This window comes from Streptomyces sp. NPDC059696, from assembly GCF_042733745.1.
GTDB lineage: Bacteria > Actinomycetota > Actinomycetes > Streptomycetales > Streptomycetaceae > Streptomyces.
The window spans coordinates 1-54,552 of sequence record NZ_JBHWFG010000028.1 but is presented as its reverse complement, the minus strand read 5'-3'; the positions used below and the strand labels follow the sequence as shown (position 1 = coordinate 54,552).

Genomic DNA, 54,552 nt, shown 5'->3' with positions numbered 1-54,552 from the left:
ATGATGCCGACGCCCGCCTCACGGGCGGCCGGGAGCACCTCGCGCAGGGGCTTCATGCGGAACGGGTTGAGGATGATCTGCACGCTCGCCACGTTCGGCCGGGCGATCGCGGTCAGCGCCTCCTGGCAGGTCTCGACGCTGACGCCGTAGGCGGCGACGCGCTCCTCCTCGACCAGGGTGTCGAGGGCGTCGAACACCTCGTCCGAGGAGTAGACGGGTGTCGGCGGGCAGTGCAGCTGCACCAGGTCGATCCGGTCGACGCCGAGGTTGCGCCGGGATCGGTCGTTCCACTCACGGAAGTTGTCGAGCACATAGTTGGCGGGGATCTGGTCGACCCGGCGGCCCATCTTCGTGGCGACCATGACGTGCAGGTCCGGACGGCCGCTGAGGAACGCGGCGATGGTCTGCTCGCTGCGGCCGTCGCCGTACACGTCGGCGGTGTCGAAGAAGGTGACCCCGGCCTCCGCCGCCGCCTCCAGGACCGCGAGGGCTTCCTTGTCGTCGACGTCTCCCCAGTCGGCACCCAGCTGCCAGGTGCCCAGACCGATGACGGAGGCGTGCTGACCCGACCTGTCGAATGTGCGCTCGTCCATGGGCGTCAGTGTGTCACCTGTCACCGCGGGGTGCGGAACGTGTCGCTCCAGCCTGCCGAACCCCCCACCATTCACCCACACGAGTGAATCAGAAGCGACAGGAACACGACACGTGTCAGCCGGCCCCTAGCGTGACCTCCCATGATCACCGGTTCCGCGCACGACGACCCGTCGAACGCCTCGCCCTGGACGCGCCGACGCTTGCTCCTCACCGCCGCCGCACTGGCCGTCGTCCCCGGTCTGCCGGGGGATCCGGCCGCCGCCGCGGCGGAGCTGCCGGACTTCCCGGAAGATGTCGCGCTGTACCGCTCGGCCTACCGGAACTGGGTCGGTGAGATCACGGCGGACGGCCTGTGGGCCTGTGCGCCGGGCGGCCCGGAGCAGATGGCCGCCGTCGTCAACTGGGCGTGGCGGCACGGGTGGCGGGTGCGTGCCCGGGGCGCCGCTCACGGCTGGTCGCCCCTGACGGTCACCGACCGGACGCCGTCCGGCGCACCGGTCCTGCTCGTCGACACCGCACCCCACCTCACCGGTCTGGCTCTGGACTCCCCCACCACCGTGCGCGCCGGGACCGGCGTGACCCTGGAAGCCCTGCTGACCTTCCTGGAGGAGCACGGCCTCGGTGTCACGGCCACACCCGCGCCCGGCGTGCTGACGCTGGGCGGCGCCCTCGCCGTGGACGCGCACGGCACGGCCGTACCGGCCCGGGGTGAGCGCAAGCGGCCCGGGCACACGTACGGCTCGCTCAGCAATCTGATCGTGTCGCTGACGGCGGTCGTGTGGGACTCCGGCGCCGGCGCGTACGTGCTGCGCACCTTCCACCGCGACGAGGCGGACTGCGCCGCGCTGCTGACCCACCTGGGGCGGTCCCTGGTGACCGAGGTGGTGCTGCGGGTGGGCGCGAACACCGACCTCAGGTGTGTGAGCCGCACGGACATCCCGGCCGGGGAACTGTTCGCGGCGCCCGGCTCGGGCGGCGGGCGGACCCTCGCGAGCTTCCTGGACGCGGCGGGGCGGGTCGAGGCGATCTGGTTCGCCTTCACCGAGCACCCCTGGCTGAAGGTGTGGAGCCCGGCCCCCACCCGGCCGCCGACCTCGCGCAAGGTGACCCGGCCGTACAACTACCCCTTCTCCGACAACGTCCCGGCGCCGGTGGCGGAGCTGGCCGGCCGGATGACGTCGGAGGCCGCCTGGTACCTGGCACCGGTGCTCGGCGCCGCCCAGTACGAGGCCGCGGCGCTGGGGCTGGTGGCGACGCTCTCCGCCGACCTGTGGGGGCCGTCCAAGAACACGCTGCTGTACCTGAAGCCGACCACGCTGCGGGTGCACGCCGACGGCTACGCGGTCCTCACCTCGCGGGACGGGGTGCAGCGGGTCGTCTCCGCGTTCGCCGCCTTCTACCGGGAGCGGCTGACGGCGTACGCCGCCCGGGGCAGCTTCCCGGTCAACGGCTCGGTGGAGATCCGGGTGACCGGCCTGGACGACCCGGGTGACGTGGGCGTGCCCGGGGCGCGTCCGCCGCTGCTGTCGGCGCTCCGGCCGCGCGCGGACCACCCCGAGTGGGACACGGCCGTCTGGCTGGACGTCCTGACGCTGCCGGGCACACCGGACGCGGAGGCGTTCCTGCGCGAGATCGAGCGGTTCCTGCTGCGCACGTTCGACGGCGGGGCCGCGCTGACCCGCGTGGAGTGGTCGAAGGGCTGGGCGTACACGGACGACGGGGTGTGGAGCGACGAGGAGGTGCTGCGCGACGTCGTTCCGGCCGCGGTCGGCCCGTCCGAGTGGGCGGAGGCGGACGCGGTTCTGGACCGTCTCGATCCGCACCGCGTGTACGCCAACGCCTTCCTGGACCGCCTGTTCGGCTGACGCGACACGCGCCTCAGGGCGTGAGGTGCGCCTGCACGGTCGGGGCGTACCGGTCCACCAGGTCCGCCACGGTCCGCTCCCGCAGCTCGGGGCCGCGGGCGATGCCGTACATCACGCCCAGGCCGAGCAGGGTGGCCACGGCCAGTTCGGCGCGCAGGGCGGCGTCGGGGCCGGTGAGACGGTCGGTGAGACGGGCGGTGACCTGGGTGCGGAAGTTGGCGCGCAGGATGTCGCCCTGCTCGCCGTGCAGCGGCGCGAACACGATGCGCAGCAGCGGGTCGGCGCCCTGCTCGGACTGGCTGAGCAGGATGTGCCGGACCATGTGGGGGCCGAGGTCGGCGAGGGGCGCTGCCAGCAGGGCTTCGGCGTCGGCCGCGAAGGACATGACCCGGGCGAAGAGCGTGTCCTTGTTGCCGAAGTACTTGAGGATCAGCGGCGGGCTGACCCCGGCTCGGTCGGCGACGGCCTTCAGGGTGATGTCGGCGTGGGCGTGCCGGGCCAGCAGGTACCGGGCCGCCTTCAGGATGGCCGTCCTGGTCGACTCGGCGTCCCTGCGGCCGGGTGGGGGCGTGTCGGCAGGCGTGCGGCCGGGTGGGGGCGTGTCGGCTGGAGTGCTCACGGCACTCATGCTCCCTTCATCGCCCCGTCGCGCGCGCCCGGGGCCCGGTGCACGGCCCGGTCCGGGCCGTCGGCGGCGTCCTGCGGAGGGTCGCCGGGGATGCGCAGCGCGACCGCCGCGGCCAGCAGCGCGACCGCGCCGGCCATCGCGAACGCCAGGAGGTAGCCGTGCAGGGTCGGCACCGGGGCGCCGCCGACGGGGCTGGTGTGGTGCACCAGGACGGCGGCCACGGCGGCGCTGGAGCCGGCCTGGCCGATGGTGCGCATCAGGACGTTGACGCCGTTGGCGGAGGCCGTCCGCCCGGGGGGCACGGCCCGCAGGATGAGGGTGGGCAGCGCCGAGTAGGCCAGGGTGGTGCCCGTCGCGACGACCGTGGCCCCGGCGATGATCATCCACAGCTGGCGGCTGTCGGCGATGCGCACGGCGTATCCGGCGGCGATGACCGTCGCACCGAGGGCCAGGGTGACCCGTGGTCCACGGGCGGCGGAGATGCGGGCGGAGACGGGGGACAGCAGCAGCATGACGATGCCGCTGGGCAGCAGGCACAGTCCGGTGGCGACGATCGACAGCCCGAGCCCGTACCCGGTGGCCTCGGGAGCCTGCACCAGCTGGGCGGTGACGAGGGTGTTGGCGTAGAACGCGAACCCGGCGAGCAGCGCGGCCAGATGGGACAGCCCGACCCTCGGCCGCCCCACCAGCCGCAGGTCGACCAGCGGCCGTTCGGTCCGCAGCTGCTGCCACGACCAGAGCGCGAGCACGACGAGGGCGGCGGCGAACAGCCCCACGACACGGGCACTGCCCCACCCCCACGGTCCGCCCTGCGACACGCCGAGGAGCAGGCAGACCAGCCCGGCGGCCAGACCGATCGCGCCGGCTACGTCGAACCGGCCGGGCTCGCGCACCGGCGACTCGCGCACCGTCCACCCCACCGCGGCCACGCCCGTGACGCCGAGGGCGCCGGTCACCCAGAACATGGTGTGCCAGTCGGCGTACTGCACGATCACGGCGGCGAGGGGCAGGCCGAGCGCGGCGCCGATGCCGACGGTGGAGCTCATCAGCGCCACGGCCGATCCCCGGCGGTCCGGGGGCAGCTCGTCGCGCAGGATGCTGATGGACAGCGGAACGACCGCGGCGGCGGCGCCCGACAGGGCGCGGGCGGTGATGAGCACGGCGATGTCGGAGGTCAGCGTGCACAGGACCGAGCCTGCGGTCATCAGCGCCAGGGCCGTCAGGAGGACCCGCCGCTTGCCGTACATGTCGCCGGCCCGGCCCAGGACCGGCGTGAGGACGGCCCCCGCGAGCAGGGTGGCCGTCACCATCCAGGAGACCGTGCCCGCCGAGGCTCCGGTGAGCCGGGGCAGGTCGGGCAGCAGGGGAACGACCACCGTCTGCATGACGGCCATGAGGATGCCGCCGAACGCCAGCACCGGGACGGTGAGTCGCTCCCGCAGGGGGCTCGCGCCGGGCGGCTCGGTTGTCGCGGCGGTCCGGTCCATGGGAACTCCAGCGGACGGCGCCGGACGAGGGCGCGGGTGAATGGCAATTCACCGTAGCTGGTGAATTGCCATTCACTCAATCCCGTGACGTCGTTTCCCGCGCGGCCAGCGCCCGCGCGTGCACCGTGCGCGCGACCCTCGGGCCCAGCCAGCGCTTGAAGCGGCGCAGCGACTCCAGCTGCCCGGCCGCCCGGTCCAGGCGGTAGTACAGCTGGGGCGGGACGTACGGCAGGAGCGGTGAGTGCCGCTGGCCGAGCAGGGCGAACATGCGTTCCGGGGGCAGCTGCATGTAGCGCGGCAGGTTCTCGTACCACTGGGCGCTGTAGCGGGCCGCGCTCTGGACGGGCAGGAGGGCCGCCTTGCGTTCCCGCTCGTAGCGGGCCAGGGCCTGCGGGAGGTCAGGCCGCTCACGCAGCGCCGCGGCCAGGGCGATCGCGTCCTCCAGGGCGAGGGTGGTGCCGGCGCCGATGGAGTAGTGCGTGGTGTGGGCCGCGTCGCCGAGCAGGACGAGGTTGCCGTGGTGCCAGGTGTCGTTCGTGAGGGTGCGGAACGTCTGCCACGGGGTACCGCCGGGGCGGCCGAGCAGGGCGTGGCCCTCGAGGACGTCGGCGAAGAGCTTCTCCAGCAGCGCACGCCCGTCGGCCTCGCTCGCCCGGTCCAGGCCGAGCCCGGTCCAGGTCCCGGGCGCGCATTCGACGACGCAGGTGCTGCGGTCCGGGCCGTAGCCGTACCCGTAGCACCAGATCCACCCGTGGGCGGTCTCGACGAAAGCGAAGGTGAAGGCGTCGAAGACCTTGGTGGTGCCGAGCCAGACGTAGTGATTGCGGCCGGGGGTGAGCCGCGATCCGAAGTGCGCGGCGTGGGGGGCGCGCAGGGCGCTGCGGACGCCGTCGGCCGCCACGATCAGGTCGGCGTCGCCGGGCAGGTCGCCGGCGGCGATCTCGCGCTCGTACTCCAGGCGTACGCCGAGCTCGCGGGCGCGGCCGGCGAGGATCTCCAGCAGCCGGTGACGTCCGATGCCGTGCCCTTGGTCGCCGCTGTGCCGGGTCGTGAGGTCCCGCACGTGGGCGACTCCGTCGCTCCACCGGACGGAGTCGGCGTCGAGGGCGCGCGCGGATTCGGGGTCCTGTTCGTGGAGCCGGTCGAGCAGCTCGCGCCAGTACGTCACGCCCCAGCCGTAGGTGCTCCCCTCCGGGTCGCGTTCGTAGACGGTGACGTGGTGGGACGGGTCCTGCCGCTTGAGCAGGATCGAGAGATACAGACCGGCGGGCCCGCCGCCGACACAGGCGACCTTCACACACACCCCAATGGTGACCGAGAGCTGTCGATTGCGGACGCAGAGTAGCAGTGCCGGGGCGGGCCGCACCGACCGCCGGATCACGCCAGTTTCACGGCGTGACGCGCACCACGGGTGGCGGATCGCACGGGCAGAAACATCCGCCACAGCACCCCACCGGGGGCGGAATTTCCCCTTCCTTCCTTCCGTGCGATGCCGTCACGGCAAGATCATCTTCGTTCAATCCTGCACGACATAAGGGGAATTGCCCGGATCGTAGCCAACCGTCTCGCGTGGATTTCTCCCGTCGACGGGCTGCCCGATAGGCATGCGGGGTCATCAGCCGAAAGCCGTCCTGGAGGTCCGTATGCCGGAACTCAGCCGTCGCAGCGCGCTCACCGCCGCGGCCGTCCTCGCCACGAGCGCGGGGACGTTGTCAGCCCTCACCACCCCGGCGCCGGCCGCCGGGCACCACGACTCCCCCGGCGCCTTCGACGAGGTCTACAAGGGGCGCCGGATACAGGGCCGTCCGGCCGACGGGTCCGGTCACCACGGCCACCACGGCGCGGGCTACGCGGTGTTCGTCGACGGGGTGGAACTGCACGTGATGCGCAACGCCGACGGCAGCTGGATCAGCGTGGTCAGCCACTACGACCCGGTCGCCACCCCGCGTGCCGCGGCCCGCGCAGCGGTGGACGAGCTGCAGGGCGCGCCCCTGCTGCCGTTCCCCGCCAACTGACCTGATCCGCACGGCATCTGGAGCACCCGCACATGGCTGTCCGCAAGAACCAGTCCACCCTGACCGCCGACGAGAAGCGGCGTTTCGTCGCCGCGCTGCTGGAGCTGAAGCGCAGCGGCCGCTACGACGAGTTCGTCACGACGCACAACGCGTTCATCGTCTCCGACACCGACAACGGCGAGCGGACCGGACACCGCTCGCCGTCCTTCCTGCCCTGGCACCGAAGATTCCTCCTGGAGTTCGAGCGGGCCCTGCAGTCGGTGGACGCGTCGGTGACGCTGCCCTACTGGGACTGGACGGTCGACCGCACACCGCGGGCCTCGCTGTGGGCACCCGACTTCCTCGGGGGCAGCGGGCGGGAGCGGGACGGCCGGGTGACCGACGGACCGTTCTCCGCGTCCGGCGGGAACTGGCCGGTCAACGTCCGGGTCGACGGCCGTACGTTCCTGCGGCGCGCCCTCGGAGCGGGGGTGCGCGAACTGCCGACGCGGGCCGAGGTCGAGTCGGTGCTGGCGATGCCCACGTACGACATGGTGCCCTGGAACAGCGGCTCGGACGGCTTCCGCAACCACCTGGAGGGGTGGCGGGGCGTCAACCTGCACAACCGCGTCCACGTCTGGGTCGGCGGGCAGATGGCCACCGGGGTCTCCCCCAACGACCCGGTGTTCTGGCTGCACCACGCGTACATAGACAAGCTGTGGGCCGAGTGGCAGCGCCGCCACCCCGGCTCGGGCTATCTGCCCACCGCCGGGACGCCGAACGTGATCGATCTCAACGAGACGATGCGGCCGTGGCACGACATGAGCCCCGCGGACCTGCTGGACCACACGCGGTTCTACACGTTCGACGTCTGATCAGACGCTCGCGCCCGTGCGGCACTCCGGGTGGCCCCAGCCGCTGTCGTTCTTGGCGATGGGCTCGCCGGCCGCGTAGGAACGGCCGCACTGGCAGCGGCCGGGGAACTTCGCCTTGATGGTGCGCGCGGAGCCCTTGCTCCCCGCGGCCCTGGCGGTGCGCGGCCGGGACCGGGGGGACTTCGCCGGGGTGTCCGGGGAGGGCGGCGGCTCGGGAGAGCCGAGGCCGCTGCCCGCGGGCTCCTGGACGGTCGCGGCCTGGCTCGCGGCGCGGTCGGCGAAGTCGTTGAGCCGGTCGCCGTCCACCTGGTGGGCGGGGACGTAGCGGAACTCGACCGAGCGGCCGTCCAGGAGTTCGTCGATGCGCACGACGAGGTCCTGGTTGGCGACCGGCTTGCCGGCCGAGGTCTTCCAGCCGTTGCGCTTCCAGCCCGGCAGCCAGGTCGTGACCGCCTTCATCGCGTACTGCGAGTCCATCCGGATCTCCAGCGGCACGTCCGGGTCGGTCGCCGCCAGCAGGCGCTCCAGCGCGGTGAGTTCGGCGACGTTGTTGGTGGCCTTGCCGAGCGGCCCCGCCTCCCACCGCTCCGGTGTCTCGGAAGCGTCGGCGACGACCCAGGCCCAGCCCGCGGGCCCGGGATTTCCCTTCGAAGCCCCGTCACACGCGGCCACAACACGTTCACGCATGCGCTCGATCATGCCATGGCCGCGAGGGACGCCCGACCAGGAGGCCGGGAGGCCCGGGTGGCTCCACGAGGTGCCGGAAGGCGGGGCTGCTAGGCCACGTCCGTCAGCTTCGGCATCTCTCCCTCGGTCTTCGTGAGGTCGATCACCGAGAAGTTCGCGCCCTGCGGGTCGCTGATCGCGGCGAACCGGCCGAACGGGGTGTCCATCGGCCCGAACCGCAGCACGCCGCCCAGCCCGGTGGCCCGCGCGACGGCCGCGTCGCAGTCCTCGACCGTGAAGTACACGTTGATGTACGGCTGCACCTCGGGCGGGAACTCCTCCCCCATCCTCATCCGGCCCAGCACGCTGCGCTCGCCCAGGTCGTAGATCCGGAAGTCCGTGCCTTCGTCCTCCATGTCCCGCTGGCGGTAGGAGAAGACGGCGGGGAAGAACGCGTCGGATTTCTCCGGCTCGCGCGTGAAGACCTCGGCCCAGGCGTAGGCGCCCGGTTCGGCCGTCGCCTGGAAGCCCTCGTGGGTGCCGGCCTGCCAGACGCCGAAGACGACGCCGCTCGGGTCGCGGGCCAGGCACATGGTGCCGAAGTCGCCGACCCGCATCGGTTCCATCAGCACCTCGCCGCCGTGGTCACGGATCCGGGCGGCGGTGGCGTCCGCGTCCCGGGACGCGAAGTAGAGGCACCACTGCGACAGGCCCTCCTGGCCGGGCATGGGCGGCACGACGGCGGCGACCGCCTTGCCGTTCACGGAGGCCTGCGTGTAGTTGCCGTACTCCGCCGACGCCTCGGCGAAGGTCCAGCCGAGGACCTCGCCGTAGAAGCGCTTGGCCCCTTCGAGGTCGCCGAACATCGCGTCGGCCCAGCACGGGGCCCCTTCAGGTTGCACGGCCATGGCTACGGCCCTCTCCCCATGAGTGGATGCGTCCGTTTCCTCACGCTAGTCACCCGGGGGCGGACCCGCGCGTCGAGCGGGCCCCGTGGCCGACGCGCGTCTTCCGCCCGGAGCCCGGTTGTGCTTGCCTGGGGGCCCTTTCGGTGGCCGGGGCGGGAGTTGCCGTATGCGCGAGCCGTGGGTCGTGGGAGTACTGCTGGCCGGGTTGCTCCTCGGCGGGTGCGGGGATCCCGCGTCCGCGCCCGAGGAGCCGGCGCCGGCATCACCGCGCGCCTCGGCCACCACCCACCGGCGTGCTCCCGTCTCCCCCGGCCCGGAGCCGAAGCGGGCGCCGACGGTGCTGTACCTCGGCGACTCGCTGGCGATGGAGAGCCGGGCGGTCCTGGGCCGGGAGTTGCGCCGGGACCTGAAGGCGAAGTACACGGGCGCCCCGTACTCGGGCACCACCCTGTGCGACTACCTGGAGGGCACCGCCGAGCGGTCCCTGGTCCCGGCCGCCGACAAGGCCGCCGCGCTGGTGCGCAGGCTGCGGCCCGACGTCGTGGTCCTGCAGTTCTGGGGGAACTCCTGGGGTTACACGCCGTGCATGGACGGCATCACCTACGACACGTCCCCCGCCCGGTACTTCGAGCGCTACGACGCCGACGCGCGCCGGCTCACCGAACAGATCTCCGCGGCAGGCGGCGGCCACCGCCCGAGGATCGTCTGGGTGTCCCAGGGCCCGGACCCGATCACGCCCGACCGGGTGCGCCGCGTCAACGCGCTGTACGCGAGGCGGGCCGCCGCCTCGGGCGGCCTGGTGGCGGACGCCGGGAGGGCGGTCAGCCCCGCCGGCGGCCGCTACACCTGGACGCAGTACCTGCCCTGCACGTCCTACGAGCGCGCCCATCCGGGCTCCTGCACCCAGCCGGGCCGCGACCGCACGGCCCTGCACCGCGACGACGACCCGCTGCACTTCTGCCTGGCGCCCACGACGTCCAGACCGAAGCCCTGCCCCGTCCGCTCCCCCGGGATCCTGCGGATCGCCCGGGAGATCACCAAAACCGTTCGACAAGCGGCGCGTTGACCGCTCGAATGGGCGGCATGGTTGCGGTACGCATGCATGACGACGAGCTGGAGATCGACGTCTCGGTCGTCGGCCGGCTGATCGCCGGGCAGTTCCCGCGGTGGGCCGGACTGCCGCTGCGGCGGCTGGAGTCCTCGGGGACGGAGAACGCCATGTTCCGCCTCGGCGCGGACAAGGTCGTACGGCTCCCGAGGCACCCGCGTGCCGTGCAGGCCATCGCCCACGAGCTGCACTGGCTGCCCCGGCTGGGACCGGCGCTGCCGCTCGGCGCGCCGGAGCCGCTCGGGCGGGGCGAGCCCGGCGACGGCTTCCCCTGGCCCTGGTCGGTGTACCGCTGGCTGGACGGCCGCAACCCGGTGCCCGGCAGGATCGAGGAGCCCGTGCTGCTCGCCGAGGACCTGGCAGGGTGGGTCACGGCCTTGCGGCGCGTCGACGCGTCGCAGGGGCCCCTGGGGTACCGGGGAGTGCCGCTGGCGGCCCGGGACCCCTTCGTGCGTGCCGCGGTCGCGGACCTCGCCGGGCGGGTCGACACCGGAGCGGTGACGAACGCGTGGGAGGCGGCGCTGCGCGCACCGGAGCACACCGGGCCGCCCGTCTGGGCCCACGGTGACCTGATGGCGGGGAACCTGCTGGTCGCGGGCGGACGGCTCAGCGCCGTGATCGACTTCGGGACGGTGGGCGTCGGTGACCCGGCCGTCGACCTCATCGCCGCCTGGTGCCTGCTGCCGGCCGCGGCCCGCGGGGTGCTGCGCGAGGCCGTGGGTGCCGGCGGGGCCGAGTGGGCCCGGGCCCGGGGGTGGGCCCTGTCGATCGCGGTCGTCGCGCTGCCGTACTACTGGGACACGAACCCTCCCGTCGCGGCGAACTCCCGGTACGTGATCGGGGAGATCCTCGCGGAGACGGCGTAGGGGCCGAGCCGGCCCGGTGTGCGAGGCGGCCGAGCCCCCTTGGTGGGGCGCGTCACGCGCCGGCGTACGCCTTGTCCAGGGCGGCGATGTCGAACTTGCTCATCGCCATGAACGCCTGGGTGACGCGGGCGGCCTTCGCCGGATCCGGGTCGGTGATCATCGCGTCGAGCCGGTCCGGGACGACCTGCCAGGACACGCCGAACCGGTCCTTGAGCCAGCCGCAGGGGCCGGGCTCGCCGCCGTTCTCGGTGAGCCTGGTCCAGTAGTAGTCGATCTCCTCCTGGTTCTCGCAGAAGATCATGAAGGAGACCGCCTCGCTGAACGTGAACTCGGGTCCGCCGTTGAGGGCCAGGAACCGGTGTCCGTTGGCGGTGAACTCCACGGTCATCACGCTCCCAGCGGGCTGCGGCGCACCCTCGGGGTAGCGGGCGATCTTGCCGACGCTGGAGTTCTTGAAGACCGAGACGTAGAAGTGGGCGGCCTCCTCGGCCTGGCCGTCGAACCAGAGGCAGGTGGTGAATCCGTCGGTGGTCATGGGTCCGGTCCTCCCGGGTGCGTGGAACGCTGTCACCCTTGTCGACCGGTGCTCGCCCCGGAACTCATCGGCCGGGCGGCCGCCAATTCACATCGGCCGGGCGGCCACCAATTCAAGTGGCCGTTACACCGTTCGGAACTAGCATCATGCTCATGACGTCCACGCCCGCCGGCAGCGGCATCCGTCCCTTCCGCATCGACGTGAGCCAGACCGACCTCGACGACCTCCACGACCGCCTCGACCGGACCCGGTGGCCCGACGAGCTGCCGGGGGTGGGCTGGACGTACGGCGTTCCCTCGGGCTATCTGCGCGAGCTGGTGCGGTACTGGCGGCACGAGTACGACTGGTGGGCCGCTCAGGCGCGGCTGAACGCCTGGCCCCAGTACCTCACCGAGATCGACGGCGCGCAGGTGCACTTCGCGCACATCCGCTCCCCCGAGCCCGACGCGACACCGCTGGTCGTCACGCACGGATGGCCGGGGTCGATCGCGGAATTCCTCGACGTGGCCGGGCCGCTGACGGATCCGGCCGCCCACGGCGGCGATCCGGCCGACGCCTTCCACGTGGTGCTGCCGAGCATTCCCGGCTTCGGTTTCTCCGGTCCGACCCGGGAGACCGGCTGGGAGGCGCGCCGGATCGCCGACGCGTGGGCCGAGTTGATGACGCGCCTCGGCTACGAACGGTTCGGCGCGCAGGGCGGCGACTGGGGTGCGGCGATCACCCGTGAACTGGGCCGCGTCCATCCCGGCCGGATCCTCGGCATCCACCTCAATCTGCTCCCGGGCGCCCAGGCTGCCACCGAGCCGGCCGCCGAGGAGCTCGAGGCGCTGAGCGCGGCGGAGCGGGAGCGCACGCTCACCTCGTGGCGGCGGTGGACGCAGTGGTCCCGCGACGGCACGGGCTACTTCCATGTGCAGTCCACCCGGCCGCAGACCCTGTCCTACGCGCTCACCGACTCCCCGGTGGGGCAACTCGCCTGGATCGTCGAGAAGTTCCAGGAGTGGACGGACTCCGAGGAGCTGCCGGAGGAGGCCGTCGACCGGGATCTGATGCTGACGAACGTGATGCTGTACTGGCTGACCGGCACGGCGGGTTCGTCCGCCCGGGTCTACTACGAACGGGCCCACGCCCGGGGCGAGCGGGTGGCCGCTCCGCACGAGCCCTCCACCGCGCCGACCGCCGTGGCGTCCTTCTTCGGCGACCCGCAGATCCCGCTGCGGCACCGGGCGGAGCGCACGGAGAACATCGTCCGCTGGACGGAGTTCGACCGCGGGGGGCACTTCGCCGCTCTGGAACAGCCGGACCTGCTGGTCGGTGATGTGCGGGCGTTCTTCCGCCAGTTGCGCGACGGGAGCTGAGCCGTCCGGGCTCCGCCGGTAGCGGATCTGCCGAGGGCAGAGAAACCGTTCGCGGGCATCGACCGAGGTCAACAGTGGAGTCGACGGCACATCCCCGACCAGTGCGCGGCACGTGATGCCGCCACGAGGAGAACCCATGACCCCACTCACGACGCTCGCCCCGCGCGCGGAGGAGGGCGACACCCCTCCGACCCGCTTCGACGACCACCTGGCCGCCCAGCTGCTCGCGCAGCGCATCGTGCTGCTGGGCACCCAGGTCGACGAGGTCTCCGCCAACCGGGTCTGCTCCCAGCTGCTCATCCTGTCCGCGGAGGACGCCCACACCGACATCAGCCTGTACATCAACAGCCCGGGCGGCGCCGTGCACGCGGGCCTCGCCATCTACGACACGATGCGGCTCATCCCGAACGACGTCTCCACGCTGGCCATGGGCTTCGCGGCCAGCATGGGCCAGTTCCTGCTGAGCGTCGGCGCGCCCGGCAAGCGCTACGCCCTGCCGAACGCGCGGATCATGATGCACCAGCCGTCCGCGGGCATCGGCGGCACCACCGCCGACATCGAGATCCAGGCGGAGAACCTGGAGTTCACCAAGCGGACCATCGAGCGGATCACCGCCGAGCACACCGGCCAGAGTGCGGAGACCATCTCCCGGGACGGTGACCGGGACCGCTGGTTCACGGCCGAGGAGGCCAGGGAGTACGGCATGGTGGACCGGGTCGTGGAGTCCCTCACGGACGTCCGCCCGGCGGCCACCCGGCGCAGGATGGGGCTGCAGTGATGGGCTCGTACACCATTCCGAACGTCGTCGAGCGCACCCCGCAGGGCGAGCGGTCCTACGACGTGTTCAGCCGGCTGCTGTCCGAGCGGATCATCTTCCTCGGCACGGAGATCGACGACGGTGTCGCCAACGTCGTCATCGCCCAGCTCCTCCACCTGGAGTCGTCGTCCCCGGAGAGCGAGATCGCGATCTACATCAACTCCCCGGGCGGCTCGTTCACCTCACTCATGGCCATCTACGACACCATGACGTTCGTGCAGGCGCCGATCTCCACGTTCTGTGTCGGGCAGGCGGCCTCCACGGCGGCCGTGCTGCTGGCGGGCGGGGACCCGGGGCGGCGGTTCGTGCTGGAGCACTCACGGGTGCTGCTGGGCCAGCCGGCCAGCGGCGGCCGGCGTGGCATGGTCTCCGATCTGGCGCTCCAGGCCAAGGAGATGGTGCGCATCCGCTCCCAAGTCGAGGAGGTGCTGGCCCGGCACACCCACCACGAGGTGGCGACCCTCAGGGCCGACATGGACCGCGACAAGGTGTTCACGGCGCGGGAGGCGGTGGAGTACGGACTGGCCGACGAGGTGCTCAGCCGGCGTCTCGTAAAGGTCTGAGGCGCCGGCCGGTCCGGCTCAGGCGGCCAGGCACATGCCGTTGTGCGACGGGGTGGCCATGCCGCGGCGGTGGCCGGCCGCGGGGCGCGACGTGAGGCGGGTCAGTTCGCCGTGCGCCCGCGTCAGCAGGTCACCCAGGTTCAGCCCGAGGGCGTGGGCGGCGGCCGCGAGGACCTCCGAGGAGGCCTCCTTGCGGCCGCGCTCCACCTCCGAGAGGTAGGGCATGGAGATCCGCGCCTCGTCGGCGACGTCCTTCAGCGTGCGCTCCTGCGCGAGGCGTTCGCGCCGGAGGACGTCGCCCACCAGGTCCCGCCACAGCGGCTCCTTCGCGGTGGGGGCCGGCGGCGCCTGGCGGGGCGGCGCCCCGGCGGGACGCGCGGCGTGCGGGCGCAGCGGGATGACTCGGGCTTCGTTCGGCTGGTTGCTCACTTCTCCACCCTAGGAATCCCGGCCGCCGGGGGAAGGGCCCCGCGTTCCGCCCTGGGTGGAATCACCACACCCCCGCAGACCCGGCCCCGCGGCGACGGTGGACCGGAACATGACATCGCCGTCATTTCGCCCATGGCAAAATCGAGGGGCATGGTGCGCCTCGAGCCGGGTACCCGCAACTCGGGAGTACCTAGGCAGATGTCCGCCGTGACGTTCGTGGGAGAGGTAATGGAGACCGCCGTGATCCGGTCGAAGACACAGGTCGTCGGGGAGAACACCGAGGCCAGCGCGGGTGACGGAGTACTGCCGGGCGTCGTGGACCCGCGGTCCGTGGCCCCGCGGGACGCGAGGCAGCTGTCCCGCCAGTTCTTCCAGCGCCTGACGGAACTCGAAGAGGGCACGCACGAGTACCAGTACGCGCGCAACACCCTGATCGAGATGAACATGTCGCTGGTGCGCTTCGCGGCCGGACGGTTCCGCGGCCGGGGCGACGACATGGAGGACATCGTCCAGACCGGCATGATCGGCCTGATCAAGGCCATCGACCGGTTCGAGCTCTCGCGCGAGGTCGAGTTCACCTCCTTCGCGCTGCCGTACATCGTGGGCGAGATCAAGCGGTTCTTCCGGGACACGACGTGGGCGGTGCACGTCCCCCGCCGGCTCCAGGAGCTGCGCGTGGAGCTGGCCAAGGCCCGCGAGGAGCTCGCCAGCCGCCTCGACCGTGAGCCGACGGTCGGTGAGCTGGCCACGCTGATGAACATCTCCGAGCGTGAGGTCGTCGAAGGGCAGATCGCGGCGAACGGATACAACTCGTCGTCGCTGGACGCCGCGCTGACCGGGGACGGCCCGGAGGGCGGCGAGGCCGTCCTGGCCGACTTCATCGGAGTGGAGGAGGACGGGCTGCGGCTCGTCGAGGACTTCCACTCGCTCGCCCCGCTGATGGCGGAGCTGAGTGAGCGCGACCGGCAGATCATCCACATGCGGTTCGTGGAGGAGGCCACCCAGGCGGAGATCGGGGAGCGGCTCGGCTGCTCGCAGATGCACGTCTCCCGCCTGATCAAGCGGATCATCACACGGCTGCGCGAGGGCATGCTGGGCGAGCTGGGCTGCGCCTGACACCTTCGCCCACCGACGGGTGCCGTCCCCCATGCGGGAGTGGGACGGCACCCGTGCACGTCGTCCGGCTCTCACGGGTTCCCCGCTCGGGCCGTGCAGCCGGGCCGGGCAGCAGGGGGCGGGCCGTTGCGTCCGGGTGCGTGTCCCACCCGGACGACTCGTCTCATCCGTCGGCTTCGCGGGAGAGCGGCAGAACGGCACGTACCCGCTTGCCCACCGGCACCCGTTCCACGTTCACCTGCTCCGCGAGCGCGTGGACGATCTCCAGGCCGTGCCGGCCGATGCGCTCGGGGTTGCGGGGGAAGATCCGGGGCAGTGCGGAGCTGCTGTCGTAGACCGACACCGTCACCGCCGTGTCCGTGCCGACGAGCTCCAGGATGTACGGACCGTTGCTGTGCCGGTCCGCGTTGGTGATCAGCTCGCTCACCACCAGCAGCACGGCGCCCTCGACCCGCTCGTCGATGTGGGCGCACCACTCGGTCCTCAGCTGGTCGAGAAAGAGCGCGGCGAAGGACCTCGCCTCGGCGATGCATCCCTGCTCGCCGGTGTAGTGTGCCGCCCGCCGCAGCGGTTCCACGGGCACGTCGAAACCAGTCGGTATCACTGCCCCGTCCAGGTGGTCGATCATTCTTTTCTCTCTGGGAAGCCGGACTGGCCGGACGCTCTGCACCAGTGCTCGTACCCCGAGCCGGGCTTCACAGTCCTCACGGATGCGGTCCCGGTCGCGGCACCGGGCATTCTCCCCCGTTCGCGGGGCACCCGGAATTTATCAGGACCGGCCGAGGGCGGCCGGGCCGGATCGCCGGAGGTGCGCGGTGGCCTGGTGGACGTGGCTGGTCGTGGTGATCGCGGCGCTCGCCGCCGTCGTGATGGTGTCACTCGCCGTGCAGGCGGGGCGCCGCTCGGGGACCGTCATCGCGGTCCGGCGCCGGCCGGGCGGGAAGGACCTGCGATGAACGAGCTGCTGGCCGCACGCAGTCTGACGACCCTGCCGGTGGTCACTCTGGGCGGGGACGCCGTCGCGCAGATCAAGGACACCGTCTTCGACGCCGCCGGCGGCCGCATCACCGGTTTCACGCTGAGCGGGCGCGGCCTGCTGAGCGGGCCGCTGAAGCAGAGCCTGCCGTGGTCGGCTGTGCACTCCCTGGGCCCGTACGCGGTCATGGTCCGCGATGCGCTCGCCCTCCAGGACACCTCCGCGGTGGTGGCCCGCCGCGAGGCCCAGCAGGGCCGGGTGCTGCACGCGAAGGTGCTGACCGACGAGGGCGCCGAGGTGGGCACGGTGCTGGACGTGATCGTGGAGGGCGGAACCAGCGGACGGGTCGTGGGGTTCCGGATCGCCGCGGGCAAGGCCCTGATGCAGGGCTCGCGACGCCTCCGGCACCGGGTGTACGTGCCGCGCGGCGAGACGCTCGCCGTCTCGGGCCGTGCCCTGGTCATCCCCGCGGACGCCACCCGCTACGTCGCCGAGGACCTGCCGGCCTTCGTCGCCCGGGTCGGTGCCTTCCGGGCCGGGCGGGAGGAGTCCGCGTCATGATGCTGTTCTCCGAGGCACGGGGCCTGCCGGTGCTGACGCTGACGGAGGCGGAGGAGGTCGGCGCCCTGCGGTCGCTGACGGTCGACGCCGAGTCCGGTGTGGTCACGCACGTCCGGGTCCGGGGCCGGCACTCCCGCAAGGAGACCGTGCTGGCCTGGGGCGCCCTGCACGCCATCGGCCCGGACGCGGTACTGGTCCGCTCCACCGCCGCGCCGGCCGAGGTGCCGCCGCACCACGAGCTGCCGGGCCTGAGGATCCTCACCGAGACGGGCGACACGCTCGGCACGGTCCAGGACGTCGCGTTCGAACCCGAGACGGGCCGCGTCGCCGCGGTCGTCACCGCCCACGGCGACCTTCCGGCCGACCGGCTGCTCGGACTCGGCGACTACGCCCTGGTCGTGCGGGCCGCCTGAGCCGGCCGGGTCAGGAGGCCGGGGGCTGGTCCGTCGTCCCGCCGCCGGTGTCGCCCCCGGTGTTGCCCCCGGTGTCGCTTCCGGTGTTGTTGTCGGGCGGGGGCGGCTGGGTGTCGGACGACGGCTCGTCCGTCGTCGGCCCCGACGTGTCCGTGTCCGAGGTCGTCGGCGGTTCACTCGTGGGCGGTTGCGACGACGTCGAGTCCGTCGGTGCCGTGGGGGTGGTGACGCTCGCCGACGGGGACGGCTTGTCTGGCTTGTGGGTCTTCTGGTCCTTCTTGCCCGTGTCGCCCGCCTCGCGCTTGAACCACTCGCCGTCGGGTTCGCACATCACGAACTCGTCGACCGGCTTCGGAGCGGGCGTCACCGTCACGACGTTCGACGACTTGTACCCCGGCCACGCCTGGCCGGTCGTCTTCGGCGCGCTCTGCTGGGCGACCGGCGGGGAGAGCGGGTTGCCGCACGCGCACCGCACCCGGGGCACGCCCCGGTCGTCGACGAGGACGGCCGTGCCGGCCTGCAGGACGGCCTGGTAGCTGGTGGGGGCGCCGTTCTTGTAGCCGTGGTTGGTGACCCGGGTGTCCATGCGCAGTTGCACGGGGGTGAGCGAACGCAGGTAGGCGGGCACGTCGGACGGCTGGATCCGGACGACCGAGGCGAACGCGCGCTCCTTGTCCGGGGCGTCCTCGAAGTACTTGATCTGCTTCTCCACGTCGCAGCTGGCGACGTTGCGGGTGCCGCCGTAGAGGCCGGGCGCGTCACCGCTCACCCCCCGCACGGCGTTCTGCGGGGCCGACTCGGCGGCCCCCGAGGGGGTGACCGGAGAGGCGGAGCTGTCCTCCTGGGCCGTCGACTCGGTGAAGGCGTCCGGGCCCGTGTCGGCCGCGGGCTGGAGGAACACCTCGCCGCTGGCGGTGCTGGTGCCGCCGTCCGACGCGCCGGTGCCGCCGTTGTCGGGCCGCGAGAGCACCACGGCCAGGACCACCGCGGCCACCACTGCGGTGGCGACGATCGCGACCCGGGGCACGGAACCCCACCAGGGGCGGCGGGGCCCGGGTTCCCTGCCGCCTCCGCTCGGCGGCTCCGAGGGCGGGCCGCCGCCGCCCGAGGGCGGCTGGGAGGGACCCGACAGCGGGCCCGAGGGAGGTCCTGTGGGACGGCCGGACGACGGTGGATCGACGCTCACGAGCTCTTCTCCCGCGTGGGTTCCCTGCGGCCTTCGCCCACCCGGAGATGTTCATCCCGGTTCGGGCCGCTTTTTCCACTACGAGTTCATTGTGTGCTCCGGTCCCGTGCGCCCCGCAAGCCGACGCGGACGGCCCCCTCCGGCGGGCGTACCGGGTGGGGCCTGCTTAGCGTGGCAGCGTGAGTTCGCGCATCCCCTCCGGTCAGGCACGCACCTCCGGCCCGCGGGCCGTCGCCCGCCACGGCTGGCTGCACGCCCTCGCCACGGTGCTCGGCGGGCTGCTCGCCATGGCGGTGGTCGCCGCGCTCGGGCTGTGGGCGGCCGGTGCCGCGGACCTGCCGGACGGATCCTTCGGCCCCGTCGTGGCGGCCACCCTGGTGACGTCCGTCGGCGGCACGGTGAAACTCGCCGGGAGCGCCGGTGACCTGGCCGAGACGCGGGCGGGCCTGACGGTGATTCCGCTGTCGGTCACCCTCACCGGGGCGCTGGTGCTCGCCTGGGGGTTCCTGCGGCCGCTGCGGCATCGCGCGGTCGCCGGAGCGGCGGAGCTGGCCGGCTGGGCCGGCCGGGTGGCGGCCCTGTGGCTGCTCGCGCTGATCGGCCTGACGCTCGCCGCCCGTCACACCTTCGACATCTCCCTCGGGGACGCCGCACTCGGCGAACTCGGCGACCTGTTCGGCGCGTCCCCGCAGCTCGGCTTCACCACCGACGTCCCGCTCTCCGTCTTCGTCGGCGTGGTGTGGCTGGCCGGTGTGCTGGTCCTGGCGCTGCTGGTGTCGCGCGGGGCGCCGTTGCCCGCGGGACTGCTCCGCTTCCAGGCGTCGGTGCGGCCGGCCGCGTACGCCATGGTCGCGCTGCTGCTGGCCTGTGTCGCCATCGGCGTGGTCGTCGCCCTGGTGGTCGCCGCGGTCAAGGGGCACGCGCGGGAGACGTTCGCGGTGATCCTGCTCGGCCTGCCCAACCTCGTGTGGCTGGCGTTCACGATCGGGCTCGGCGCCACCTGGAACGGCAGGGTGGAGGGGCCGTTCGGGCTTCCCATGCCGCATGTGCTCGACGAGGTGCTGCGCACCCCGGACGTCTCCGAGCTGAACCTGCGGACCCTCGCCGAGCACGACGGCCGGGTGTGGTGGCTGCTGGTCGTCGACGTCGTGCTGCTGCTGGCCGCCGGGTTCGTGATGGCGGCCCGGTCACCGGCCCGGGTCAGGGCCTGGCAGCACGCCGTGCACATGGCGGTCGCCCTGGGGCTCACCGTGTTCACCATCTGCCTGCTCGGGCGCGTCTCCGCGCACTTCGGCCTGTCGGTGCTCGGCATCGGCGATCTGGGCGGCGGCCTCGGAGGTGATCTGTTCCTGCGGCCCAAGTTGTGGGGTGCCGTGGGCCTGGCCATCCCGTGGGGGCTCGCGGCCGGGTTCGTCGGGGCCCTGCTGGCGCGTCGCGTACGGCGCAGGGGCGAGGTGCGCACCGGCGGCGAGAGCTGACCGGGAGCCGGCGACGCGCCCTACTGCCGCAACTGCCTCTGCACGAAGACCGGTTCGGCCCAGCGCGGCGGTGGCTTGGGCCGCTCCTCCCCCGCTGCCGGCATCTGCCGGTCCACTCGCGTGGGCGTCCTCGGGGCGTCGCTCCCGCCCCCGGTCGTCGCGGCGCGCAGGGCGGCCACGAAGGCGAGGCAGGACGGGTGACGGTCGTCGGGGCTCTTGGCGAGGGCCTGCGCGAAGACGGGGTCCACCCGGGGGTCGAGGTCGGGCCGGTCCGCGGTCAGCGGCGGCGGCTCGTCGTACTGGTGCGCCCAGAGCAGGGCCATGTCGTCGTCGCGGAGGAAGGGCGGATGTCCGGCCAGGGTCTCGAAGACGACACAGGCGAAGCCGTACACGTCACAGCGGGCGTCGACCGGCTTCCCGGAGATCTGCTCGGGGGCGACGTAGTCGAGGGTGCCGACGAACTGGCCGACCGTGGTGAAGCCGGTCAGCGACAGTGACTTCTTCGTCAGGCCGAAGTCGGTGAGGTAGACGTGCTCGGGGTGGTCGCTGTCGGTGCCGCGGGCCACCAGGATGTTGCCGGGCTTGACGTCCCGGTGGACCAGTCCGTGGTCGTGGGCCGCGTCGAGCGCGGAGGCCACCTGGGCGGCGACGCGGAGGGCGGTCGCGGGCGGCATGGGGCCCTCGCGGTCGAGGACGTGCCGCAGGTCGCTGCCGGGGACGTACCGCATCGCGATGTACAGCACGCCGTCCGTCTCGCCGGCCTCGAACACCGGCACGATGTGCGGGTGGTCGATGGCCGCGGCGGCCCGTGACTCGTGGGTGAAGCGGCGGCGGAAGGTGTCGTTGCGGGCGAGTTCGGGGGCGAGGAGCTTGAGGGCCACGGTGCGTTCCAGGCGCAGGTCGCGGGCCCGGTACACGACGGCCATGCCGCCCCGCCCGATCTCCTGTTCGATCCGGTACCCGGCGATCTGCTGCCCGACCAGTTCGGAGGGACGCCCCGAGAACAGGCTCGTCTCGCGGTTCAACGGCCCTCACCCTCGGGCGAGACGACCCGGGTGGGCTCGTGCCCCACGACCCGCGTCGGCGGCGCGGCGGCCGGACGGCTCCCCGCGCCCCGGCCCTCGTCCTGGCCCTCACCCTCACCCTCTCCCCCGCCGTTGTCCTCCCGGTCCTCGGGGGCGACCACGCGCGTGGCCTCGGGAGCGTCCGGAGCCACGACCCGCGTCGGTTCCGGAGCCTCCGGAGCCACGACCCGCGTGGGTTCCGGGGCATTCGGAGCCACGACCCGCGTGGGTTCGGGAGCGTCGGGTGCCACCGCGCGCGTGGGCTCAGGCGGCTCCGGGGTCGCGGCGTCCACTGGTCCGGGCGGCGCCTCGGGCGGTACCACCCGCGTGGGGGGATGCACCGGCGCTTCGGCCCGGCGGGACACCGGCTCCGCCGGTTCCGCCCCTTCGTCCTTTCCCGCCCGTTCCGCCCGTTCCGCCCGCCCCGCCCGTTGCGCCGGGCGGGACGCCGGTTCCGCTTCGGGTGTCTCGTCCGTGGCGTAGGTGTTCATCCGGGCGCCGTCGGCGTAGACCCAGTGCCCGTGGGCGGAGTCGTAGAGCCACACGGACTCGCCGTCGACGACGACCCCGACCCGGATGCCGTGGGTGCGGGTGCGGAACGACTCGCGGTCGAGTCCCGCCGCGAGGTCCTCCACCGCGGAGCGGTAGCGCGCCAGGGCTTCCTGCGCCCGCCCCAGCAGCGGCCGCGGATCCGCGGCCCGGGTGAGCGCCCCGTCCGCGGCGGGCGGATCCTGCGGTACGGCGACCAGACGGCGGCCGTCGACCCACGCCGACCAGCCGTTGAAGCACAGCACGTGCCCCCAGTCGCCCTGCCGCTCCAGCAGCTGCACCGGCAGCAGCGGATCGAGATCCACGGTGGGCCGGGCCGGGTCGGGGGCCTCCCAGGCGGGCATCCCGTGCTGCGGGACGACGTGCGTGGGCCGGAAGCCGGGGGTCGTCATCGGCGCTCCCTACTTCCGCATGACGGCCGGTTCGTGCCGGCGCAGCAGCCGGGACACGAGGAAGCCGAAGAGCACCGACAGCACGACCAGCATCCCGACGTCCAGCAGCCAGGTGCCCGCCGAGTGCTCGAAGAGCGGGTCCTTCGTCAGGTCGTCGGGCACGATCCGGGCGAGCCCGACGGTGCCGGCCATCGCTGCCAGCGCCCAGCGTGCCGGCACCAGCCAGCCCAGCTGCTCCAGCCCGGGTGTGTCCGCCAGCTTCAGCAGGGCCCCGCAGAAGACGACCTGGACGATGGCGATGAGCACCAGCAGCGGCATCGTCACCTCTTCCTTGCGCACCAGGGCCGACACGAGCAGGCCGAGCATCATCGCCGTGAACGCGAGCAGGGCGACGGCGACCGTGATCTCCACCAGGGGCGGCATCAGCACGCCCTCGCCGCCCGGTGCGTTGAGATCCACGCCGAACAGGGCGACCAGGGTCAGCACCACCGCCTGGAGCACGGTGATGACGCCCAGGACGATGACCTTGGACATCAGGTACGCCGATCTGGACAGGCCCACCGCCCGTTCCCGCTGGTAGATCACGCGTTCCTTGACGAGTTCGCGGACGGCGTTGGCGGCTCCGGTGAGCACCGCGCCGACGCAGAGGATGAGCAGCGCGTTCATCGCGGTCTCCTGCGTCAGCTTGCCGCCCGCCAGGGCGCGGGCCATCGCGCCCATCACGAACGGCAGGGCGATCATGATGATCAGGAAGGTGCGGTCGGCGCTCAAGGCGGCGGCGTACCGGCGCACCAGCGTGCCGAGTTGGGCGCCGCGGCTGCGCGGCCGGGGAGGGGCGGTGATGACGACGGGCTCGGACCGCGGTTGCTGCGGCTGGGCGGAGGCGTCGGCCACGTACCGCCCGTGGAAGGGCGAGGTGAGGTACTCCCCCGCCCAGTCGCGTGCGGTGTCCCGGTCGAAGGCCTCGAAGGCCTCCGGCCACTCCTCGAAGCCGAAGAAGGGCAGGGCGTCCTCGGGCGGCCCGTAGTAGGCGATCTTCCCGCCGGGGGCGAGCACCAGGAGCCGGTCGCAGACGTCCAGGCTGAGCACGCTGTGGGTGACGACGATGACCGTCCGGCCGTCGTCGGCGAGTCCGCGCAGCATGTGCATCACCGAGCGGTCCATGCCGGGGTCGAGGCCGGAGGTCGGCTCGTCGAGGAACAGCAGGGACGGTTTCGTCAGCAGTTCCAGGGCCACGCTGACGCGTTTGCGCTGGCCGCCGGAGAGGCTGTGCACGGGCTGGTCGGCGCGCTGTTCCAGGCCGAGTTCGCGGATGACCTCGTCGACCCGGGCGCGCCGTTCGGCCTTGGCGGTGTCCTGCGGGAAGCGCAGTTCGGCGGCGTAGGAGAGGGCTTTGCGGACGGTCAGCTGCGCGTGCAGGATGTCGTCCTGCGGGACCAGGCCGATGCGCTGGCGCAGCTCGGCGTAGTCCCGGTAGAGGTCGCGGCCGTCGTAGAGGACGGTGCCGTGGTTCGCGGGGCGCTGGCCGGTGAGGGCGTTGAGGAGCGTGGACTTGCCGGCGCCGCTGGGGCCGACGACGGCGAGCAGGCACTTCTCCCCCACCGGGAAGGACACGTGGTCCAGCAGCGTCTTGCGGCCGCGGTCGACGGTGACGGCGAGGTCCTGCACGTCGAGGGAGACCTCGCCGGTGTCGACGTACTCCTGGAGCTGGTCGCCGACGAGGCAGAACGCCGAGTGGCCGATGCCGACGATGTCGCCCTGGCCGACGGGGGCGCTGGTGACGGGGCGGCCGTTGAGGTAGGTGCCGTTGTGGCTGCCCAGGTCGGTGATCTCGTAGCTTCCGTCGGGCAGGGCGCGCAGTTCGGCGTGCCTGCGGGAGACCGAGAGGTCGTCCACGACCAGGTCGTTGTCGGTGGCGCGGCCGATGCGGACGGTGCGGGTGGGCAACGGCCGCACGGTCGTGGGCTGCCGGTAGGTGCCGGTGTGGGCCGGCATGGAGACGGCGGAGGGGCGCTCCGGGCCGCGCGGGGCGGGGGCGGGACGGCCGGTCAGGGTCATGCGCGGTCCGTCGGCCGGATTGCCGAAGCGGATGACGCTGCCGGGTCCGACGTCCCGGGCGTGGATGCGCCGGCCGTCGGCGTAGGTGCCGTTGGTGCTGTCCTCGTCCTCGATGGTCCAGTGACCGTCCTCGGGCTTCAGCACGGCGTGGTGCCAGGAGACCCGGTCGTCGTCGATGACGATGTCGCTCAACGGGTCGCGCCCCACGTGGTAGTCGCGGCCCGGGATCATCACGGTGGTGCCCGTCTCCGTCTCCAGGACGAGCTCTGGTGCTACCGAGGGTTGCGCCATGGTCAAGATTCTACCGATGTGCCCTGTTCTGCGCCTGGGCGCAGCAGTGCAGGTCAGCCGACGGAAAGGCCGACGAAGGGGGCGGCGCGCTGCATCCGCAGGGCGTCCACGGACTCGGCGAGCAGTTCGTATTCGGTGGTGTCGTCGCTGGTGGCGATGCGTACCAGCCGTCCGGCCGCCAACTCCTCGGCGACATGCTCCTGCTGGGCGGGGTCGGCGCACCAGGCGCGCAGCAGCGCGGGCACGTCGGGCACGGTGGGGGCGACCGGCACGAGCGCGCCCGGTGGTAAGTGCTCGGCCTCGGGCCGGGGGTCGAGGCGCTGGGCGATCCAGGAGGCGCGGTCGCGCAGCCACCACAGTGCGAGGGCGAGGGTGGGCGCCCGGTAGGTACCGAGGGGCACTCCGATACGGCGGCCGTCGCAGACCCCGTACGCCGTGACGTGGCACAGGAACTCGTCGTGCACGTGACCCTCCCCCGCGGCCCTGCCCGTCCACCGGCCCGGCCTGGCTTGGCCGGCGGCTCGCGTGCTGTGCGTGAGGGCGCCGTCGCTGGATGTGAAAAGCGCTCTCGCAGGTCAGTATGTTCACTGCTGAATCACTGTCACCACGACTTTCCGGCCACTCTCCTGGCATATTCACCCCCCGGAGTTGGCCGAAATCCGGCGCGGGGCCGCAACGGCCCATGACTCCTGAGGTAATCGACCCTCCCGGCGGGCGCGGGCAAGGTGGTCGTACGGGGTCCGCCGTGACCGGGACCCGGGACCTGACCAGCAGGTACGACGCCTTGGAGGCTGATCGCCCATGTCCGCAACCGCCCACCGTCACGAGGACGCCGTCGCCCGTTACCTCGAGGCCTGGAACGCCGAGGACCCCGGGGCGCGCGCCAAAGCGGTCGCCGCCGCCTGGACCGAGGACGGCCGTTACACGGACCCGCTGGCCGACGTCAGGGGGCACGAAGGGATCGCCGCCGTGATCGCGGCGGCGAGGGAGCAGTTCCCGGGGTTCGAGTTCCGCCTCACCGGCGAGGTCGACGGGCATCACGACACCGCCCGCTTCTCGTGGGAACTGGTGAGCACCGCCGACGGCTCGGCGCCGGTCGCCGGGTCGGATGTGATCACCCTGGACGGCCAGGACCGGATCAGGGCCGTGCTCGGCTTCCTGGACCGGGTGCCCGCCGGGGCATGAGGCACCGGCACCGCGATGAGTTCTCCGGTGTCCGGCGGTCTGCACGAGGGAGAGACCGCCGACCACCGGAGGACGTCATGGCCACCACGGGAGACCTGGACGCGGAATTCACCGCGGTGCTGCGCAAGAGCCCCGCCGAGGGCGGCTGGACCTATCTGGTCTGGCCCCGGTCCGTCGAGTTCTTCGGCACCCGTGGCCTGGTCAAGGTCCGCGGGACGATCGACGGGCACCCGTTCCGCAGTTCCTTCATGGCCCTCGGGGACGGCACGCACAAGCTGCCCGTGAAGGCGGACGTCCGCAAGGCCATCGGCAAGGAGGAGGGCGACACGGTGACCGTGCGCCTGGAGGAACGGATCGGTTCCTGACCGGCGTGCCCGGGGACACCGCCCCGGGCCGCGGAACCGCTACTGCTTGACGACGGCGTCGATCCGGGCCAGCTCGTCCGCGTCGAAGTCGAGGTTGCGGATCGCGCCGACGCTGTCCTCGATCTGCCGCGCGCTGCTCGCACCGACCAGCGCGGAGGTGACCCGGCCGCCGCGCAGCACCCAGGCCAGGGCCATCTGCGCCAGGGTCTGGCCGCGCGAGGCCGCGATGTCGTTCAGGTCGCGCAGCCTGCCCACCAGGTCCTCGGTGAGGGCGTCGGAGTTCAGGAAGGGGCTGTCGCTCGCGGCCCGGGAGCCCTCGGGGATGCCGTCGAGGTAGCGGGCGGACAGCACGCCCTGCTCCAGCGGGGAGAAGACGATGGAGCCGACCTGGAGCTCGTCGAGGGCGTCGAGCAGGCCCTCGTCCTCGGGGCGGCGGTCCAGCATCGAGTAGCGCGGCTGGTGGATCAGGAGCGGGGTGCCCAGCTCGCCCAGGATGCGGGCGGCCTCGCGGGTCTGTTCCGCGGAGTAGTTGGAGACGCCGACGTAGAGCGCCTTGCCCTGCTGCACCGCCGAGTGCAGGGCGCCCATGGTCTCCTCGAGCGGGGTGTCGGGGTCGGGGCGGTGCGAGTAGAAGATGTCGACGTAGTCCAGGCCCATGCGCTTCAGGCTCTGGTCGAGCGAGGACAGCACGTACTTGCGGGAGCCCCACTCGCCGTACGGGCCCGGCCACATCAGGTAGCCGGCCTTGGTGGAGATCACCAGCTCGTCCCGGTACGGCGCGAAGTCCTGCTTCAGGAACTCGCCCAGGGCGGACTCCGCGGCGCCGGGCGGCGGGCCGTAGTTGTTGGCGAGGTCGAAGTGGGTGACGCCGAGGTCGAAGGCGCGGCGCAGGATGGCGCGCTGCGTCTCGACGGGCCGGTCCGGGCCGAAGTTGTGCCACAGGCCGAGCGAGAGCGCGGGGAGCTTCAGACCGCTGCGTCCGGTGCGCCGGTAGGGCATGTCCGCGTAGCGGTCGGGGTGTGCGGTGTACAACGCGACTCCAGAGGGGTTGGCAGGGTCGGGAGGAAACCGGTGTCCACTCTGGCGTGACCTGCGCCCATGCGTCCAACAGAAGAATCCGATGGAATTCAGCGGCTACGCTTCTCAGTCATGGAACTGCGCCATCTGCAGCACTTCGTCGCGGTCGCCGAGGACCAGCACTTCACCCGCGCGGCGGAACGCCTCCTGGTGTCCCAGTCGGGCCTGTCGGCGTCCATCCGGTCGCTGGAGCGGGAGCTGCAGACGCCGTTGTTCGTGCGCACGACCCGCCGGGTGACGCTCACCCCGGCCGGGCGGGCGCTGCTCGGTGAGGCGGAGCGGATCCTCGCGCAGGTGCGCGCGGCCCACGAGGCGGTGGCCGCGGTGCAGGGCGTGCTGCGCGGGATGCTCGCGCTCGGCTCCGAGCAGTGCATCGCCGGGGTGCACGTGGCAGGGCTGCTGGCGGCCTTCCGCCGGCGCCATCCGGACGTGGAGATCTGTCTGCGGCAGGCGGGTTCGGGGGCCCTCGCGGAGGAGGTCGCGGCCGGGCGCCTCGATCTTGCGTTCGCCGTGCGCACCGCCCAGGAGGACACCGACCAGCTGCGGGCGGTGCCGCTGACGAGCGAGCCGATGACCGTGCTGTGCCATCCGAGCCACCGGCTCGCCTCGGCCGGGGGCGCGGTGACACCGGAGGACCTCGGCGGTGAGGTCTTCGTCGACTTCCATCCCGACTGGGGGCCGCGGCGCACCACCGACGCGGCCTTCGCGGCGGCAGGTGTCCGCCGGAGCGTCGCCCTGGAGGTCAACGACGTCCACAGCCTTCTCGACCTGGTGGACGAGGACCTCGGCATCGCCGTCGTGCCCCGTCACTTCCGGCACAAGCGCGCCTCACTGACCGCCCTGCCGGTGAAGGGCGCCGGGGACGCGGTCTACGAGACGGTGGCGCTGCTGCCGCCCGAGCAGGCGACCAGTCCGGCGGCCCGGGCGCTGATGGGCCTGCTGGAAACATGGGGCCTGGCACCACCCCAGGAGGGTGTCCACCCCTCCTGACCCGCTCCGCCGCGCGCAGCAGACTCGTGACCGTTCCCGGAGGCGACTGCGGTCAGGAGTGGGCGAGATGACGGATCACACGCGACGGAACGTGCTGCGCGGCGCTGCGGCGATCACGGCGGCGGGAGCGCTCGTCGGCACCGGCGCCGAAGCCGCTCCGGCCCTGGCGGCGCCCACAGCACCGCGCCGCTTCCCCTTCCTCGAGGGCGCTTTCGAGCCGGTCACGGAGGAGCTGACGGCCTTCGACCTGCCGGTCACGGGCCGCGTTCCGCGTGAGCTGAACGGCCGCTACCTGCGCAACGGCCCCAACGTCCTCGGCCTGGAGGACCCCCGGGCCCACCACTGGATGCTCGGCGACGGCATGGTGCACGGCGTCCGGCTGCGCGAGGGCCGGGCCGAGTGGTACCGCAACCGCTGGGTGCGCTCCTCGCAGGTGGCGAGGAAGCTCGGCGAGCCCTGCCCGGGTCCCGTGCCGCCGGACGACTTCCCGTGCAACACCCATGTGATCCCCCACCGGGGGCGGATCCTCGCGCTCCAGGAGAGCGGCCCGCTGCCCTACGAACTCGACGACGAGCTGAACACCGTCGGCACGTACGACTTCCGGGGCACGCTCCGGGGCCCGCTCACCGCGCACACCAAGTTCGACGTCCATGCCGAAGAGCTGCACGCCATCGCCTACTACCCGACCTTGGACCACGTCCGGCACCTGGTCGTCGGTCCGGCGGGCAAGGTGGTGCGGACCACCGGGATCCCGGTGGCGGACGCGCCGATGATCCACGACTTCGCGCTGACCGAGCACCACGTGGTCATCCTCGACATGCCGGTCACCTTCGACCCGGCGGGCGCCGAACAAGGCGACATCGTGCCGTACGTCTGGAACGACCGGCATCCGGCGCGGGTCGGCGTGATGCCCCGCACGGGCGGCGCGGTCCGCTGGTTCGAGGTCGACCCGGTCTACTACTCGCACACCCTCAACGCGTACGAGGAGGGGCCGCACATCGTCGTCGACATGACGGCGTTCGACGCGCCGTTCCTCGTCGCCGGCAACGGCTCGGGCGGCCCCCACTCGGCGGGCACCCCCCGGCTCGACCGCTGGACGATCGACCTGCGTCACGGCCGGGTGCGGACCAGGACCCTCGACGACCGCCCCCAGGAGTTCCCGCGGGTCAGGGAGACGCTGGTGTCCCGCCGGCACCGGTACGGCTACTCGGCAGCGGCGGCGGAGATGTCACGCGCCTACCAGGCGGTCGACGGCACCCCTCCCGACGGGGCCTTCGCCAACGCGCTCATCAAGCACGACCTGCTGCGCGGCACCTCTCAGGTGCACCGGCTGCCCGCGGGCGCGGCGGCGAGCGAGGCCGTGTTCGTGCCGTCCGGCCCGGGCGACGGGCGGGCGGCGGAGGACGACGGCTATGCGATCGCCTATGTGCACGACCCCGACCGCGGGGCGTCGGACCTGCTGATCCTCGCGGCCCAGGACTTCACCGGGGAGCCGGTGGCCCGGATCCACCTCCCGGGCCGGGTGCCGCTGGGCTTCCACGGGAGCTGGATCCCCGACGCGTGATCCCCGGCGCGTGACTGCCGGCGCGTGATGCCCGGCGCGTGACTCCCTACGCGTGATTCCCGGCGATGCGCGATGGTGGACCTATGCATGCGAAGGACATCCTCATCGACGGTTTCAACCGCATCCGCGAAGAAGTCCACGCCACCGTCGAGGGCCTCGGGCCGGACGAGCTGACCGCCCGCCCCTCCCCCGACACCAACTCGATCGCCTGGCTGGTCTGGCACCTCACCCGCGTCCAGGACGACCACATGGCCGACGCCTTCGGCCGCGAACAGGTGTGGCTGTCCCAGGACTGGGAGAAGCGCTTCGGTCTCGACCTGCCCCGCCGCGACACGGGCTACGGCCACAGCCCCGCCAAGGTCGCCCGGGTGCGGGTCGACTCGGGCGACCTGCTGACCGGCTACTACGACGCCGTGCACGAGCAGAGCCTGGACGCCCTGCGGGGCCTGGCCGCCCAGGACCTGGACCGGGTCGTCGACGAGCGCTGGGACCCGCCGGTCACGCTCGGCGTGCGGCTGGTCAGCGTCCTGTCCGACGATCTCCAGCACATCGGACAGGCCGCCTACCTGCGGGGACTGCTTCAGAGCGCGGCGGCGTAACCGGGCAGCACCACGTCACGGATGAGGGCGTTGCGCTCGTCGAACGGGATGAACGCGCTCTTCAGGGCGTTGACGGTGACCGTGCGCAGATCCTCGACGGTCCAGCCGGCCTGCTCGACCAGCAGGGACATCTCGCGGGTCATCGTGGTGCCCGACACCAGCCGGTTGTCGGTGTTGAGGGTGACACGGAAGCCGAGGTCCTTCAGCGCGGTGATCGGGTGCTCGGCGATCGAGGTGGCGGCGCCCGTCTGGAGGTTGGACGTCGGGCACATCTCCAGGGCGATGCGCCGGTCGCGCACCCAGCCCGCGAGCCTGCCGAGCTTGCCGGCGGCGAGGTCGGGGATGTCGTCGGTGATCCGCACGCCGTGTCCGATGCGCTGGGCGCCGCAGACCTGGAGGGCCTGGTGGATGCTGGGCAGGCCGTGCGCCTCACCGGCGTGGATGGTGAACGGCACGTTCTCGCGGCGCAGGTGCTCGAAGGCCGCGAGGTGGTCGGCGGGCGGGAAGCCGTCCTCGGCGCCGGCGATGTCGAAGCCGACGACACCGGCGTCGCGGAACGCCACGGCCAGGTCGGCTGCCTCGCGCACCCGGTCGAACATCCGCATCCCGCACAGCAGGGTGCCGACCCGCACGGGTGTGCCCGCGGCGGCGGCCTTCGCCATGCCCGCCGCGAGACCTTCCTGGACGGTCTCCACGACCTCGGCCATGGTGAGCTCGCCGTTGGTGTTCAGCTCGGGGGCGTAGCGCACCTCGCCGTACACGACACCGTCGGCGGCCAGGTCGAGCACGTACTCCTCGGCCGTGCGCAGCAGGCCCTCGCGGGTCTGCATCACGGCGAGGGTGTGCTCGAAGGTGGCTATGTAGCGCACCAGGTCACCGGAGTTGGCGGCCTCGTAGTACCAGGCGGCGAGCTCGTCCGGGTCGGTCGTGGGCAGGGTGTGACCGACCGCCTCGGCCAGCTCCACCACGGTGGCGGGGCGCAGGCCGCCGTCGAGGTGGTCGTGCAGCACGGCCTTGGGCAGGCGGCGGATCAGATCGGCGTCTACGCGCGTAGCAGTCATGGCGGGTCTTTCCTCGGGCGTGGTTCGAGCCGGTGGTGTGATGCGGCGGGGAAGGGGGTCAGCCGGCGGGCTGGAGCAGGTCCCAGCGGTTTCCGTACAGGTCCTCGAAGACGGCGACGGTCCCGTACGGCTCGTGTCGCGGGTCCTCCAGGAAGGTGACACCGGCGGCCGTCATCCGGGCGTGGTCGCCGGCGAAGTCGTCGGTGTGCAGGAAGAACCCGACGCGTCCGCCCGTCTGGCTTCCGATCCGGGCGGCCTGTGCCTCCCCCTTGGCCCGGGCCAGCACCAGGCCGGTACCGGTCCCCGGGGTGCCGGGTTCGACGACGACCCAGCGGGACCCGTCGGGCCGGGGGGCGTCCTCGGCGAGCCGGAATCCGAGGGCGTCGGTGTAGAAGCGGATCGCCTCGTCGTAGTCGTCGACGACGAGGGTGACCAGGGCGATACGTCTCATCAGGGCCTCTCGGGGCGGGCGGTTGACCGGTGAGGTTATACGTAAAACGCGCGTGAGGGCAACTGCCCGCGCGACTCCGCCCCGCTCCGCTGTAACTACTAGTATGTACAGCCCTCGCCCTCGCCTCGTCCTCGCCCATCGGAGGTCCCATGCCGTTCGTCCGTATCGACACACTCCGGGCCGGCCCCGAGCGCCTCGCCGCACTCGGCCGGGCCGTGCACGACGCGATGACCGAGACAATCGGCATCCCGCCCGACGACCGCTTCCAGGTCCTGGTGGACCACGACGGCACGAGCGGCACCCTGCGCTGCGACGACTACCTGGGTGTGCACCGCGACGAGGGCATCGTCTTCGTCGCGATCACCCTGCGCGCCGGGCGCACGCCCGCACAGAAGCGGGCCCTGTACCGCAGAACCGCCGAGCTCGCCCACGCGTACGCGGGCACCGAGCCGCGGAACGTGTTCGTCGTCCTGACCGAGAACGGCTCGGCCGACTGGTCACTGGGCGAGGGCGAGGCCCAGTACCTGGAGCCGTAGGCCGGTGGACTCACGCTGCGGACACCGCGGTCCCGGGTCCCACGGCTCAGGCGCTGGGGCCCGAGGGGGCGTCCGGGCCCGTCAGGGACTCAACCGACGGTTCGGCGCGGGGCGCCGAGCAGGTGCAGCTCCTCGCCGGTGAGGCGGATCGCGCCCGCCGCCACGTTCTCCGCGAGGTGCCCGGGGTCGCCGGTGCCGGGGATGGCGAGGACGTGCGGGCCCTGGTGCAGGGTCCACGCGATGCGGATCTGGGCGGGACTCGCCCCATGGGCCCGGGCCACGGCGAGGACGTCCTCGTCGTGGGCGGTGACGGCGCCGCGCTCACCGGCCTCGCCCGCGACGGCGTAGAACGGCACGAAGGCGATGCCCTGGTCACCGCAGCGGCGGAGCACTTCGTCGGACTCGGGGTCGGGGCGGTCGAGGGCGTACCGGTTCTGGACGCAGACCACCGGTGCGATGGCCTGCGCCTCGGCGAGGTGGCGGGCCGTGACGTTGGAGACGCCGAGGTGGCGGATCAGACCCGCCTCCCGCAGTTCCGCGAGTGCCCCGAAGTGCTCGGTGATGGACTCCCACGACGGCATCCGGCGCAGGTTGACCACGTCCAGGTGGTCGCGGCCGAGCTGGCGCAGGTTCTCCTCCACGTGGCCGCGCAGGTCCTCCGGGCGCGCGGAGGTGCCCCACGTGCCGTCGTAGGCACGGTGCGGCCCCACCTTGGTGACGATGACGAGGTCGTCGGGGTAGGGCGCGAGCGCGCTGTTGATGAGTTCGTTGGCGGAGCGCAGGGACGAGAAGTAGAAGGCGGCCGTGTCGATGTGGTCGACGCCGAGGTCGATCGCCTTGCGCAGGACGGCGATCGAACGGTCGCGGTCGCTCGGGGTGCCGTGGTGGAAGGCGGCGCTGCCCGTCAGCCGCATCGCGCCGAAGCCGACGCGGTGGACGGGCAGGTCGCCGAGTCTCCAGGTGCCCGCGGCGGCCGCGGTGATCGTCTGTGTGCTCATCGACGGAGTCTCACACGGGACACCGCGGCCGGCGCAGCCGGTTCACGGGTACGTGTACGCGTTCAGGGCGGTGACGGCGGAGGCGGGGTCGCCGCGGTCGTAGTGGTCCACGGCGAGGAAGGTGGGCTTCTTGCGGGCGGCGGGCTGGCAGAACCTCCGGGCGCGGTCGGCGAGTTTGGTGTTGTCGGTCCCGGCGGTACCGGCGAGCGGGACGTCGCGGAAGTGGTTCATGACGAACAGCGGACGGAATCCGGGCTCGGTGCGGGTCAGCGGGATGTTGGTGTCGGGGCCGTACCAGCGGCTGTAGCAGGACCAGTCGGAGGTGCCGAGGCCCGAGCCCATGGACCAGTGGTTCTCGACGGTCCATTCCCGCTGGTACATGACGCCGAAGGAGTCCCGGGTCAGGCCCGCGGCCTGGTCGGCGGAGCGGCTGTGGTCGGTGAAGATCAGCAGCCGGTGGCCGGCGGCGGCCAGGTCCGTCATGGTGGGCCAGCCGCTCTGCCGCACCCCGGTGAGATCGGGCCGGTAGAGCACGTCCGACAGGCCGCGCACGCGGGCGAGTTCGGCGCGCAGGACGGCCGGGTCGACGTAGTCCTCCAGGAAGACGGTGACGAACTGGTCGGGGTGGGCCTTCAGGAAGTCGACCATGCGCTGGAGGTCGACCCAGAGGGCGACGGGCCTGCTGACGAGGGTGCAGCTGTTGTGGCAGAGGATCGCGCCGTCCGGGGTCTGGTGGATGTCGAGCATGAACCCCCGTACCCCGTCGACGAGTTGGCGTTCGATGCCGCGGGTCTGGTTGGGCACGAGGTTGACGAAGGGCGGGGCGAAGCCGCCGTCGACGCCGTTGGCGTAGGCGTTGTGGGTGGTGAGGAACGTGACCTGGTCCAGGGTGCGCCGGTCCCGCGGCGGCATCGGGGAGGTGACCGGGTCGACCGGGGTGAGGTACCAGGCGGCGAGGTCGCCCGCGCCGCCGAGGGCGAGGCGCGCCGGGTAGTCGGCGCCGGAGGGCTTGGGCGCCACGGTGAGGTGACGTGCGGTGCCCGGCGCCGTGAGGGTGTACCGGTCGGCGCCCGCCGGGTCGACCTCCCACCCGGCGTCGCCGCTCGTACAGGCGACGGTCGCGGCCTGGTCGCCACTGCGGCCGAGACAGCTGCCGGGCGCGACGGTGTTCTCCAGGAGGTAGGCGGACCCGGTCGGCTTCAACTGCCACTGCTGGCGGTCCTCGTTGCCGCGGGGTCTGTGCTGCTCGACCGCGCCGCCGTTGTCGGCCGCGTTGAGGCCGGTGGTGGCGCTCTGGACGTAGTACGTGCCCGGGGCCGGAGCGGCGACGGCAGCGGACTGGGGCGCCACGACCGCGGCGGCCAGTGCCGCGATCGTGGCGAGCAGGGCGTGGGGGGTGCGCAGTCGCATGGAGGATGCCCTTCGGTCAGCCGTCAGGTGCATGACATCCCGCATGACACCACGCCGCACGGTCCCGCGTCAGCAGTACAGGTTGCCTCCGGTCGACGTGCCGAGGATCTGCGTGAACCGCTGGTAGTTGTTCACCCGGCTCTGCACCTGCGCCGGGTTCTTGCCGTCGCACTCCAGGGAGCCGTTGATGCTGCGGATCGTCTGGCCGAACCCGGCGCCGTTCACCATGGCGTTGTGCGGGGTCATGCTGCCGGGGCCGGTCTGGGTGTTCCAGTACCACAGGGCCGTCTTCCAGGCGACGGCCGAGTCGTTCTGCACCAGCCAGGGGTTGTTCAGCAGGTCGATGCCGAGCGCGTCGCCGGCGGCCTTGTAGTTGAAGTTCCAGCTCAGCTGGATCGGGCCGCGCCCGTAGTAGGCCGCCTGCCCCGCCGGACAGCCGTAGGGCTGGCCCCAGTCGCAGTAGTGCGGGTAGTTGGCGGTGTTCTGCTCCACCACGTGCACCAGCCCGCCGGTCTCGTGGCTGACGTTGGCGAGGAAGGCCGCGGCCTCCTGCTTCTTCACCGTGTCGCTGCCGGTGTTGGCGAAGCCGGGGTAGGCGCTCAGGGCCGCGGTCAGACCGCTGTAGCTGTAGAACGAATTCCGGTTCGGGAACATCTGGTTGAACTGCGCCTCGCTCACGACGAAGCGGGCGTTGGGCGTGCCCGGACCGTTGTCGCAGGCGTACGGCTCCCAGTACCAGGTGCTGATGACCGGGTCGTAACCCGGGTTGGCGTGCTCGGCGATGTACGCCTTGCCGTCCGTGTAGCGCACGATGTCACCGGCGTTGTACGACTTGCCCGCCGTCCAGTTCGGGTAGCTGGAGCAGGCGGCGGCCGAGGCGTTCGCGGCGGGCAGGAGCACCGGCGCGGCGCCGGCGAGGGCGAGGGTGGCCAGGACTGCGGAGATACGGCGTCTCGACACGGGTTCGACTCCTTCGCGGAGCACGGCCGCACCCTGACGAGGGCAGGGTGGAGCAGGCCCTTGACCGCGCGCACCGGTGGTCCGGTCACGGCGTCGGGGCGGCCGTGGTGGGGGGCTGTGGAGGGACACTCAACCCTGTTGGTCTGTACCAGTCAAGGGTGTAGACCAGTCAGGTACGGACCTGCCGGCATCCGCGCTGGTCGACGAGCCGTCATCCCCCGCTCGGCGCTCCCATGGGTGCCGCCCCGGGCCGACACACCCCCGGGTCCCCACTCGGCTCCGCCCGGCCGCGAGAATGCGCCCATGACCACCACACCCCATCCCCTCGTCACCCGCGCGCGGCGGCTGGCGCACGAGCTCCTCGTCCCGCAGGCCGAACGCGTCGACCAGGAGGGGGTGCCCGCGAGCCATGTCGAGGCGGTGAAGCGGGCCGGGCTGCTCGGCGTGGTGGCGCCGCGGGATCATGGCGGGGCGGACGCGCCCGTCGCCGTGGCGCGGGAGACCGCGGAGATCCTGTCCGGGGCGTGCTGCTCCACCTGGTTCGTGCAGACACAGCACCACACACCGGTGAAGCTGATCGCCACCCACGACACACCGGTCCGGGAGAAGCTGCTGCGTCCGCTGGCGACGGGCGAGCTGATGGCCGGCATCGCCTTCGCCCATGTCCGCGCCTTCCCCCGGGTGCCGGTCCGGGCCGTTCCCCGGGACGGCGGCTGGCGGTTCGAGGGCAAGGTGCCCTGGTACACGGGCTGGGGGCTGAACGACGTGATGCTGCTGGCCGGGGTGACGGACACGGCCGAGGTGGTGTTCGTGTGCGTCGAGGCACACGAACAGCCCGGGCTGACGCCGTCGGCGCCGATGCGGCTCGCGGCCCTGAGCGCCGCCCGTACGGTGTCCCTGGAGCTGGACGGCCTGTGGGTGCCGGACGAGGCCGTCGTACTGCGCACCCCCCAGGAGGAGTTCGCCCTGATCGACCTCCCCCGGGCCGCCAACACCGTTCCCGCCGTGTTCGGGGTGGCGTACGCGGCACTGGACCTGGTGGCGCGGGCCCCGGACGGCGAGGAGACGGCGCGATCGCTGCGGACCCGGCTCGACGAGGTCCGCCGGGAGGCCTACGCCCTGGCCGACCGGCCCGACCCGGCGGACTGCGTTCCGGAGCGCCTGGCCGTGAAGACCCGTGCCTACGACCTCCTGCGCGCGGCCACGACCGCGGCGATCGTGGCCGGGGGCGGCCGTTCCATGGATCTGGGCAGCCGGGCACAGCGGCTGGCGCGCGAGGGGATGTTCCTGCTGGTGCAGGGCCAGACGGCCGAGGTACGCAGGACGCACCTCGGCTCGCTGGCGTCCGCCTAGCCGAGCGGGGGCACCGCGGACGCCCCGCCCCTCTGGCTCGGGACCTTTCCGCAGAACTCCGCTTCGATGACGTCGGTGTACAGGGAGGAGCGCGCCGGCCAGTCTCCGTTGATGTTGAAGGTGAGCTGGTGTTCGCCGTCCGGGGTGCCGACCATCGCGGACAGGGAGCCGTTCGTACGGCCGCTCTTGCCCACCACCTTCACTCCGCAGGAGAGCTGCGCGAACTCGACACCGAGTCCGTACCCGATGCCGTGTCCGGCCGGGACCTCCTCGAACATCTCCTTCATCTGCCGCTGGGGCAGCAAGTGACCCTTCACGAGGGCGTGTTGGAAGCGGTTGAGGTCGCGCTGGTGGAGATGACGTCGCCGGCCGCGCCCAGCCAGGTCATGTTCTGTTCGGTCGCGTCGTGGATCTCGGCGTCGGGGGCGTCCTGGTGGAGCCGGGAGTAACCGACGGGGTGGGGCTCGGGCATGTGGGGATTCGTGCCGGGGAACGACGTGCCGCGCAGCTTCAGCGGCCGAAGGATGCGGCGGGTGATCTCCTGGGCGTGGTCGTGGCCCGTGGCTTTCTCGATGACCATGCCGGCGATGACGAAGTTGGTGTTCGAGTACGACGGTTCGCGCTCGGGGCCGGGCCGCGGTGCGTGCCGCAGGGCTGTCGCCACGAGTTCCTCGGGTGTGTGGGTGTCGTACCGGTGCTCGGGGAAGCCGGGTCCCGCGCTGTCGTGACCGAGGACGGGGTCGTCGGTGTGGTGGGCGATTCCGCTGGTGTGGTCGAGGAGTTGCCGCAGCGTCACCTCAGTGCCGTCGTAGCCGTTGCCGTGCAGGAGGCCGGGCAGCCATCGCTCGGACATATGCGCCCGGCTGCAGGGTTGATCCGGCGGCACGGTGTCGGGAGGGGCACCCCTGAAACGCCCCGCGCGCCCGCTCGGTTCGGCACGATCCGAGCGGGCGCGTTCTGTCGCCGGTCGAACGGCGGAGGGTGCCGGGCGAACGCCGGAGGGCTCAGTCGTCCTCGGGGACGACCACGAGGAAGGCGTCCGACTCCAGGTCCATCACGACGGTGGCCGGTTCACCCTCGGCGCGGCGGCGTGCCGCGTACTCCTCCGCGGGCCAGGATCCGCGCGGAGACCCCGCCGGGAACCGCTCCAACACCTTCGCGCCGATGGCCGTGGTCACGTCCGCTGCCCTCCCTGCTCCTCGTCGCCCGCCCGGGCGACGTCGCCGGTCGCTGTCGTACACATCCGGATGCCCCCGATCCGCCCGGACATGTACCGCGGGGTCATTCCGCACGCCCCCGAGCTCTACACATAAAGGCTGAATAAGAGCAGAATGACACGTACGCGGCGATTACCGCACACCCCTCCAGAAGCGGTCGCCCTGCACCATGAAGGAGACGAGTCATGGCCAACGTCTCGCCCACCAGAGGTGATATCACCACCCACCCCGACGCCTCCGAGATGCGTGACCGCTACGCGCGCGTGCTCGGCGGCCGTGATGTGGCGCTCGTGGACGGACCGGTGTTCCTGCTCGGTCTGTACTGCGCCACCTCCCCGTGGATAGTCCACTACACGACCAGCCAGCCGGCCCTCGTGACCCACAACCTGATCATGGGGATCGCGATCGGCATGCTGGCACTCGGGTTCACTCGCGCCCCCGAGCGCATGTACGGCCTGAGCTGGGCCATGTGCGCCATGGGCGTGTGGATGATCATCTCGCCGTGGGTCGTCGGCGACAGCCCGGACGCCGGTGTCGTGTGGAACGGCATCATCATCGGCGCACTGGCCGTGATCCTGGGGCTCGTGTGCGCCGGCACGGCGGCGAAGGCGGCACCGAGGCCGTAGCGGACACGGGAAGGGAACCGAAGGCCGGTCCGCGCCCTGGACCGGCCCGTTCATGTCCAGCCCGAAGGGACGAAACGGGCGGCCGGATGCGTGACATCCCCTGCCGTCCGTCCGCCCCGGCCCGTGCGGCTAGGAGTGGTACAGGTACGGGGTCGTGGTCGTCAGGGGCAGGAAGCCGAGCCGTCGCAGGATCGGCCGGCTCTGGTCGGAGGCGTCGACCTGGAGGTAGGAGTAGCCGCGGGCCGCGGCGGCCCGGGCGCGGTGGGCCACCAGGGAGCGGTAGATGCCCCGGCCGCGCCACTCCCGTACGGTGCCGCCGCCCCAGAGACCGGCGAAGGGGGTGCCGGGGACGAGTTCCATGCGGGCCGCGCTGACCGGCCGGTCGCCGGCCATCGCCACGACGGCGACGACGGTGTCCGGGTCCGCCGACAGCCGGGCGAGGAGCTGGTGGCGCAGCCAGGAGCTGTCCGCACCGAACGCGTCCTCGTGGACGTGGGCCACGAGATCGACGCCCGCCGGGTCGGTGACCGGCTCGACGCGCACGCCCTCGGGCGGTTCGGCGTCGAGGGCGACGGCGGCGACCTCCCCGATCATCAGCGTCTCCGCGGGTTCGGGCGTGAACCCGGCCGCGCGCAGGCGCCGCCCGAGGTCCGCCGGCCGGTCGTGCCCGTAGACCTTCCACTCGAAGTCGAGACCGAGGCCGGTGTAGTGGCCGATCTGTGCGGCGATCGCCGCGTCCGCCCCGGCCTCGTCGAGGTCGGACCACACGATGCCGTTCCAGCCCTGCGCGGAGGCGACCTGGCGGACGACGCCGCCGGTCCGCTCGACCCGGGCGTCGGGACCGTCCGGGCGTGCGCCCACGCGCAGGTCACGGTCGAAGAGGGCGAGCAGCTCCGCATGATCCATGAGCCCACTTCAGCAGGCGGCGGGAGCACGCGGCAACGGATTTTGCGGCCCGCCCACCCTCCCGGCCCCGAGACCTCGGCCCCAGACACTTCGGCACCCCGGCACCTCACCCACCAGATCCCCGGCCCCCGGCACTCCGCCCACCAGGTCCCCCCGGCCCCCGGCACCCCGCCCACCAGGTCCCCCCAGCCCCCGGCACCCCGCCCACCAGGTCCCCCCAGCCCCCGGCACCCCGCCCACCAGGTCCCCGGCCCTCGACGATCCACCCACCGGGTCCCCGGCCCTGGGCACCCCGCCCAACAAGCCCCCGGCCCTAGGCACCCCCGCCCACCAACTCCCCGCCCCCGGCACTCCACCCCTCCGGCCCCCGGCCCCATTCCTTTCCCGCAGGTGGCCGGCGCCCTAGGGTCCTGTCGATCACGCGTCGTCTCGGGAAAGGCCTGCCGCATGGTCGTGAAGGACACGGAACTGCCGCACCTGCGCCGCTGTGTGGAGCTGGCGGCCGAGGCCCTGGACGCCGGGGACGAGCCGTTCGGGTCGGTCCTGGCCGGCGGGGACGGCACCGTCCTCGGCGAGGACCGCAACCGGGTGGCCTCGGGCGACCGCACCCGGCACCCCGAGTTCGAGCTGGCCCGCTGGTCGGCGGCGCACCTCACGCCCGCGCAGCGGGCGGCCGCCACGGTCTACACCTCCGGCGAGCACTGCCCGATGTGCGCGGCCGCCCATGCCTGGGTCGGCCTCGGCCGGATCGTCTACGTCGCCTCGTCCGAACAACTCGGCCAGTGGCTTGCCGAGTTGGGAGTCCCCGCGCCGCCGGTCCGGCCACTCCCCGTGCACGAGGTGGCGCCCACTGTAGTCGTGGACGGTCCGGTTCCCGAACTCGTCGAGCAGGTGAAGGAGTTGCATCTCAGGTTCCACCGCGGGCGCGGCTGACTCCCGGCACGGGCACCTGCCCGAGATGCAGGGCCGCTCGCACGAACCTACGATCGTTTTCAATTGGACCAGATGTAAGACCAGGCGTACGCGCCGGTCTCCCCGACCGGGGGGAGGCACATGTCCTCGTTGCCGGCACGTCGGCTCATGGTCGTCTACGTCCTCCTGGTCACCGCCGTCACCGTCGTGTACATGACCGTGCCGGTGATGATTCCCGTCATGTGGGCCCTGATGGGCCTGGCCGGGGTCGGCGCCATCCTCATCGGCACCCGTCTCCACCGGCCAGCCCACCCGTGGCCCTGGTGGGTCCTGGCGGCCGGCCTGCTGGTCTTCATCGCGGGCGACACGTACTACTTCGTGATGGAGCAGTACGTGGGGGTGTCCAATCCGTTCCCCTCCCCGGCGGACGCCTGCTACCTCGCGATGTACCCGCTCATCGCGCTCGGCCTGTTGGGGCTGGTGCGGCACCGGTGGGCCGAACGCGACCTGCCGAGCCTGCTCGACGCGCTGATCGTCACCGCCGGCCTCGCGCTGCCGGTGTGGGTCTATCTGGTGCAGCCGCTGACCGTCGTCCAGGGCCTGACCTGGCAGCAGCGTGCCATCAGCATCGCCTACCCCCTCGGCGACATCCTCGTGCTGGCCCTGCTGGTCCGGCTGCTCACCCCCAGCCCGGTCAACGGCTCCAACCGCGCCGTGCGCCTGCTGGTCGCCGGCACGGTGACCCTGCTCGTCACCGACATCGGCTACGGGATCCTGCAGTTGAACGACGTGTGGGAGACCGGCAGCTTCCTCGACCTCGGCTGGGTCGTCTTCTACACCGCCTGGGGCCTGGCGGCGCTGCATCCGTCCATGGTCGAACTGACGGCCTCCGTGCCCCAGCGGGAATCCCTCCTCCCGCCGCCGCGCCGGCTGGTCATGCTCGCCGTGGCCACACTCATCGCCCCGGGAATCCTCCTCTGGGAGGCCCTGAGCGGCCAGACCCGGGACGCCGCCGTGATCGCGGCCTTCTCGGGCGTGCTGTTCCTCCTGGTGATCCTCCGGCTGGCCGGAATGGTCGTCGCACACCGCCATGCGGTCCGCAGGGAGCTGGCCCTGCGGGGAGCCGCCGCGTCGCTGGTCTCCGCCTTCCGGCAGGAGGAGGTGGACCGGTCCTGCCGGGCGGCGGTCGACCGGCTGATGGGTCCCGACGTACCGCACCAGACCCTGCTCCTGCCGCGGGAGCGCGCGGCCGACCTGGGCAGCCGCGGCACCCGGCTGGTGAGCCCGGCCGCCCTCGACCCCGACCTCCAGGCCGGACTGAACGGCCTGCCGTCCGTCCTGGTCTGCCCCATGACCCAGCCGGACCGTCCGGCCGGGGCCGTGCCGGGCATCATGCTGGTCGCCGCCCCCGAGCCGCAGCTCGACGAGACCCGGAGCTCCCTCGAGATCCTGGCCTCCCACGCGGGCCTGGCCATGGAGCGTGTCGCGCTGCGCAAGGAAGTCGGTCGGCGGGAGAAGGAGGCGTACTTCCGCACCCTCGTCCGCAACGCCGCCGACGTGATCCTGATCCTGGAGGACGACGACACCGTCCGGTACGCCAGCCCTTCGGCGCGGTCCGTGTTCGGCACCGACGACCTCGTCGGGGTCCCGCTGCCGCAGCTGGTGGATCCGGGCGACCGGGACCGGGCCGCGCGGGGGCTGACCGCCGTACGCGAGCGAGGGCCGTGGGCGGGGCACGACCACTGGTGGGTGCGGCACCGGGAGGGACGCGTCGAGGTGGAGGTCCGGTTCAGCGATTTCCGTGACGAGCGCACCGTGTCCGGCCTGGTGGTGACCCTGCGGGACGTGACCGAGCAGCGGCGGCTGGAGCAGGAGCTGACGCAGCGGGCCTTCCACGACTCACTGACCGGTCTGCCCAACCGGACCCTGCTGCTGGAGCGGATCGAACGCGCCCTGCTGCGCGGGCGCCGCGAGTCGTCCCTGACCTGTCTGCTCTTCATCGACCTCGACGACTTCAAGCTGGTCAACGACACGATGGGGCACCGGGTCGGCGACCATCTGCTGGTCTCGGTCGGCAACCGGCTGTCCCGGACGCTGCGGCGCAGCGACACCGCGGCCCGGCTCGGCGGTGACGAGTTCGCCGTACTGATGGAGGACGCCAAGCAGCCCCTGGACGCGGAACTGCTCGCGGCCCAGGTGATCCAGACCCTGGGCCGTCCGTTCGACCTGGCCGACGAGTCGGTGACGGTGTCCGCCAGCGTGGGCGTGGCCACCGCCCGCGACAGCACGGACGCGGAGGAATTGCTCGGCCACGCCGACCTCGCGCTGTACGCGGCGAAAGCGGCGGGCAAACGGCAGTGGCGCCGCTTCAAGCCGCTGCTGCGCAGCCGCATGGTCGAGCGGCACGATCTGCAGTCCCAGCTGGCCCGGGCCGTCGCCGACAAGGCGTTCGCGCTGCGCTACCAGCCCGTCGTGGACATCGCGGCGGGCGAGGTGGTGGGGTTCGAGGCGCTGGTCCGCTGGCCGCACGAGCAGCGGCCGCCCGTCATGCCGGACCAGTTCATCAGGCTGGCCGAGGAGACCGGGCACATCGCCCCGCTCGGCTCATGGGTGCTGGAGAACGCGGTCAGCGACATCGTGAACCTGCAGCGCCTGCCCGGGCCCGCCCGGCCGCCGTACGTCAGCGTGAACGTCTCCGCCCGCCAGTTCCGCGACGCCGGGTTCATCGAGCAGGTCGGGGAGGCGCTGAGCACACCGGGGCTGGAACCGGGCTCGCTGCAGCTGGAGCTGACCGAGACGGTGCTGCTGCACCGCGACGACCGCCTCCAGACGGTGCTCAACACGCTCAAGGAACTCGGGGTGCACATCGCGGTCGACGACTTCGGCACCGGCTTCTCCTCGTTGCGCTACCTGCGGGACTTCCCCATCGACGTGTTGAAGATCGACAAGTCGTTCATCGACGACATCGCGCGCGACGCCCAGCAGGTCGCCCTGGTCGAGGGCATCGTGCGGATCGCCGACACCCTGGGCCTCCAGGTCATCGCGGAGGGCATCGAGGACCCGTCCCAGCGGGATCTGCTGGCCGGGATGGGATGCCGGTTCGGCCAGGGGTACCTGTTCGCCCGGCCGATGACGGTGGAGCAGAGCGCGCGGGTGCTGCGGGAGCCGAGCGCCCGTCCGTTCGCCTCGCCGCCGGCGCGGCGGCCCCGGATCGACGCCGCCCGGGGGCGCCGGGAGGCACGCTGGGCGGATCTGGAGCATCTGCGCCGCACGAGCCCGATGAGCGACGCGGTCCTGGACGAGGTGCGGGGGCGGCACATCCGCAGCGGCGACCACTGGCTGATCGACTTCGCGTCGTGCAACTACCTGGGCTTCGACTGGGAACCGGAGATCATGGCGGCCGTCGATCCCGCCGTGCGCCGCTGGGGCACGCACCCCAGCTGGTCCCGACTGCTGGGCAGTCCGCGGCTGTACCCCGACATCGAGGAGCGGCTCGCAGCGCTGCTCGGAGCGCCGGACACGCTGCTGCTGCCGACGCTGACGCTGATCCACTCCTCGGTGATCCCCGCCATCGCCGAGGACGGGCACGTGTTCGTGGAGGCGACCGCGCACCGCACGGTCTACGACGGCTGCGTGGTGGCCCGGTCGCAGGGCGCCACCCTGCACCGTTTCCACGCCGAGCGGCTCGACGAACTGCGGTCCCTGCTGGCCGCCGTGCCGCCGGGGACGCCGCGGCTGGTGTGCCTGGACGGCGTCAACAGCATGAGCGGCAACATCCCCGACCTGCCGGCGCTGGCGGCGGTGTGCCGCTCGCAGGGAGCGACCCTGTACGTCGACGACGCGCACGGCTTCGGCGTGATCGGCGAGCGCGGGCCGGGCGAGACGTGCCCCTACGGCATGCGCGGCAACTGCGTGGTGCGGCACACCGGGGAGTCGTACGACGGGATCGTGCTCGTGGGCGGTTTCTCCAAGGCGTACTCGTCCCTGCTGGCCTTCCTCGCGCTGCCCTCGGAGTTGAAGAACCGGCTGAAGACCGCGGCGGCGCCCTATCTGTACTCGGGTCCCTCACCGACGGCGTCGCTGGCCACGGCGCTGGCCGGACTGGACGTCAACGACCGCCGGGGCGATGTGATCCGGGCCGATCTGTACCGCAAGACGGTCCGGGTGCTCGACCACCTGGATGCCATGGGGGTGTACAGCCTGAACTCGGACCGGCTGCCCATCGTGGAGGTGCCCCTGGCCAACCCCGCGGACCTGGACGCGGTCGCCGCGTTCCTGTGGCAGGAGGGCGTCTACGTGACCCTGGCCGCCTACCCGCTGGTCCCGCGGGACCGGGTGGGTTTCCGTGTCCAGCTCACCGCCCTCAACTCCGACGCCGACATCGACCACCTGAACGCGACGATGACCCGGTTGTCGGAACGGTTCCCGCTGCGGCTGAAGGGCTAGACGGCCATGACGACGCACAACGACGACGTGGACTGGGACCTGTGGCCGGTCGCCGACTACCTCGCGGAGAACTACCGCGAGGTGCACGCGTCGGACGCGGCGGTCATCGCGCACCACTCGGCGTTCTACCGGGGTCTTCCTCCCGGCGGCATCGCCCGCTCGGTGGAGTTCGGTGCGGGCCCGAACCTGTATCCGCTGATACTCGCCTCGGCCGCGTGCCGCAGGATCGACGCCGTGGAGGCCGGGGCGAGCAACGTCGCCTACCTCGAGGACCAGATCTGCCACCGCCTCGACGCGAGCTGGCTGCCCTTCCACGCGCTGTGCCGAAGCCTCAACCCCTCGATTGCGCCGACGCTGGCCGGGGCGCTGGCCCCGGTGAACGTCGTCCACGCCGATGTCCGGTCCCTGCCGCCGGGCACCTACGGGCTGGCCTCCATGCACTTCGTCGCCGAGAGCGTCACGGAGGACTTCGCCGAGTTCGCCGACTTCTGCCGCACCTTCGTCCGCACGGCCCGGCCGGGCGGCCACCTGGTCGCCGCGTTCATGGAGAACATGCCGACCTACCGGATCGGGCCGGCCTCCCGCTGGCCGGGCTGCCCGGTGAACCCGACGACGGTCACGGAGGTCTTCGCACCGCTGACCCGGGACCTGGACGTGACCCACATCGACGTGGACCCGACCCTGCCGGACTACGGCGACTCGGGCATGGTGCTGCTCACGGGGGTGGCCGAGGCGGTGTGACCGCTGCCGGTCAGCCGTCCGCCCCGGGCCGGAACCTGCGGCGCAGCACCAGCCCCCCGGCGACCAGCGCCGCGCTCGCCGCGACCGACTGGAGGGCGCGCTCCGTGCCCGTGTGGGCCAGGGCGCCCCTGGCGTGCGGGACGGTCCGCGGGGCCGGCCGGGGGTCCGGGTGGGGATCCGGGTGGGTCCGGGGCGGCGCGGTCGGCTCCGGGTCCGGCTTCGTCGGGTGCCGGGGGCGGACCGGGTCGCGGTCGCCGGGGCCGTCGGAGGAGGTGTTGCCGGTCGCCGGGTTGCCGACGCCCACCACGTTCACCGAGTTGCCCGTGACCTCGACGGGCAGGTCGACCGGCAGCTGCACGCCGTTGCCGGAGAGCACGCCGGGGGAATCCGTTCCGCCGCCCTCGGCGACAGCGCCGCGGGAACCCCCCGGTCTCCCGGACCGCCCGGCGTCCTCGTCGGCGCAGCGGTTGCCGGCGGCGGGGTTGAGGAGCCCCACCACGTTCACGGTGTTCCCGCACGCGTTCACCGGGACGTGCACCGGCAGCTGGAGGGTGTTGCCGGAGACCACCCCCGGCGAACCGGCCGCCGAGCCGTCCGCGCCGGAACCGGCGTACGCGGGGACGGTCACGGCCATCGCGCCCGAGGCGGCGGCGACGGCGATCACTCCGGTTCGGGTAACCCTTCGCATAAGACCCCTGCCTTCCAACGTCGTCGGCGGGCATGCGCCCGCACCGGGGAGAACGCCGGGCTCCCGGTCCGAGTTATGGCTTATCCGCCTTTCACTCCATCGAGCGGACAGGTTGTCGAACTAGCGGTAAAGCCCTTCGTACGCGGGCCCCGGGGTGCGGGCGGCGACGGGGCGGCGGAACCGGGCGCACGGCTCGCCGCACGACGGCGTCCGCCCGGAGGCGAGGCGTCCGGGGCGCGCTTATGGTGAGCGAGGGCACCGATCCGGTCCGTACCTGGAGGCATCGATGCTGGCCAAGCTGTCCACGCGCCCCTCGATACGGCGCTGCGCGGTCACCGGCACGGCCGGGCTGGCCCTGCTGGGCACGGCACTGCCGGCCGCCGACGACCCTCCGCCCGGCCTGACGCGCTTCTACGACCAGAAGGTCACCTGGTCGCGCTGCGAAGGCATGGACATGCCGAAGGACCTCCAGTGCGGGAAGGTCACCGTCCCGCTCGACTACTCCGAACCCGGCAAGGGCACCCTCGACCTCGCCGTGGCCCGGTACCGGGCCACGGGCAGGTCCCGGGGCTCGGTGCTGCTGAACTTCGGCGGTCCCGGCGGCCAGGGCGTGGCCCAACTCGCCATGGGGGCCAAGGACTTCATGGGCCTGACGAACGGCTACGACGTGGTGTCCTTCGACCCGCGCGGTGTGGGCCGTTCCTCGCCGGTCAGTTGCGGGAACGCCTCGACCGCCGCCCTGGACGAGACGGACGGCGACGCCGACGCGGCCGAGGCCGGGGCCGTGCTCGAAGAGCTGCGCACGGCCGCGACCGAGTGCACCGAGCACTCGGGCCCGGTCCTGCCCCACATCGGCACGGTCAACGCCGCCCGCGACCTGGACGTCATGCGGGACGCCCTCGGCGACGACAAGCTCAACTACCTGGGCTTCTCCTACGGCAGCCGGCTCGGCGCGGTGTACGCGGCCCAGTACCCCGGGAAGGTCGGCAGGATGGTGCTGGACGGCGTCGACACCCTGACCGAACCGCTGACCGACCAGGGTGTGGTGAGCGCCCAGGGGCAGCAGACCGCACTGGAGAACTTCCTGACCTGGTGCACCGAGGACATCGCCTGCCCGTTCGGACGCGATCCCCGAGCGGCCCGGGAACACGTCGTGGAGGTGGTCGAGTCGCTCGACAAGGACCCGCTGCCGACCGACTTCGGCGAGGCGTTCACCGGCCAGGACTTCGCGGGCGCCCTCGCCCAGGGCCTCTACAGCAGGGAACTGTGGCCGTCGCTGCAGCGGGCCGTCGGCCAGCTGCTGGAGGACGGTGACACCCGCGGGCTGGAGGCGTTCCTGTCCGGCGGCTTCACCCTGCCGCCGCGGCGCACCCCGCACGCCGGGCTCACCGACCCGGCGGACATCCCGCTCGACAACCTGCCGGCGGCACTGATGGCGGTGAACTGCGCCGACGATCCCGACCGCCCCTCCGCCGCGCAGGTCACCGAGGACCTCGGCCGGCTGCGCGCCCGCTACGAGCAGGCCTCCCCGGTGTTCGGCCGGTACCGGCTCACCCAGGTACTGATGTGCTACGGCCGCCCCAAGGGCACCGACTACATCCGCGACGACGTCAAGGACGTCGAGACGCCGCGGATGCTGCTGGTCGGCACCCGCGGCGACCCGGCCACGCCCTACCGCTGGACGGTGGAGACGGCCAGGAGGCTCGGATCGTCGGCGGTGGTGCTCGACAACCGGGGCGAGGGTCACACCGGCTACGGCTCGTCGAAGTGCGTGCACAGCAAGGTCGACGCCTTCCTGCTGTACGGAACCCTGCCGCCGGACGGCAGTTCCTGCGGCTCCGACCGCGACGACGAATGAGGGCCTTTCACCCGAATGCCCTCATGTCGGATTCGCTCTATCGTTCTGTCATGGAGCACGTTCTGAGTCCCGCGACCCTGTCCGAGCTGCGGCGCCCGCGCCCCTACCCCGCGGTCTCCGTGCTGACCCCGACACACCGGCGTGATCCCTACAACGCCCAGGACCAGGTCCGGCTGCGCAACGTGGTCGCCGAGGCCAAGCGGCAACTGGAGGCCGATCCGGCCGTCACCCGCGAGCGGCGCACCGAGGTCGCCGGGCACCTCGACCGGGCACTGGCCGAGGTCGACCTGACCCACGCCGAGGACGGTCTGGCGATCTTCGCCGCCCCCGGCGAGCACCAGGTGTGGTCGCTGACCCGGCCCGTCCCCGAGCGGGTGGTGCTCTCGGACACCTTCCTCACCCGCAACCTCGTCTCCGCCCAGACGGCCGGGCGGCCCTTCTGGATCCTCTCCCTCGCCGCGGACCGCGTCACCCTGTGGAACGGCGGCGTCGACCGGGTCTCCGCGGCCCGCGTCGGCGGCTTTCCGCTGACCCGGCGCGTGGAGAACTTCGACCCGGAACGGCAGCAGCGGATCGGCGACACCCCGAGCGCCTTCCGGGAGGAACGCACGCGCCGGTTCCTCCGCGAGGCCGACCTCGCGATGGCCGCCGTGCTGCGCGACCACCCGAGAACGCTCTATGTCACCGGCGAGCCGGCCGCCCTCTCCTTGCTGGAGGAGGTCGGTGTCACCGCCCGGGACGCGGTGCACGTTCCGCACGGCGGCCTCGCGCACGGGACCCCCGAGACGGTGTGGCAGGCCGTGCGGCCGGTGGTCGAGGAGGAGGCCCGCAGGAGCACGCACGCCGTGGCCCGGGCCCTTGAGACGGCGCGCGGGCGGCGGGAGTTCGCGGCCGGTGTCGACGAGCTGTGGCAGAGCGCCCGGGAGGGCCGCGTCCGGCTACTGGCCGTCGAGGAGAACTACCGGGTGACGGTCCGCGACGCGGGAGACCATCTGGTCCTCGCCGAGTCCGGCGACCTCGACTCCCGCGAGGACATCGTGGACGAGATCGTCGAGCAGTGCCTGGAGACCGGGGCGGACGTCCGCTTCGTGCCGGACGGCATGCTCGGTGAGGCGGACGGCATGGCCGGGGTGCTGCGCTACTGATCGCGGACCCACCCGGCGGACCCGTCTCCCCGACCGCCTCGCGGACCCGCCCGGCGGACCCGTCTCCCCGACCGCCTCGCGGACCCGCCCCGCAGGCTCGAACAGACGGCCGTCGAACACGCGGAGCAGCCTCGACCGGGGTCCCGACGGCCCCTCAAGTCCCGTGTGTACGCTACGACTTGGATCTCCTGGCGGCGTCCCCCGCAGCTACCTCGGAGTAACTCCGCGAGACGGTGGCATATGCCAGAAGCACCACCGTATCGTGTGTCGTCGAATCCCTTACAGGGCGTCGCGGGCTGTGCAACAGTCGTAACGGTCCCTCCGTCCGCCTTGGTCGTACCGTCCCGCATCGGAGTGCGTCATGCCGTCCCACCTCTCCGCGGACCGCCCAGCCGCCCAACCGCCCCCGCGCGGCTCGGTCGACGCGCTCATCTCGCAGACCCGGCGGCTCAAGGGCGACGTGGACGCGGTGCGCCGCGACTCCGAGGGAGAGGGAGCCGATCACCCGCGCGAGCGCTGGCAACGCGCCCTGTGCGACCTGGCCCTGCACCAGCTCAACGACCTCGACGAGCACCTGGCCCAGCTGCGGGACGGTCCCCTGCCCGCGGCGGCCGACCCGGAACCCGCCGAGGCCGCACCGGGCTCACTGCTCAGCCGGGTCGGCAGCGCCGAGTGGAACCTGCAGACCGACCGGGCCAGTTGGTCCGGGGAGCTCTACCGCATCCTGGGCCGCGACCCGGCAGCTCCCCCGCTCACCCTCGACGAACTGCCGTCGCTGGTGGTGGAGGAGGACCGGCCGAAGCTGACGGCGATGGTCACCGACTGCCTCGTGGACGCCAGGCCCATCGACGGCGAGTTCCGCGTCGCCCGCCGGGCCGACGACGTGCGGACCCTGCACATGATGGGCGAACCGGTGCTCGACGCCGACGGCAGCACCGCCTCGATGTGGGCCGTACTGCGCGATGTCAGCGAACTGCGCCGCAGCCAGCGGGTGGTGAGCGAGACCCGTGACTCGCTCCGCCACCGGCAGGAGGCCGCGCGGAGCGAGCAGCGGCTCGCGGTCGAGCTGCAGGAGGCCGCGCTGCCGCCGTGGCGCGGCTCCCTGCGGCTCCCGCACCGCGGCCCGAGGACCCTCGACCTCGCCGCCCGCCGTCTGCCGGCCTCCACGGCCACACTCCTCGGCGGCGACTGGTACGACGCGCTCGAACTGACCGACGGCGAAACGCTGCTGAGCGTCGGTGATCTCACCGGCCAGGGGGTCGGCGTCACCTCGAACATGACCATGCTGCTCGGTGCCGTACGCGGCATGGCCATGGCCGGTGCCCAGCCGGGGCCGTTGATGGCCTGGCTGAACCAGTTACTCGACGCCACCGTGCAACCCGTCCTGGGCAGCGCCGTCTGCTGCCGCTACCGGCCCGCCACCCGCACCCTGGTGTGGGCGCAGGCCGGACACCCCGCCCCGCTGCTGTTCCGCGACGGGACGGGGCGGGTGCTGAACGCCCCGGACGGCGTGCTGCTCGGCGCCACCTCGGGCGCCGTCTACGGGCAGGCCGAAGAGACACTCGAACCGGGCGACCTGCTGCTCCTGCACACCGACGGACTGGTGCCCGGGCACACGCGGGCGGAGGCCGCACAGTCCCTCCTCGGTCTGGCACCCCGGCTGGCCGGGAACCGCACCGCGGAGGACTGTCTGGGGGCCCTGGTCGAGGAGTTCGGCGAGGGCGAGCGCCAGGACAACGCCTGTGTACTGATGGTCAAGGTCTCGGCGTAGGAACTCAGGTCTGTGCGTGGTGGCCGCCCCTGCCCTTCGTCTTGGGCAGGGCGAGCTTGATCTCCTCCCGCAGCTCCTGGATCCTCGGGTAGCCGGAGTACTCGGCCGTGAGCCGGTACATCTGGCGCAGCCGGTCCCAGGTGCGGTGGGAGGAGTTCGATCCCATGGACACCAGGGCCAGGCGCGCGTACCGGTCGGCCTGTTCGGGGTCGTCCGCGATGAAGCAGGCCGACGCCATCGACAGGTAGTCGAAGATCTTCGACCGCTGCCTGCCGTCGACCCGCAGGGCGAGGGCCTTCTCCGCGTAGTGCTGGGCGTGCGCCGCGGCGCCCGGCTCGAACTCGGCGAGCGTGCGGTAGGCCAGGGCCTGCATGCCGTACAGATCCTCCTCCTTGAAGGTCTGCATCCAGTCCGGGGGCGGGACGTCGGCCTTGTCGGAGACGAACAGGTCCTCCGCCCGCCCCAGCGTGCGGCGCATGGCCTGGCCCTTGCCCATCGACGCCTGCGCCCAGGCCTCGATGGTGCAGAGCATCGCCCGGGTGCGGGGCAGCACCTCGTCACCCGAGCCGGACGTGGCGAGCTTCATCAGCTCCAGGGCGTCGTCCGGCCGGCCCAGGTGCACCATCTGGCGGGCCGCGCGGGACAGGGCCTCGCCCGCCCGGGGCCGGTCCCCGCCCTCTCGGGCCGCGTGCGCGGCGATGACGAAGTACTTCTGGGCCGTGGGCTCCAGGCCGACGTCGTGCGACATCCAGCCCGCCAGGACGGCGAGGTTGGCGGCGACGCCCCACAGGCGCCGCTGGAGGTGGGGTGGGTGACGGTAGGCGAGCATGCCGCCCACCTCGTTGAGCTGGCCCACCACGGCCTTGCGCTGGAGCCCGCCGCCGCGGGCCGCGTCCCAGGCGCGGAACACCTCGACCGAGCGCTCCAGTTCCTCGATCTCCTGCGCCCCGATGGGGGCGGCCTCGTAGCGGTCGAACCCAGCGGGGTCGGCGTGCAGGGGATGGTCGAGGTCGGGGGCGTCGGCAGCCAGGGAAGGGTCGGAGTGCAGCCAGTCGTACATGGCGCTGCTGAGTGCGGATCCCGCGGCGAGCGCGGCGCCCGCGCCCACCAAGCCGCGTCGGTTGAGCATGAGGTCCATTCCCGTGAATTCGGTGAGGACCGCAGCCGTCCGCTCGGGCGCCCACGGCACGCCGTCGGGAGCATCGGCGCTCCCGCCGCCCTGCCGTTTCCCCGCACGCCCGTGCCGGACCAGACCGAGGTCCTCGATGGTCACGACACGGCCGAGACGCTCGGTGAACAGAGCCGCCAGCACCCGCGGCACCGGATCGCGCGGGATCTCGCCCGTGTCGATCCACCGCCGCACCCGGGAGGTGTCGGTCGACAGCTGGGGATGGCCCATGGCCGCCGCCTGCCGGTTGACCAGCCTCGCGAGTTCGCCCTTGGACCAGCCGGCCAGGCCGAACAGGTCCGCGAGCCGGGTGTTGGGTTGTCCGCTCACGTCAAGCCCCCAGGTTCTCGGCTGAGTTGACAGTAGCCCGGGGAGACTTGCCGGGCGACTATTCGCCAGGGTTCGCCAGGGTGCGCCAGATGGTGTGCCACGGGCCATCCGGTGTCAGGTAGGAACGCGCCACCCCGCCCCGGTCGCCAGGGGCACTCCCCAGGGTTCTCCTGGGTGTCCGGGCCGGGTGGTGCGCTGTCGTCGCAGGCACACGAAGGGATCTGTTTCGCCCATGTACGCAGCATCGTCCTCCGTGTCCGCACCGCCCCGGTCGCTGCACCCGCGTCCCACGGACAGCGGCCCCTACCTCGCCCCCGCGCGGCCGGCGGCTCCCGTGCTCGGCGCGGGGCGGGCTCGGCGCGGCGCGGTCCTCGGTACCCAACCGCTCAGCGGGAGACTCGACTTGTCCGGCCCCCAGGGCGCGCAGTTGCGCACGGCGATCGCGTCCGTGCACCGCATCTGCCCGGAGTTCGCCCCGGTGCAGGTGCTGCGCCGCACCGGACGGTCCGTGCTCCTGGTGGGCACGACCGGTCGCAGCACGGCTGTCGCCAAGTGTTTACTGGACCACTCGCCCGCCTGGTCCGAGCGGATCCGCCACGAGATAGCGGCGTACCGCTCGTTCGTCCGGCACCGGCCACCCGTGCGGGCGCCGAGACTGATCGCGGCGGACCCGGACCACTGCACCCTGGTGATCGAGAGAATGCCGGGCCGCGTGGCGGCGCTCCAGCGGCACCCGGCGGAGGCGCCGCCCCGGGCGGACATCAGAGCGGCACTCGGCGCGATCTGCCGGCTGAACGCCTGGCGGCCTCCGGCGGGTACGTTCGACGCCCCGCTCGACTACGCGGCGCGGATCTCCCGGTACCACGAGCTGGGCCTCCTCACCGACCGGGACCTGGGCGACCTGCAGAAGCTGCTGCACGGGATCGCGCAGGCCTCCGGACGGCAGGCCATGGGCCAGTTCTGCCACGGCGACGCCCTGCTGTCGAACATGCTCCTGTCACCGGCCGGTCCAGTGCTGGTGGACTGGGAGCACGCGGGCTGGTACCTGCCGGGTTACGACCTGGCGACCCTGTGGTCGGTGCTCGGGGACGCACCGGTCGCACGTCGTCAGATCAGCCAGATCGCGCAGTCGGCGGGGCCCGCGTCCAGGGACGCCTTCCTGGTGAACCTGATGCTGGTGCTGACGCGTGAGATCCGTACCTACGAGACGGCCGTGCAGCGTTCGATGCACGATCCGGCCCCGGCGGCTCCGGGCACGGCCCACCCGGGCGCTGCGCCGACCGGCGAAGAGCAGAGGCTGCTGCTGCGGCGGCTGCACGACGACTGCCAGTTGGCCCGGCGCGCCGTGCGCGCGGCGGTCGGCACTCGCTGACGGGGACGAAGGGGCCGTTGGGCCACCCGTGGGGGGGGGGACCGCC

At 72.5% G+C, this 54,552-nt stretch carries 52 protein-coding genes and 1 pseudogene (1 of these 53 only partly in view); 28 read left to right on the top strand and 25 right to left on the bottom strand.

Translation table 11 applies throughout. The annotated features are described in order from the left end of the window. A protein-coding gene (locus tag ACFV20_RS27060) for an aldo/keto reductase (protein WP_385660674.1) crosses the window boundary here: on the bottom strand, positions 1-593 show its 5' portion. The gene continues 391 nt to the left of window position 1, outside the view; only the first 593 of its 984 coding nucleotides appear in the window; the start codon lies at positions 591-593; its stop codon lies beyond the left edge, outside the window. Positions 594-734: 141 nt separating this feature from the next. Between ACFV20_RS27060 and ACFV20_RS27055 the strand changes: the two genes are divergently transcribed. Further along, positions 735-2,459, top strand: coding sequence for a cholesterol oxidase substrate-binding domain-containing protein (locus ACFV20_RS27055; protein ID WP_385660671.1), 1,725 nt, complete (start codon positions 735-737; stop codon positions 2,457-2,459). Between the two features lie 13 nt (positions 2,460-2,472). On the opposite strand, the gene ACFV20_RS27050 is transcribed toward ACFV20_RS27055, so the two are convergent. From ACFV20_RS27050 to ACFV20_RS27040, 3 genes are all read right to left on the bottom strand, one after another. Next, the gene (locus ACFV20_RS27050) at positions 2,473-3,087 is read right to left on the bottom strand and encodes a TetR family transcriptional regulator (RefSeq protein WP_385660668.1); all 615 of its coding nucleotides are present in this window, start codon (positions 3,085-3,087) and stop codon (positions 2,473-2,475) included. Further along, positions 3,084-4,574 (bottom strand): MFS transporter, encoded by a 1,491-nt coding sequence (locus ACFV20_RS27045; protein WP_385660666.1) that lies wholly within the window; start codon positions 4,572-4,574, stop codon positions 3,084-3,086. Before ACFV20_RS27045 ends, ACFV20_RS27050 begins: the two co-directional genes overlap by 4 nt. Positions 4,575-4,650: 76 nt before the next feature. Beyond that, complete coding sequence (locus tag ACFV20_RS27040; protein ID WP_385660664.1) at positions 4,651-5,877, bottom strand: FAD-dependent monooxygenase; 1,227 nt, start codon at positions 5,875-5,877, stop codon at positions 4,651-4,653. A 340-nt stretch (positions 5,878-6,217) separates the two neighbouring features. Between ACFV20_RS27040 and ACFV20_RS27035 the strand changes: the two genes are divergently transcribed. Beyond that, positions 6,218-6,589: a tyrosinase cofactor gene (locus tag ACFV20_RS27035; RefSeq protein WP_385660661.1), complete on the top strand. Its 372-nt coding sequence runs from the start codon at positions 6,218-6,220 to the stop codon at positions 6,587-6,589. A 32-nt stretch (positions 6,590-6,621) separates the two neighbouring features. Beyond that, positions 6,622-7,443 (top strand): tyrosinase family protein, encoded by an 822-nt coding sequence (locus ACFV20_RS27030; protein WP_385660659.1) that lies wholly within the window; start codon positions 6,622-6,624, stop codon positions 7,441-7,443. On the opposite strand, the gene ACFV20_RS27025 is transcribed toward ACFV20_RS27030, so the two are convergent. Together ACFV20_RS27025 and ACFV20_RS27020 are read right to left on the bottom strand one after the other, a co-directional pair. Further along, complete coding sequence (locus ACFV20_RS27025) at positions 7,444-8,142, bottom strand: ribonuclease H (protein ID WP_385660656.1); 699 nt, start codon at positions 8,140-8,142, stop codon at positions 7,444-7,446. It lies immediately after the preceding gene. A gap of 77 nt (positions 8,143-8,219) precedes the next feature. Next, positions 8,220-9,017, bottom strand: a complete 798-nt coding sequence (locus ACFV20_RS27020; protein ID WP_385660653.1) for a VOC family protein — start codon at positions 9,015-9,017, stop codon at positions 8,220-8,222. A gap of 166 nt (positions 9,018-9,183) precedes the next feature. Between ACFV20_RS27020 and ACFV20_RS27015 the strand changes: the two genes are divergently transcribed. Beyond that, the gene (locus ACFV20_RS27015) at positions 9,184-10,083 is read left to right on the top strand and encodes an SGNH/GDSL hydrolase family protein (protein WP_385660651.1); all 900 of its coding nucleotides are present in this window, start codon (positions 9,184-9,186) and stop codon (positions 10,081-10,083) included. A 32-nt stretch (positions 10,084-10,115) separates the two neighbouring features. Beyond that, positions 10,116-10,991 (top strand): aminoglycoside phosphotransferase family protein, encoded by an 876-nt coding sequence (locus tag ACFV20_RS27010; protein WP_385660648.1) that lies wholly within the window; start codon positions 10,116-10,118, stop codon positions 10,989-10,991. Positions 10,992-11,043: 52 nt separating this feature from the next. Here the strand turns inward: ACFV20_RS27010 and ACFV20_RS27005 are convergent, their stop codons facing one another. Beyond that, on the bottom strand, positions 11,044-11,526 hold the full coding sequence (locus ACFV20_RS27005) for a VOC family protein (RefSeq protein WP_385660645.1): 483 nt from the start codon (positions 11,524-11,526) through the stop codon (positions 11,044-11,046). Between the two features lie 152 nt (positions 11,527-11,678). On the opposite strand from ACFV20_RS27005, the gene ACFV20_RS27000 reads away from it, so the two are divergent. The 3 genes from ACFV20_RS27000 to ACFV20_RS26990 all read left to right on the top strand — a co-directional run bounded on the left by ACFV20_RS27000 (position 11,679) and on the right by ACFV20_RS26990 (position 14,264). After that, complete coding sequence (locus tag ACFV20_RS27000) at positions 11,679-12,884, top strand: epoxide hydrolase family protein (RefSeq protein ID WP_385660642.1); 1,206 nt, start codon at positions 11,679-11,681, stop codon at positions 12,882-12,884. 136 nt (positions 12,885-13,020) lie between these two features. Beyond that, complete coding sequence (locus ACFV20_RS26995; RefSeq protein WP_385660639.1) at positions 13,021-13,662, top strand: ATP-dependent Clp protease proteolytic subunit; 642 nt, start codon at positions 13,021-13,023, stop codon at positions 13,660-13,662. Continuing rightward, positions 13,662-14,264 carry a ClpP family protease gene (locus ACFV20_RS26990; RefSeq protein WP_385660636.1) on the top strand — a complete coding sequence of 201 codons (603 nt, stop codon included), beginning with the start codon at positions 13,662-13,664 and terminating at the stop codon, positions 14,262-14,264. Before ACFV20_RS26995 ends, ACFV20_RS26990 begins: the two co-directional genes overlap by 1 nt. An 18-nt stretch (positions 14,265-14,282) precedes the next feature. Here the strand turns inward: ACFV20_RS26990 and ACFV20_RS26985 are convergent, their stop codons facing one another. After that, positions 14,283-14,693, bottom strand: a complete 411-nt coding sequence (locus tag ACFV20_RS26985; protein ID WP_385660633.1) for a helix-turn-helix domain-containing protein — start codon at positions 14,691-14,693, stop codon at positions 14,283-14,285. A 228-nt stretch (positions 14,694-14,921) separates the two neighbouring features. Here ACFV20_RS26985 and ACFV20_RS26980 point away from each other — a divergent pair, with 228 nt between their 5' ends. Beyond that, positions 14,922-15,809, top strand: a complete 888-nt coding sequence (locus ACFV20_RS26980) for an RNA polymerase sigma factor SigF (RefSeq protein ID WP_385660827.1) — start codon at positions 14,922-14,924, stop codon at positions 15,807-15,809. 163 nt (positions 15,810-15,972) lie between these two features. On the opposite strand, the gene ACFV20_RS26975 is transcribed toward ACFV20_RS26980, so the two are convergent. Next, the gene (locus tag ACFV20_RS26975) at positions 15,973-16,437 is read right to left on the bottom strand and encodes an ATP-binding protein (protein ID WP_385660630.1); all 465 of its coding nucleotides are present in this window, start codon (positions 16,435-16,437) and stop codon (positions 15,973-15,975) included. A gap of 187 nt (positions 16,438-16,624) precedes the next feature. Here ACFV20_RS26975 and ACFV20_RS26970 point away from each other — a divergent pair, with 187 nt between their 5' ends. From ACFV20_RS26970 to ACFV20_RS26960, 3 genes are read left to right on the top strand one after another with little or no spacing between them, the layout of a single operon-like run. Then, entirely contained in the window at positions 16,625-16,765 is a 141-nt protein-coding gene (locus ACFV20_RS26970; RefSeq protein WP_385660627.1) for a hypothetical protein, read from the top strand. After that, a complete protein-coding gene (locus ACFV20_RS26965) occupies positions 16,762-17,346 on the top strand; it encodes a PRC-barrel domain-containing protein (RefSeq protein ID WP_385660624.1) in 585 nt (194 codons plus the stop codon). Before ACFV20_RS26970 ends, ACFV20_RS26965 begins: the two co-directional genes overlap by 4 nt. Continuing rightward, on the top strand, positions 17,343-17,759 hold the full coding sequence (locus ACFV20_RS26960) for a PRC-barrel domain-containing protein (protein ID WP_385660621.1): 417 nt from the start codon (positions 17,343-17,345) through the stop codon (positions 17,757-17,759). The genes ACFV20_RS26965 and ACFV20_RS26960 overlap by 4 nt, the downstream gene beginning before the upstream one ends. Positions 17,760-17,769: 10 nt before the next feature. Here the strand turns inward: ACFV20_RS26960 and ACFV20_RS26955 are convergent, their stop codons facing one another. After that, positions 17,770-18,786: a DUF6777 domain-containing protein gene (locus ACFV20_RS26955; RefSeq protein ID WP_385660618.1), complete on the bottom strand. Its 1,017-nt coding sequence runs from the start codon at positions 18,784-18,786 to the stop codon at positions 17,770-17,772. A 338-nt stretch (positions 18,787-19,124) separates the two neighbouring features. Between ACFV20_RS26955 and ACFV20_RS26950 the strand changes: the two genes are divergently transcribed. Further along, on the top strand, positions 19,125-20,423 hold the full coding sequence (locus ACFV20_RS26950) for a streptophobe family protein (RefSeq protein WP_385660614.1): 1,299 nt from the start codon (positions 19,125-19,127) through the stop codon (positions 20,421-20,423). A gap of 20 nt (positions 20,424-20,443) precedes the next feature. Here the strand turns inward: ACFV20_RS26950 and ACFV20_RS26945 are convergent, their stop codons facing one another. Genes ACFV20_RS26945 through ACFV20_RS26930 form a run of 4 tightly spaced genes read right to left on the bottom strand, consistent with a single transcriptional unit; the run spans position 20,444 to position 25,241 of the window. After that, the gene (locus ACFV20_RS26945) at positions 20,444-21,448 is read right to left on the bottom strand and encodes a serine/threonine-protein kinase (protein WP_385660610.1); all 1,005 of its coding nucleotides are present in this window, start codon (positions 21,446-21,448) and stop codon (positions 20,444-20,446) included. Further along, the gene (locus tag ACFV20_RS26940) at positions 21,445-22,428 is read right to left on the bottom strand and encodes a hypothetical protein (RefSeq protein ID WP_385660609.1); all 984 of its coding nucleotides are present in this window, start codon (positions 22,426-22,428) and stop codon (positions 21,445-21,447) included. The genes ACFV20_RS26945 and ACFV20_RS26940 overlap by 4 nt, the downstream gene beginning before the upstream one ends. A gap of 9 nt (positions 22,429-22,437) precedes the next feature. Beyond that, entirely contained in the window at positions 22,438-24,777 is a 2,340-nt protein-coding gene (locus ACFV20_RS26935) for an FHA domain-containing protein (protein ID WP_385660605.1), read from the bottom strand. Positions 24,778-24,830: 53 nt separating this feature from the next. Further along, positions 24,831-25,241: a hypothetical protein gene (locus tag ACFV20_RS26930; protein ID WP_385660602.1), complete on the bottom strand. Its 411-nt coding sequence runs from the start codon at positions 25,239-25,241 to the stop codon at positions 24,831-24,833. A 337-nt stretch (positions 25,242-25,578) separates the two neighbouring features. On the opposite strand from ACFV20_RS26930, the gene ACFV20_RS26925 reads away from it, so the two are divergent. Together ACFV20_RS26925 and ACFV20_RS26920 are read left to right on the top strand one after the other, a co-directional pair. After that, positions 25,579-25,962 (top strand): nuclear transport factor 2 family protein, encoded by a 384-nt coding sequence (locus ACFV20_RS26925; RefSeq protein WP_385660599.1) that lies wholly within the window; start codon positions 25,579-25,581, stop codon positions 25,960-25,962. Positions 25,963-26,039: 77 nt separating this feature from the next. Further along, positions 26,040-26,327, top strand: a complete 288-nt coding sequence (locus ACFV20_RS26920) for a DUF1905 domain-containing protein (protein ID WP_385660597.1) — start codon at positions 26,040-26,042, stop codon at positions 26,325-26,327. 39 nt (positions 26,328-26,366) lie between these two features. Here the strand turns inward: ACFV20_RS26920 and mgrA are convergent, their stop codons facing one another. Continuing rightward, complete coding sequence (mgrA, locus tag ACFV20_RS26915; protein ID WP_385660595.1) at positions 26,367-27,359, bottom strand: L-glyceraldehyde 3-phosphate reductase; 993 nt, start codon at positions 27,357-27,359, stop codon at positions 26,367-26,369. A 117-nt stretch (positions 27,360-27,476) separates the two neighbouring features. Here mgrA and ACFV20_RS26910 point away from each other — a divergent pair, with 117 nt between their 5' ends. The 3 genes from ACFV20_RS26910 (at position 27,477) to ACFV20_RS26900 (ending at position 30,557) form a co-directional block, all read left to right on the top strand. Beyond that, positions 27,477-28,394, top strand: a complete 918-nt coding sequence (locus ACFV20_RS26910) for a LysR substrate-binding domain-containing protein (protein WP_385660592.1) — start codon at positions 27,477-27,479, stop codon at positions 28,392-28,394. A gap of 67 nt (positions 28,395-28,461) precedes the next feature. Further along, a complete protein-coding gene (locus tag ACFV20_RS26905; protein ID WP_385660588.1) occupies positions 28,462-29,958 on the top strand; it encodes a carotenoid oxygenase family protein in 1,497 nt (498 codons plus the stop codon). A gap of 83 nt (positions 29,959-30,041) precedes the next feature. Then, positions 30,042-30,557: a DUF664 domain-containing protein gene (locus ACFV20_RS26900; RefSeq protein ID WP_385660585.1), complete on the top strand. Its 516-nt coding sequence runs from the start codon at positions 30,042-30,044 to the stop codon at positions 30,555-30,557. Here the strand turns inward: ACFV20_RS26900 and ACFV20_RS26895 are convergent. Continuing rightward, a complete protein-coding gene (locus ACFV20_RS26895) occupies positions 30,539-31,618 on the bottom strand; it encodes an adenosine deaminase (RefSeq protein WP_385660582.1) in 1,080 nt (359 codons plus the stop codon). The two genes, ACFV20_RS26900 and ACFV20_RS26895, sit on opposite strands and share 19 nt — an antisense overlap. Positions 31,619-31,676: 58 nt before the next feature. Continuing rightward, positions 31,677-32,069, bottom strand: coding sequence for a VOC family protein (locus ACFV20_RS26890; RefSeq protein ID WP_385660579.1), 393 nt, complete (start codon positions 32,067-32,069; stop codon positions 31,677-31,679). Between the two features lie 149 nt (positions 32,070-32,218). Here ACFV20_RS26890 and ACFV20_RS26885 point away from each other — a divergent pair, with 149 nt between their 5' ends. Beyond that, positions 32,219-32,605 (top strand): tautomerase family protein, encoded by a 387-nt coding sequence (locus ACFV20_RS26885; RefSeq protein WP_385660576.1) that lies wholly within the window; start codon positions 32,219-32,221, stop codon positions 32,603-32,605. An 89-nt stretch (positions 32,606-32,694) separates the two neighbouring features. Here ACFV20_RS26885 and ACFV20_RS26880 read toward each other — a convergent pair whose 3' ends face one another. The 3 genes from ACFV20_RS26880 to ACFV20_RS26870 all read right to left on the bottom strand — a co-directional run bounded on the left by ACFV20_RS26880 (position 32,695) and on the right by ACFV20_RS26870 (position 35,973). Beyond that, the gene (locus ACFV20_RS26880) at positions 32,695-33,603 is read right to left on the bottom strand and encodes an oxidoreductase (RefSeq protein WP_385660574.1); all 909 of its coding nucleotides are present in this window, start codon (positions 33,601-33,603) and stop codon (positions 32,695-32,697) included. A gap of 42 nt (positions 33,604-33,645) precedes the next feature. Next, positions 33,646-35,007 (bottom strand): phospholipase, encoded by a 1,362-nt coding sequence (locus ACFV20_RS26875; protein WP_385660825.1) that lies wholly within the window; start codon positions 35,005-35,007, stop codon positions 33,646-33,648. Positions 35,008-35,082: 75 nt separating this feature from the next. Further along, entirely contained in the window at positions 35,083-35,973 is an 891-nt protein-coding gene (locus tag ACFV20_RS26870; RefSeq protein WP_385660572.1) for a glycoside hydrolase family 19 protein, read from the bottom strand. Between the two features lie 303 nt (positions 35,974-36,276). Here ACFV20_RS26870 and ACFV20_RS26865 point away from each other — a divergent pair, with 303 nt between their 5' ends. Continuing rightward, complete coding sequence (locus tag ACFV20_RS26865) at positions 36,277-37,326, top strand: acyl-CoA dehydrogenase family protein (protein WP_385660569.1); 1,050 nt, start codon at positions 36,277-36,279, stop codon at positions 37,324-37,326. On the opposite strand, the pseudogene ACFV20_RS26860 reads toward ACFV20_RS26865, so the two are convergent. Together ACFV20_RS26860 and ACFV20_RS26855 are read right to left on the bottom strand one after the other, a co-directional pair. Further along, a pseudogene (locus ACFV20_RS26860) lies at positions 37,323-38,173 on the bottom strand (serine hydrolase domain-containing protein); the annotation flags it as partial. The gene ACFV20_RS26865 and the pseudogene ACFV20_RS26860 overlap by 4 nt on opposite strands. A 157-nt stretch (positions 38,174-38,330) precedes the next feature. Beyond that, a complete protein-coding gene (locus tag ACFV20_RS26855; protein WP_385660567.1) occupies positions 38,331-38,504 on the bottom strand; it encodes a hypothetical protein in 174 nt (57 codons plus the stop codon). Between the two features lie 224 nt (positions 38,505-38,728). On the opposite strand from ACFV20_RS26855, the gene ACFV20_RS26850 reads away from it, so the two are divergent. After that, the gene (locus ACFV20_RS26850) at positions 38,729-39,169 is read left to right on the top strand and encodes an SPW repeat protein (protein ID WP_385660565.1); all 441 of its coding nucleotides are present in this window, start codon (positions 38,729-38,731) and stop codon (positions 39,167-39,169) included. Between the two features lie 129 nt (positions 39,170-39,298). Here the strand turns inward: ACFV20_RS26850 and ACFV20_RS26845 are convergent, their stop codons facing one another. After that, a complete protein-coding gene (locus tag ACFV20_RS26845; RefSeq protein WP_385660562.1) occupies positions 39,299-40,075 on the bottom strand; it encodes a GNAT family N-acetyltransferase in 777 nt (258 codons plus the stop codon). Positions 40,076-40,522: 447 nt separating this feature from the next. Between ACFV20_RS26845 and ACFV20_RS26840 the strand changes: the two genes are divergently transcribed. The 3 genes from ACFV20_RS26840 (at position 40,523) to ACFV20_RS26830 (ending at position 46,174) form a co-directional block, all read left to right on the top strand. After that, on the top strand, positions 40,523-41,008 hold the full coding sequence (locus tag ACFV20_RS26840; protein ID WP_385660560.1) for a nucleoside deaminase: 486 nt from the start codon (positions 40,523-40,525) through the stop codon (positions 41,006-41,008). A 120-nt stretch (positions 41,009-41,128) separates the two neighbouring features. Beyond that, complete coding sequence (locus ACFV20_RS26835) at positions 41,129-45,433, top strand: aminotransferase class I/II-fold pyridoxal phosphate-dependent enzyme (RefSeq protein WP_385660557.1); 4,305 nt, start codon at positions 41,129-41,131, stop codon at positions 45,431-45,433. Between the two features lie 6 nt (positions 45,434-45,439). Continuing rightward, positions 45,440-46,174: a class I SAM-dependent methyltransferase gene (locus ACFV20_RS26830; protein ID WP_385660555.1), complete on the top strand. Its 735-nt coding sequence runs from the start codon at positions 45,440-45,442 to the stop codon at positions 46,172-46,174. 10 nt (positions 46,175-46,184) lie between these two features. Here the strand turns inward: ACFV20_RS26830 and ACFV20_RS26825 are convergent, their stop codons facing one another. Further along, positions 46,185-46,838 carry a chaplin gene (locus ACFV20_RS26825; protein ID WP_385660552.1) on the bottom strand — a complete coding sequence of 218 codons (654 nt, stop codon included), beginning with the start codon at positions 46,836-46,838 and terminating at the stop codon, positions 46,185-46,187. A gap of 310 nt (positions 46,839-47,148) precedes the next feature. On the opposite strand from ACFV20_RS26825, the gene ACFV20_RS26820 reads away from it, so the two are divergent. The 3 genes from ACFV20_RS26820 (at position 47,149) to ACFV20_RS26810 (ending at position 51,636) form a co-directional block, all read left to right on the top strand. Continuing rightward, on the top strand, positions 47,149-48,720 hold the full coding sequence (locus ACFV20_RS26820; protein ID WP_385660550.1) for an alpha/beta hydrolase: 1,572 nt from the start codon (positions 47,149-47,151) through the stop codon (positions 48,718-48,720). A gap of 50 nt (positions 48,721-48,770) precedes the next feature. Further along, positions 48,771-49,865 carry a chemotaxis protein gene (locus ACFV20_RS26815; protein ID WP_385660548.1) on the top strand — a complete coding sequence of 365 codons (1,095 nt, stop codon included), beginning with the start codon at positions 48,771-48,773 and terminating at the stop codon, positions 49,863-49,865. A 361-nt stretch (positions 49,866-50,226) separates the two neighbouring features. Continuing rightward, a complete protein-coding gene (locus tag ACFV20_RS26810) occupies positions 50,227-51,636 on the top strand; it encodes a PP2C family protein-serine/threonine phosphatase (protein WP_385660546.1) in 1,410 nt (469 codons plus the stop codon). 4 nt (positions 51,637-51,640) lie between these two features. Here the strand turns inward: ACFV20_RS26810 and ACFV20_RS26805 are convergent, their stop codons facing one another. Then, positions 51,641-53,134 carry a hypothetical protein gene (locus ACFV20_RS26805; protein ID WP_385660543.1) on the bottom strand — a complete coding sequence of 498 codons (1,494 nt, stop codon included), beginning with the start codon at positions 53,132-53,134 and terminating at the stop codon, positions 51,641-51,643. Positions 53,135-53,366: 232 nt separating this feature from the next. On the opposite strand from ACFV20_RS26805, the gene ACFV20_RS26800 reads away from it, so the two are divergent. Beyond that, complete coding sequence (locus tag ACFV20_RS26800) at positions 53,367-54,506, top strand: aminoglycoside phosphotransferase family protein (RefSeq protein ID WP_385660541.1); 1,140 nt, start codon at positions 53,367-53,369, stop codon at positions 54,504-54,506. Positions 54,507-54,552: the final 46 nt, after the last annotated feature.

What these genes read in the sequence shown, in the direction of transcription:
- ACFV20_RS26965 (WP_385660624.1), top strand. Translation starts at nt 16,762, where the DNA reads ATGAACGAGCTGCTGGCCGCACGCAGTCTGACGACCCTGCCGGTGGTC.
- ACFV20_RS26885 (WP_385660576.1), top strand. Translation starts at nt 32,219, where the DNA reads ATGCCGTTCGTCCGTATCGACACACTCCGGGCCGGCCCCGAGCGCCTC.
- ACFV20_RS26895 (WP_385660582.1), bottom strand. Translation starts at nt 31,618, where the DNA reads ATGACTGCTACGCGCGTAGACGCCGATCTGATCCGCCGCCTGCCCAAG.
- ACFV20_RS27020 (WP_385660653.1), bottom strand. Translation starts at nt 9,017, where the DNA reads ATGGCCGTGCAACCTGAAGGGGCCCCGTGCTGGGCCGACGCGATGTTC.
- ACFV20_RS27015 (WP_385660651.1), top strand. Translation starts at nt 9,184, where the DNA reads ATGCGCGAGCCGTGGGTCGTGGGAGTACTGCTGGCCGGGTTGCTCCTC.
- ACFV20_RS26865 (WP_385660569.1), top strand. Translation starts at nt 36,277, where the DNA reads ATGACCACCACACCCCATCCCCTCGTCACCCGCGCGCGGCGGCTGGCG.
- ACFV20_RS27045 (WP_385660666.1), bottom strand. Translation starts at nt 4,574, where the DNA reads ATGGACCGGACCGCCGCGACAACCGAGCCGCCCGGCGCGAGCCCCCTG.
- ACFV20_RS26960 (WP_385660621.1), top strand. Translation starts at nt 17,343, where the DNA reads ATGATGCTGTTCTCCGAGGCACGGGGCCTGCCGGTGCTGACGCTGACG.
- ACFV20_RS26940 (WP_385660609.1), bottom strand. Translation starts at nt 22,428, where the DNA reads ATGACGACCCCCGGCTTCCGGCCCACGCACGTCGTCCCGCAGCACGGG.
- ACFV20_RS27055 (WP_385660671.1), top strand. Translation starts at nt 735, where the DNA reads ATGATCACCGGTTCCGCGCACGACGACCCGTCGAACGCCTCGCCCTGG.
- ACFV20_RS27050 (WP_385660668.1), bottom strand. Translation starts at nt 3,087, where the DNA reads ATGAGTGCCGTGAGCACTCCAGCCGACACGCCCCCACCCGGCCGCACG.
- ACFV20_RS27035 (WP_385660661.1), top strand. Translation starts at nt 6,218, where the DNA reads ATGCCGGAACTCAGCCGTCGCAGCGCGCTCACCGCCGCGGCCGTCCTC.
- ACFV20_RS26800 (WP_385660541.1), top strand. Translation starts at nt 53,367, where the DNA reads ATGTACGCAGCATCGTCCTCCGTGTCCGCACCGCCCCGGTCGCTGCAC.
- ACFV20_RS26920 (WP_385660597.1), top strand. Translation starts at nt 26,040, where the DNA reads ATGGCCACCACGGGAGACCTGGACGCGGAATTCACCGCGGTGCTGCGC.
- ACFV20_RS26840 (WP_385660560.1), top strand. Translation starts at nt 40,523, where the DNA reads ATGGTCGTGAAGGACACGGAACTGCCGCACCTGCGCCGCTGTGTGGAG.
- ACFV20_RS26810 (WP_385660546.1), top strand. Translation starts at nt 50,227, where the DNA reads ATGCCGTCCCACCTCTCCGCGGACCGCCCAGCCGCCCAACCGCCCCCG.
- ACFV20_RS26925 (WP_385660599.1), top strand. Translation starts at nt 25,579, where the DNA reads ATGTCCGCAACCGCCCACCGTCACGAGGACGCCGTCGCCCGTTACCTC.
- ACFV20_RS27000 (WP_385660642.1), top strand. Translation starts at nt 11,679, where the DNA reads ATGACGTCCACGCCCGCCGGCAGCGGCATCCGTCCCTTCCGCATCGAC.
- ACFV20_RS26910 (WP_385660592.1), top strand. Translation starts at nt 27,477, where the DNA reads ATGGAACTGCGCCATCTGCAGCACTTCGTCGCGGTCGCCGAGGACCAG.
- ACFV20_RS27005 (WP_385660645.1), bottom strand. Translation starts at nt 11,526, where the DNA reads ATGACCACCGACGGATTCACCACCTGCCTCTGGTTCGACGGCCAGGCC.
- ACFV20_RS26835 (WP_385660557.1), top strand. Translation starts at nt 41,129, where the DNA reads ATGTCCTCGTTGCCGGCACGTCGGCTCATGGTCGTCTACGTCCTCCTG.
- ACFV20_RS26995 (WP_385660639.1), top strand. Translation starts at nt 13,021, where the DNA reads ATGACCCCACTCACGACGCTCGCCCCGCGCGCGGAGGAGGGCGACACC.
- ACFV20_RS26990 (WP_385660636.1), top strand. Translation starts at nt 13,662, where the DNA reads ATGGGCTCGTACACCATTCCGAACGTCGTCGAGCGCACCCCGCAGGGC.
- ACFV20_RS27030 (WP_385660659.1), top strand. Translation starts at nt 6,622, where the DNA reads ATGGCTGTCCGCAAGAACCAGTCCACCCTGACCGCCGACGAGAAGCGG.
- ACFV20_RS26880 (WP_385660574.1), bottom strand. Translation starts at nt 33,603, where the DNA reads ATGAGCACACAGACGATCACCGCGGCCGCCGCGGGCACCTGGAGACTC.
- ACFV20_RS26935 (WP_385660605.1), bottom strand. Translation starts at nt 24,777, where the DNA reads ATGGCGCAACCCTCGGTAGCACCAGAGCTCGTCCTGGAGACGGAGACG.
- ACFV20_RS26820 (WP_385660550.1), top strand. Translation starts at nt 47,149, where the DNA reads ATGCTGGCCAAGCTGTCCACGCGCCCCTCGATACGGCGCTGCGCGGTC.
- ACFV20_RS26850 (WP_385660565.1), top strand. Translation starts at nt 38,729, where the DNA reads ATGGCCAACGTCTCGCCCACCAGAGGTGATATCACCACCCACCCCGAC.
- ACFV20_RS27025 (WP_385660656.1), bottom strand. Translation starts at nt 8,142, where the DNA reads ATGATCGAGCGCATGCGTGAACGTGTTGTGGCCGCGTGTGACGGGGCT.
- ACFV20_RS26980 (WP_385660827.1), top strand. Translation starts at nt 14,922, where the DNA reads ATGGAGACCGCCGTGATCCGGTCGAAGACACAGGTCGTCGGGGAGAAC.
- ACFV20_RS26890 (WP_385660579.1), bottom strand. Translation starts at nt 32,069, where the DNA reads ATGAGACGTATCGCCCTGGTCACCCTCGTCGTCGACGACTACGACGAG.
- ACFV20_RS26900 (WP_385660585.1), top strand. Translation starts at nt 30,042, where the DNA reads ATGCATGCGAAGGACATCCTCATCGACGGTTTCAACCGCATCCGCGAA.
- ACFV20_RS26905 (WP_385660588.1), top strand. Translation starts at nt 28,462, where the DNA reads ATGACGGATCACACGCGACGGAACGTGCTGCGCGGCGCTGCGGCGATC.
- ACFV20_RS26975 (WP_385660630.1), bottom strand. Translation starts at nt 16,437, where the DNA reads ATGATCGACCACCTGGACGGGGCAGTGATACCGACTGGTTTCGACGTG.
- ACFV20_RS26830 (WP_385660555.1), top strand. Translation starts at nt 45,440, where the DNA reads ATGACGACGCACAACGACGACGTGGACTGGGACCTGTGGCCGGTCGCC.
- ACFV20_RS26815 (WP_385660548.1), top strand. Translation starts at nt 48,771, where the DNA reads ATGGAGCACGTTCTGAGTCCCGCGACCCTGTCCGAGCTGCGGCGCCCG.
- ACFV20_RS27010 (WP_385660648.1), top strand. Translation starts at nt 10,116, where the DNA reads ATGCATGACGACGAGCTGGAGATCGACGTCTCGGTCGTCGGCCGGCTG.
- ACFV20_RS26845 (WP_385660562.1), bottom strand. Translation starts at nt 40,075, where the DNA reads ATGGATCATGCGGAGCTGCTCGCCCTCTTCGACCGTGACCTGCGCGTG.